Source organism: Synergistaceae bacterium, from assembly GCA_017450125.1.
Taxonomy (GTDB): Bacteria; Synergistota; Synergistia; order Synergistales; family Aminobacteriaceae; genus JAFUXM01.
The window spans coordinates 1-57,671 of the sequence record JAFSWZ010000028.1 but is presented as its reverse complement, the minus strand read 5'-3'; the positions used below and the strand labels follow the sequence as shown (position 1 = coordinate 57,671).

Sequence of the window (57,671 nt, the reverse complement as noted above, 5' to 3'; positions counted from 1 at the left end):
ACGTTGAGGACGGACGCGGACGCATCATCAGCCTCACGCCCGCAATCACCACAGCCCCAGCCGCGACAGGCGGAGCATTCTTCACGCTCGGAATGGACGCAGGGACGGGAGTCTTCGGAGGTTTTGCGCCTCTGACTGGTTCGAGGGTTACGGTTGAACATGAGGGCAGAGAATCGCCGCTGGAGGACGTGCCGGAAGAAGGCGATGTGCTCATCATCAGAAGTCCTCTTCCCGAAAACCCTACGGTGTACATGGTGGATTTCGAGAACCGTCCGGGCGGGAGGGTAATCGTTTACGGCTCTGGCGGTGCGCGGGTAATCGCACGAGTGGTTCACCGTGTCGGAGGAGTCGGGAGGTTCGGAGGGACGGCGTATCAGGAAGTAGGGAGGATTCGTGCGTCGCATTCAGGGGTGATTGACGTGTCGACATCGAAGCGCGGAGAAGTCGGGGGGATTCAGATTATGCCGCTGAAACATGCCCTGACTTCTCACGAAATGATCAACGCGTGGCAGCTCACGCAGTGGATGATAATCGCGCCTCTTCCGGGACAGCCTGACCTCGAAGGGACTCCTCCGCTGTTCAAGAATGCACTTGTGCCCGGACCTCAGCTTGGGGACAGGCTGCCGGACTTGTGGAGTCAGTACGGACGCAGGCCCTTAGTGCTGTGCAGGCGGGACGGCGGAGACTGGGAGAGACTCCCTGATGCTGCAGGGAAAGTTGATGATGCACTTAGGGATGTTACGCACATCAGGATTTACTTCCCGCTATGGACGGTGGAGGAGTGATTTCAGCCACGCAGTGATTCTCTCGCCCAGAAGCTGCCTTACGCGCCACTTGAACCTTATCCACCGTTTTTGGGCGGGCGTGTGCCATGAGCCGGAGAAGTGGTGAATGGTGTGCGTGTTGCCTGTAAGCTCGATCTTGAGGGTAAGGTAGCTCTTTGGGCAGAAGTAATCTTTCGGGTAAATCGTGAAGCCTCTGACTGTCTGCAGTGTGTTGTTCGGGGTGAAGCCGTAACGAGAAAAGTAGCTCGTGATTAGGGTTACGTTAGTAGTGAGGTCTAGTCCCCCCCCCCCGTCGGTAGAAATGCCTAGTGTGATAGTCCGCCAGCATCTCCGCGAACGGCGCAAACCCCTTCTCGCAGGCCATGATGCCGGTGGGAATCGCCTTCTCGCTCTCGAAGCCCGAAAACGCCTCGTGAACCAGAAACTCGTCGAGTGGCTTTATCACCTCAACATCTGTGTCCATATACACGCCGCCGTTGTCAACTAACACCTTCAGCCGCGCATAGTCGCTCACGAATGCCCACTTCTTGGCCTCGTAGGCCTCTCTCACGTAATCGCAGCAATTCACGTTGAAATTGCTCTCGTCCCAGCGGACTATCTCATAATCGGGACAGAACTTCTCCCAGCTCGCGAGGCACTTCTGCGCAAGTTCGGGCAGAGGTTTTCCGCCAAACCAGCAGTAGTGTATAACCTTAGGTATCACTGCATACATCTCCTTATCGCAAAATTTGTGTTGCTTATTGTAGGGGCTGGCACAGAAAATAGCAATTTTGTAGTAATATTACAGCCATCCATTACAGACAATTGAGGACGTGTTCATGAAGAGATTACTATTGCCCGTGATTATACTGCTTTGCGCGTGTTCGCTGTGTGCGGCCGAAGACCAGCTGCCCGACACTGCGACTCTGTCCGCGAACAGAATGCGCTTCGATGCACAGACAGGAGATTTTCTCGCCGACGGCAACGTCATAATCACTGCCGGAGATCTGACCGTGAAAGCTCCTGCAGGTTCAGGGAATGTAGACCGCCGCGAGATAAACTTTGAGCAGGGCATAACAGCTTCCGGCAAGTGGATGGGAGACCCTGTAGACATCAAGGCCGGAAGGTTGCTGCTGTCGTTCGCGGACGTACCGACCTGCAAGTTTCAGGGAGGAGTCAGGGGCGGAATAGGCACGATGAGGCTCGATGCTGACCGTCTTACGATTACCGGCGCGGGCGGAATAACTGACACTACACCTGAGGACAAGCAGACTAAGTTCTGGCTGACGAAGGCACGGAATCTCGAGGACACTTCACGGGGGCTGTCGTTCGGAGCAGACTCCGTAGAAGGGGTAATCAGAGGAGGAGACCTCTACGACCTCACGGCCAAGAAAAGCGTGTGGCTCAAAGGCAAACCGAAAGCGAAGGGGGATGCAGTTTCCCTCAAAGGAGATAACGCGCTATACTCCCTCGAACGCGGAAGTGTCGTAGTCAGCGGGCATGTTGTTGCGGTTCAGGGCGGAAGGACTCTGCGGTCGGACTCTATCGTCTACTTCCCCGACCAGAACAGAGTCGAGGCACTCGGAGGGCTTACCAGAAGGACGGAAAACGGAGGAGTCAGCGCAGACAGGGCGGAAATCACGATAGACCTCTCGCGCGAACGCAGGAAGGATTCTTCCGGGCAGCAGCAGACGATTCAGATTCCGACAGAGCCCAAGAAGGAAGAACAGCCCGCAAAGAAGTCGGCATCCCCGAAGAAGTCAGGAAGGACAAAGAAGAAGTGAGCGGCCTCACAGCAGCTGACCTCCGCAAGAGTTATTCAGGCCGTCTTGTTGTCGGAGGAGTCAGCATCAGCGTCAACCCCGGCGAAGTTGTCGGACTTCTCGGCCCGAACGGCGCGGGAAAAACTACGTCGTTCTACATGATCGTGGGGCTGATACGTCCTGATTCGGGGACAGTAACGATTGACGGCGAAGAGATTACCCACCTGCCAATCTACGCGCGGGCACGCAAAGGCATCGGCTACCTCCCGCAGGAAGCATCCGTATTCAGGAATCTTACTGTGCGCGAGAACATCAATCTTGTGTGGGAAGAGACCGGCAAACGCAAGCAGGCCAAGACTCTCACCGACGAACTTCTTGAACAGTTCAAGATTACGCACATTGCCGAGACGAAGGGCTACGCACTCTCCGGCGGCGAAAGAAGGCGCGTAGAGATTGCGCGGGCACTGACGATGAAACCGAAGTTCATTCTGCTTGACGAACCTTTCAGCGGAATTGACCCGATAGCTGTCGCGGACATCCAGAGCATGATTCACGAGCTTAAGGCGAAAGGCTACGGCGTGCTGATAACTGACCACAACGTCAGGGAAACGCTCTCAATCACGGACAGGACGTACCTTATTCATGATGGAAAGATATTCCTTGCGGGTTCGCCCGAAGAAGTTGCGGGCAATGAACTGGCCAAGAAATTCTATCTCGGAGAACATTTCGAGTTTTAAGGAGTGCATAGACATAGATAACACGAGCGGAACGATAACGCTGGAAGTTTCAGGACTCTCCAGCGACGGAGCAGGAATATCCCGCACGAACAGAGGGATAGTGTTTGTTCAGGGAGCATTGCCCGGCGAGACGGTGAGGGCAGCAGTTGTGTCGAGGAAGAAGGATTTTGCCATAGCCGACACTGTCGAAGTTCTCACGCCTTCTGCGGGAAGGGTGAAGCCTAAGTGCAAGTATTTCGGCAGGTGCGGGGGCTGCCAGCTTCAGCACGCGGATTACGGAACGCAGCTCACCTTGAAGGCAGGAATCGTCCGGGACGCAATGACACGGCTCGGAGGCTTCACGGTCGGAGCAGTCGAGTGCGAGGCTTCTCCTGAAGAGTGGGGTTACAGGAACAAGGCTGCGTTTCCCGTCCAGAACATCAGGGGGAAAATCTGTACCGGCTTCTACCGCGCAGGAACTCACCGGCTGGAGTTCATCCGGCAGTGTCCCGTGAACGCAAAGCGGCTCAACGAGATGTACGGCAAGATTCTCGACGGCCTCGAGGCTAGCCGTTACCCCTTCGACGGCTACGACGAGCGCACCGGCATGGGCAAGCTCCGGCACATCATCGCGCGGACTGGAATTAACACGGGCGAGTCTCTGCTGTCGTTCGTCATCAACGGCAAGCTGTCGGCCAAGAGCGTGAAGGCTCTCGCGTCTCTGGGCAGCATGGCGCGTCCGAGCACCCTCACGATGAACCACAACTCCAAGCCCGGCAACGTTATTCTTGGCACATACACCGAGAACCTGACAGGCTCGGGGTTAATCTCGGAGATTCTGGGGAAGTACCGTCTTGGGTTCGACACAGCGTCGTTCTTTCAGGTGAACACCGGGCAGGCGGAGAGGCTGTTCACGTACGCATCAGCGCAGGTTCACGGTTCAAGAAACATCCTCGAACTCTACAGCGGGACGGGCTCAATGACGTGCTATCTGGCGGAGAACGCCGAGAGTGTAGTTAGCGTTGAGGAGTGGCGCGGGGCAGTGAGGATGGCTTCACGGAACCTTCAGGCTAACGGTTTCACGAACGTTGAGACGCTGTGCGGGAGGTCTGAGGACGTTATCGGGGACTTGCAGGGCACGTATGATGCGATTGTGCTTGACCCTCCGCGCGACGGGTGCAACAGGGCGGTTCTCGACGCGGTGAACAGGCTAGGCGCGAAGAGGATAGTTTACGTTTCGTGCAACCCTGCGACGCTGGCTAGAGACTGCAAGATTCTTGTGGGTTACGGTTATATGCCGGAGAGCTTGAGGGCGTTCGACATGTTCCCGCAGACGGCACACGTTGAGAGCGTTGCTGTAATGACGAAGTAAGGTATCAGGGAGTCCGAATAATTGACTCCCCGCTTTTCATAGCTTATTCAGCTGTCGGCTTGCCCATAGCTTTCTCAATCAGCTTGAGAAGACTGCGCATTCTGGCAGCAAAAAATGCTTCGAAGTCATCAGCCATGAACGCATCATAGTCAATCAGGTTAGTTCCTAAACGTTCCCGAAGTTCTGCTCTGTCTATGGAGGCTTTCTTCATGATCTTGGCAGCGTAGACGCTGGGAGCTGCACCGCCTATCATCCTGTTCGAGGCAGCAAGAAGCGGAGTCTTGTTTATGACCGAGTTATATTCTTCTCTAGGTATGCCCCTATCCTCACAGTATGCTCTTGGGAAAATATGATGAATGTCCGGCTCGTCCTCCATGCTCTTCACGACATTCATGCCTGTACCGCTGACGATATCCTTGCATCCTGCACAGTACAGCAGAGCCATCACACCTTTATAGGCCGCGCTCTGTCTGGTTCTGAGAGTCAGAAGCCTCTCCGGCTGAAAGAATGCGGCGTTGACTGTACGGTTCTGGCTCGGCCTGCCGCGAATTAAATCGAGCACGTCCTCAACATCATTCACATAATTTGTGTCGCTGTAATCTTCACCGAATATTCCGCACCAAAACCAGTTCTCCATAATCTTTGCTGCCTCTGGAGTGTTGAACGTATGCGTATCAATAACAGCACATATAACCGAGAGCGGGATAACTTGAGCGGGATACGGGAGGTCTCTAAGACGAAACACGCCGTGATTGAACAGAAATTTTCTTGCCATTTCGTAGCCTTTAAGCAATGCATCCCTGCTGCGCTTGTAGTCCTCAAGTTCCAGTAACAGGATGTCTTTTCTCTTGCATGCGGTGGCTTCGCTGCTAGTGTAAGTGGAGTATAGGGTTACTGCTGTCATGAACGATACTTCATCCACGCCGTCTAGAATGTCCGTGTTTTTCCCGCGAATCAACTTCTTGCATCTTTCCCAGTCAGCTCTTAGATTGAACTCTTTAGCCGCAAACGAGGCAGTGAGCAGCTCGAATACTGTTAGAATTATTCCGCCGGTATTTATGTACTCGAAGACTTTGCAGACAGCTTCTGGCGTGGCTTCCTCAATCCTGATCACAGGGAGCTTGTAGCTGGTCATGGGGTCTATCACTTCTTCGATGAAGCGGTTGTATTTCTCGATAAATTCTTCTGAGTAATGGTGATACTTCTTGTAGCCGTCTCCCCATTTGACTTGTCCTTTGCTGTTGAAGGCCAAGCTCAGCGGGAACATCTCATGCTCATACTCGAGTTCGCTTGTTGACAAATCAAGCTGTACGTCCCTGTTGAAATTAGTTTTGAGCTTGCGGTCTTTCGGAACAGAAAATATTGCCTCAACGCGGTCATCGTCAGCTGCAAGCCACTTGTTTATGTTGATGTAATAGTATCGTCCTGTGTCTTTGCCGTCGTCTTCCTGAAGGACTGTCGGATTGCCCGAATATGCCGCACAGTATACTGATGTAAGCCTCTGCTGTCCGTCAAGTATCAGGTAGTCAAGAGATTGCCCCTTACGTTCTGCGCCGTTGAGCGGACGATGTCCGAATTTCAGTGCAGAAGAATCGTGCCTCATAAGCGTTATTACTCCCATAGGGTAACCCTGCGAGATGCTGGCAATGAGTTTGCGTATTCTCAAGTCATCCCATACCCAACCTCTCTGAAACTCCGGGAGCTGTATTTTGCCTTCGTGAATATCATGCAGGAGTTCCGTTAGTACTTCGTCATGTGATGACTGTTTTATTGCTGTTGCCATAGTTGAATCTCTCCGTGTATATGCGAAAGTGTTAGTATTATAAGCATGAAAGGAGCAAACAGCAAATGAACACTGACATCATAACATCCCGCACCGACAAACTCCGCGCCTTAATGTCCGCCCAAAACCTCGACGCATTCGTCCTGCTCGTCGAAGAGCGCGCGAACTCCGAGAGCTGCCACTACATTTCGGGCTTCAGGGGCTCTTCCGCCGCACTGATCATCACCCCTTCCGCCTCTACCCTAATCACCGACGGACGCTACACGACGCAGGCCAAGTCCCAGACACCTTTCACCGTCATCATACAGTCAGAACTCTCGCTGCCAGCCTTCATCGCTAAGGCGGTGAGTGAATCAGACTTTGTGCGCGTCGGCTTTGAGGCGGAGAAAATCTCTCACGCTACATTCACGAAGCACTTTGCACCAGCAAAAGCAGAATGGCTCGACGCGTCGGACATGATACCCTCTCTCAGGCGTACTAAGGATGCTCACGAGGTGGAACTTATCCGCCGGGCAGGACGCATAGGACGTGATGCACTCGGAGCAGTTATGAGGGAAACTCACGCGGGAATGACAGAAGCAGAGTTCGGCTCGAAGCTGATGCAGGAGATCAAGCGTAGGGGTGCGGAGAAGGGCTGGGCACATGATGATTTCATCGTTGCTTCAGGAACACGCTCGGCAATGTGCCACGCTCTGGCAACCGAGAAACAATTTGCGGAGGGCGAGACTGTTACGGTGGATTACGGCGCGATGGTTGAAGGCTACATGAGCGACATTACCCGCAACTTCGCGATCGGACGGATAGACGACAAAGCACGTGAGATTAACGCGGTTCTTCTTCGTGCGCACAGAGAGGCTGCTTCTGCCCTCAGGCCCGGAATAGCTGGGAAGGACGTTGACGCTGTTGCGCGGAAAGTTATTGCTGATGCAGGTTACGGAGAAAATTTCGTGCACGGTCTCGGGCACGGCTTGGGGCTCGAAGTTCACGAAGCTCCGAGACTCTCGAAGACCTCGAAGGATGTCCTCAAGGCCGGCGACGTTGTTACCATTGAGCCGGGAATCTACATTGAGGGCTGGGGAGGACTCCGAATCGAGGACGACTACCTTATCACAGAGGACGGGGCTGAATGCCTGACAGTAAGAGATAACCAAAGCATAGAATACGTGTAAAATATACATCACACATTAACTTGCAAAAAGGAGCGCTAACTTTTTATGCCAGAAGAAATTTTGCAGAGCGACTTCTCCTCAGAAGACAGCGAAATAGTCCGCCAGCGCAAGGACAAACTCCTTCGTCTCCGCAGTGAAGAAGGTTACGACCCCTACGTCAACGAGACATGGGACAGGCAGGACACCCTCGAGTCCATCCGCGAGCGTTTCGAGCACCTCCAGCCTGAAGAGGAAGTCCCAGATGTTACCGTGCGGACGGCAGGGCGCGTAATGACTATCCGCCGTCAGGGCAAAGCTACCTTCGCTGACTTGGCCGACGAGACATCGAGGATGCAGCTCTACTTCCAGCTGAACAACGTCGGCGAGAAAGAATATGACTTCCTCAAGAAGTGGGTAGATTCCGGCGACTGGATCGGCGTTGTCGGCCACCCCTGCAGGACAAAGCGCGGAGAACTCACCGTAATGGTTACCGAGTACCGCCTCCTCAGCAAGGCAATCCGTCCCCTCCCCGAAAAGTGGCACGGCCTCACTGACACAGAGATACGTTACCGCAAGAGGTACATGGATCTCATCGCCAACCCCGAAGTTCGCGAGGTCTTCCGCAAACGCTCAAAGATTATCTCGTCGTTCAGAGAGACGCTGGAGTCTCACGGCACGCTTGAGGTTGAGACACCGATACTCTCAGTGCTCGCGGGAGGAGCAAACGCACGCCCCTTCAAGACGTTCCACAATGCGCTGAGCGTCGACATGTACATGAGGATAGCCGTAGAACTGTACCTGAAGAGGTTAGTTGTCGGAATGATGGGCAGAGTTTACGAGATAGGCCGCAACTTCAGGAATGAAGGCATCGACACAATGCACAACCCTGAGTTCACGATGATGGAGGTCTACTGGCCTTACGCAAACTACGTCGACATGATGAACCTCGCCGAAGAACTCATACGCAACGCCGCGAAAGCTATCGGCACACTCGACATTGAGTGGAACGGCACGAAGCTCGACCTCTCCAAACCCTTCAAGAGGATAACGATGCGCGAAGCAGTGAAGGAGTTTGCTGGTGTGGACTTCGACGCAATAACCAGCGATGAAGAGGCAAGAGCTATCGCTAGGGAGAAGGGGCTCGGAGGAGAGATGACCGGGCACGAGAGCAAATTTGCCGTGCTTAACCTTATGTTCGAGGCATTCGGTGAAGAGAAGCTCATAGAGCCCACGTTCCTGCTCGGACACCCGACGGAAATTTCTCCGCTGTCAAAGAGAGACCCCGAGAACCCCGATTACACTCACCGCTTCGAGCTGTTCATGTTCGGCAAGGAAGTAGCTAACGCATTCAGCGAGCTCAATGACCCGTTAGACCAGCGCGAGAGGTTTGAGGATCAGGCGCGCAAGAAGGCAGAGGGCGACGATGAAGCTCACGTGTTCGACGAGGACTTCATCAACGCGATTGAGGCGGGACTTCCACCGACGGGCGGAATGGGCATCGGCATGGACAGAATCGTGATGTTCCTGACCGGCGCAAGGTCAATCCGCGACGTTATTCTTTTCCCTGCAATGAAGCCCAAAGCATAACATGAATATCTTTGAAGCCCGCATGAATGACCTCTACGCACTGATAGAGCATCATGCGGAGCTCTATTACGACCGCGACGCTCCCGAAATTCCCGACTCCGAATATGACGCTCTTGTGCGTGAACTTTCCGGCCTCGAGCACGATTACCCGCAGTTCATGCGCAAGGACTTCCTCACGCACAGGGCAGGCGGACACGTCAGCACGCTCTTTTCCCCCGTGAAACACGACACGCCGATGCTCTCGCTGGACAACGTTTTTGCTCCTGAAGAGCTGGCGGGGTTCTTCTCGAGGGTAAGCCCCTCACTCACAGGTTTTGTGTGCGAGATGAAGATTGACGGGCTGGCGGTGTCGCTGGTGTACGAGGACGGGGAGTTTGTTCGCGGCGCAACCAGAGGCGACGGGACTACAGGCGAGGATGTTACGGAGAACCTGCGGGTGATTGAGGCAGTCCCAAAGACGCTCAAGGATGCTCCGGCGGGACGTGTTGAGGTTCGCGGAGAAGTCTTCATGTCGCGTGAACGTTTCAGCGCAATAAATTCACGAACGGACAAGCCTTTTGCGAATCCACGCAACGCCGCCGCAGGAACTCTCCGCCAGAAGAACGCTCAGGTCGTCGCTGAACGCGGGCTCGACTTGTTCCTGTACTACCTCGTTGACGCAGAAAGGCTCGGAGTTACGCGGCAGAGCACGGCTCTCGAATGGATGTCTGCTCACGGCCTGCCGGTTCAGGAAGCCTTCAGGTACTGCAAGAACATGGAGGAGGTTAAAGCGTTCGTAGAAGAGTGGCATGAGAAGCGGCACTCTCTGGGCTACATCACCGACGGAGTTGTGGTGAAGCTCGATGATCTCACAGCTTGGCCGGAAATCGGCGCAACGTCTCACGCTCCGCGCTGGGCTGTGGCGTACAAGTACCCGCCGGAAGAAGCCAGAACGCGCGTCCTCAGCATCACTGTTTCCGTCGGCCGGACAGGAGTGCTAACGCCTGTAGCCGTGCTCGAGCCCGTCAGGGTTGCGGGAACGATGGTTCAGCGGGCGACGCTACACAATGCCGACGAGATAGCGCGCAAAGATATTCGCGTCGGAGATGTCGTTACGGTGAGAAAGGCGGCAGAGATAATCCCCGAAGTCGTGAGTGTTGATGTTGCCACAAGAACAGGAGGGGAACAGCCTTTCACGATGCCTTCACGGTGTCCGGCATGCGGCTCGGAAGTCATACGGCTTCAGGGAGAAGCTGCCAGCAGATGCCCTAACCGTTCGTCGTGCCCTGCACAGCTCAAGGAAGCACTGATCTACTTTGCTTCGCGCGACGCAATGAACATCAAGGGGCTCGGCAAGGTCTTGGCCGACAAGCTCATTGACTCGGGGAAAGTTAGGTGCTTAAGCGACATTTATACCTTAACGCAGGAAGACTGGATGTCGTTCGACAAGATAGGCACGAAGTCAGCAGAGAACATCCTCGCACAGCTCGAGGCCTCAAAGTCCCGCCCTCTGGTGAATCTTGTTACGGCACTCGGGATTCCCGGCACTGGCAAGAACACAGCCTCACTCCTCGTTGAACACTTCGGGACTCTCGACGCTCTGATGAACGCCTCGCAGGAAGAGATAGCCTGCGTTGAGGGTGTCGGGCCGGTGATTGCTGAGGCAGTGTATGACTTCTTCAGGAACAGCGGCAACATCAAGGTGATAGAGGATTTCCGCGCGATGGGCTTCACGATGGAGAGCGAAAGTCCGGCCAAGAGGAACGTTCTCACGGGAAAAATTTTCGTGTTCACTGGTACGTTGTCGTCAATGACGCGCGAGGAAGCAGGAGAACGCGTGAAGGCACTCGGCGGGAAGGTCTCGGGGAGCGTGAGCAGGAAGACTAGCTGTGTTATTGCGGGGGAAGATACGGGCTCGAAGCTGAAGAAAGCAGAGGAGCTCGGGATAATGATTCTGAGTGAGCAGGAATTTCTGGAGATGATTACGGCATGAAGATAGCGACGTTCAACGTAAATTCTGTGCGTGCACGGCTTGATGCACTTGCGCAGTGGCTGCCTGAGGAACATCCTGACTTCCTCTTCTTGCAGGAGACGAAAACTCAGGACAGCTCATTTCCGGCGGCTGAACTCTCAGTGCTGGGCTATAGGAGCTTCTTTCGCGGCGAGAAGGCGTATAACGGCGTGGCAGTGCTGGTGAGGGACGGTATTGATGATGCGGATGTGTCGTTCGGCTTTGGGGACGGTGAATACACGACGCGGGTTCTGACGCTTCGTCGTGGAGGCTTGACGGTGCTGAACACGTACGTTCCGCAGGGGAAGGAGGTTGCTTCGCCGAGCTACACGGAGAAGAAGGAGTTTCTTGCGCGCGTGAAGGAAATTGTTTCGCGGGAGAAGGAGGGAATGTTCCTGTGGCTTGGGGACATGAACGTAGCTCCTGAACCACTCGACGTAACTCACCCCGAGACGAAGAAGAACCACGTGTGCTTCACGGAGGAGATTCGGCGGGTCTTCCGTAACACAAAGGAGGGACTGATTGACCTTCTGCGGAAGTTCAGCCCGTCGGAGAGGGTATACACGTTCTACGACTACAGGGTGAAGGACGCTGTCTCGCGGGGAATAGGCTGGAGGATAGACCATATGCTGGCCAGTGAGAGACTCGCGGAACTTGCCGTGAGTTGTTCGCCGGACGTTAGGCTGAGAACGTGGGAGAGGCCGTCGGATCACGTGCCGTTGATTGCTGAGTTCAGGTTACATTCATGAGAGCTGGCAGACACTCCGGGCTGTCAGGCCGGTAGCCGCTCTAACATTCGGGGCAACTTCCCTAAAAATCAACCTTGCCACACAAGATTTTTGCTGTAACATTTCATCTATACCCACAAAACTTTTTCAAACAGGAGGAATCACAATTGCCCGGCAGGGTTTATCAGTGCTTATCCAAAATAGGAGATAGCATCATCACGAATAAGGACTTCCTCACAGAATTGGATCGTGAAATCGGCGATTCAGATCACGGCATCAACATGGCGCGCGGCTTTCACGCAGTGCTCGAGAAAGCTGACCCCGAAGCCAGCGACATCGGAGCAACCCTCAAGAAGGCAGGAATGACCCTGCTCTCGACCGTCGGCGGAGCGTCAGGCCCTCTCTACGGGACTGCGTACATGGAGGCCGGAAAAGTTCTCGCGGGCAAAACGGAGCTTACACCCGAAGACCTCAAAGCTGCACTTGAGGCGGCAATTGCTGGCATCCAGAAAAGGGGTAAGGCTGTGCGCGGAGAAAAGACCATGCTTGATGCTCTCATCCCCGCAAGCGAAACATACGCACAGAAGCTCGCTGAAGGTGCTGACATCGTGAGTGCTCTCGACGCGGCGTGTGCGTCTGCCCGTGAAGGAGTCGAGTACACCAAGACCATCATTGCCACGAAGGGACGTGCGAGCTATCTCGGCGAACGCAGTATAGGCCATCAAGACCCCGGCGCAACATCAGCAACGCTGACCCTCGAAGCAATACGCGATTTTCTCAGGGGGTAAAGCATCATGGTCGGAATAGTCATTGTGTCGCACAGCTGGAAGATTGCGGAGGGAGTCGCTGACTTGGCCAGAGAGATGGCGCAGAATTTTACTGGTTTGGTGTCGGCTGGGGGGCTGTCGGACGGCTCGATAGGCACAGACGCTCAGCGAATCGCGGACGCAATCCTTGAAGCTGACTCGGGCGATGGTGTAGTGATTCTCGCGGACATAGGCAGCTCAATCATGAGCTCTGAGACGGCAATAGAGCTCCTCGAGGACGACGGAGAGAACATTCAGGCAGTAATTGCGGACGCACCGCTTGTTGAAGGGTGTATCTGCGCAGTGGTAGAGGCGGCAGGAGGCGGAACGCTGGACTCTGTTCTGAAGGCGGCAGAGGAAGCGCGCGAAGCCAATAAACTTTAAGGAGGAATTATCGTGAAGAAGTTAATCAACGGTGTGGACGGAATCGTCAGCGAAATGCTCGACGGAATGGTCGCGGCTTTCCCGCAGTACGTGAAGAGGCTCGAGAGCTTCGATGTTTTAGTGAGGGCGGCCGGGCCAAGTCCGAAAGTCGCTCTGGTCTCTGGCGGAGGAAGCGGTCATGAACCCTCGCACGGCGGCTATGTCGGGAAAGGTATGCTCGACGGTGCAGTAGCGGGAGCAGTGTTCACCTCGCCGACTCCCGATCAGGTCTTCGAGGCAATCAAGGCAGTAAACGGCGGAAAAGGTGTCCTTCTCGTCATCAAGAACTACACGGGCGACGTAATGAACTTCGAGATGGCATCGGACATGGCGGAAGATGAAGGTATCGAGGTAGCGCAGGTGATTGTTGCGGATGATGTTGCTGTGCAGAACTCAACGTGGACGACGGGACGCAGGGGCATCGCCGGAACGGTCTTTGTGCACAAGATTGCTGGTGCTGCCGCAGAAGCAGGACTCGCCCTCGCGGATGTGAAGAGAGTAGCGGAAAAGGTCATCGCTAACGTCCGCTCTATGGGTATGGCTGTCAATGCGTGTACAGTCCCCGCCGCCGCAAAACCCAGCTTCGAGCTCAAGGATGACGAGGTAGAAATAGGCATCGGCATTCACGGAGAGCCCGGCACTCACAGGGAGAAGATTTCGCCCGTAAACGACATAGCCGACAAGCTGCTCGAGAAGATTCTTGCTGAGGGAATTTACAGCAAGGGTGATGAAGTCGCCGTTATGGTCAACGGAATGGGCGGAACTCCCTTGATGGAACTGTTCGTCGCAAACAAGCACGTTAGCGATGTTCTTGCGGGCAAGGGTATCAAGGTGTGGAAGACTCTCGTCGGAAACTACATGACCTCTCTCGACATGGAGGGCTTCTCTATCACCCTGCTGAAACTTGACGACGAACTCAAGAAGTATCTTGCTGCTCCTGCAGACACTCCTGCATTCGTGCAGTGCTAGTGAGGTGCAATCATGAAGAAGGTTATTCTTGCGTTATTGGCTGTCGTTATGCTCTCTGTTCCTGCGTGTGCAGAGGTCTATGAAGCCGTCGGCACAGGCAAGGCAGGAGATGTTCACGTGAAAGTTACGATAGAGGGCGGAAAGATTCTCAGCGTTGAGCTCGGCGAACACGGAGAGACTCCGGGCATCTACGAACCCGCCGCCGAGAGAGTCCCTGCCGCAATCGTCGCGAATCAGTCCGTGAACGTTGACGGAGTAAGCGGAGCTACGATGACATCTGACGCGATAAAGGAAGCCGTAACGAAAGCTCTGGTGCTCGCGGGTCTGAACCCTGACGATTACAAGAAGGCCGAAGCCAAAGCAGGAGAAGGCATCGTGAATGAAGACTCCGCAAAAGTCGTAGTAGTCGGCGGAGGAGCTGCAGGAATGATGGCAGCAATAAAGCTCGCGCGCAACGGTGTTGATGTCCTTGTCATCGAGAAGGGTGCGACAATAGGAGTCGCTAACGGCTGGAACTGCGGCGGCCCGATGGCTACTAACACCAGCATTCAGAAGGCGGAAGGCGTAACTGTTACCGACGAGATGCTGTTCAACGACCTCACTGATGATGCGTACCTCACGAGCGACAGCAGATTACTCCGCAGAGTTCTTGCGCGCACGGGCGAGGCAGTAGAGCTCCAGCTCAGCACGGGAATGGAGATGTTCCTGCGCCCGGACAATTACGGAGCAGGTTACCGCTCGCGTCATGGCTACAAGGGACAGAAGGCGGACAGGCCGGGCTTCATCGTTGACGCGTACACCAAAGCAGGAGGACGGCTCATGTGCGAGACCACCGGCGAATCCCTCATCATGGAGAACGGTGAGGTTAAGGGAGTACAGGCGCGCAAGTCCGACGGAAGCACCCTCAACATCAAGGCTGAGGCAGTACTTCTTGCGACTGGCGGCTATCTCGGAAACCAGAGCCTTATCCGCGAGCACTGGGGAGATATTACGGTCAACCCTCTCGGCAACACGTTATCAACCGGCGACGGCCTGAGAATGGGCAAGGAAGCTGGCGGCATGGAGGAAGAGAGCAGCTTTGCGATGATCTCCAACGAGTTCGGCGGCTCGAATAAGAAGGGCGGCGGCTGGCAGAGGTCGAACGGCGCAATGACCATCGGAATTTACGGCGGGCTTCTTGTTGACCCGAACGGTGAGCGTTTCTTCAATGAATACTACATGGCTAATCAGCCTCTCTCTGTCGGAGGAGAAGCTGTCCTTCGCGCAGGGAAGTTCTATGCTGTTGTTGATCAAGCGTTTGTTGATGCAGTGAGCACCGTCGGACTGTTCGAGTACTTAGGGAATCCTGAAGATTGGTACGTCGGAACAATGACGGCTAAAGGCGTTGTGCTTAAGACGTTGCCTGAAGACCTCGCAAAGGCTGTAGCTCAGGGTTGGGCGGTCAAGGCTGACACAATCGAGGAATGCGCAAAGTTCTTCAACATGGACAAGCTCGCCGATACAGTGAAGACCTACAACGCATATTGCGAGGCCGGAAAGGACGAGGAGTACTTCAAGAATCCCACGTTCCTCAAACCCGTAGCTAAAGCACCGTTCTACGTTGTGGAGTACGAGCCCTCAGCGTGGGGAACGCTCGGAGGACTGCGCACGGATTCATCACTTCGTGTTCTGCACAAGGACTTAACGCCGGTGAAGGGACTTTACGCCGCAGGAGTTGATGCGGGGTCTCTGTACTGCCAGCCGTATTATCAGGTTGAGGGCACGGCTGTGGGTCTTGCGTTCGGTTCGGGGATCTACGCTGCCGATGTAATCATGTCGGACCTGGCCAAGTGAATTAAGGAGGACAAGATGGAAGCCCAGTCAAGGAAAACGGTAATCATCACAGGCGGAACAACAGGCATAGGCAAAGCAACTGCTATGAAGTTTGCGGAGAACGGCTATATCGTTGTTGTTACGAGCCGTGATGCGAGGAAAGAAGCCGGCATCAGGAACGAGTTTAAGGCTAAAGGCTTCGACGTAGATTTCAGGGTACTTGATGTTACGAACGAAGAACAAGTACGTGATGTAATCAGGGAAACCGTCGCCAAGTACGGGAAGCTGGATGTTATGGTCAACAACTCGGGAGTCTCATTAGGCAATGCTGTACTTGCGGAGACAGAGTCTGATGATTTCAGGAAGATGCTGGATATTAACGTGATGGGTGTCTATTACGGAATGAAGTACGCCATAATAGAGATGCTCAAGACAGGTGGCGGAGCAATCGTGAACTTAGCCTCCATTGCCGGGCTTAACGGGCTGTACGCTACCGCGCAATACTGCGCTTCAAAACATGCTGTGGTAGGTCTGACTAAGGGAGCAGCCATCGATTACGCACAGCACGGAATACGTGTAAACGCAGTAGCACCCGGAGCCATCAAGACGGATATTCTCCAGAATGCTATCGATGCAGGAACTTATGACGTATCAGGCATAGAGGCGATTCATCCCATGAACAGGCTGGGAAGAGTAGAAGACATAGCCAACGGGATATTTTTCCTTGCCTCCCCTGAAAATGAGTTTCTCACGGGAACTGTTTTAACGATTGACGGCGGATATAACGCCAGGTAATAAGCTACATGCCTGCCCCTTCCCTGATTCGGGGGAAGGGATTTTTTGTGCCTTGACGTAATCACGTTCACACAATATACTTTCACGCATTCCAAATTGTAATGAGGTATTAAGACTAGGTGCTAAACTCCCGGCAATCACGCCACGACAAAATAACAGAGATACTCGCTGACAGCCCGATGATTACGGACAGCGAATTAGCTTCGCGTCTGGGTGTCAGCATCTCGACAGTCAGGCTTGACCGTGCCATGATGGGCATCCCCGAACTCCGCGAACGTCTCCGCACAATGGCACAGAACGCCGTCAGCAAGCTCCAGTCCCTCAGCCCCTCTGAAGTCATCGGCGAACTCCTCGAGCTTGAGCCGGACAAGTGGGCACTGTCTATACTTCGCACCGCTAAAGATATGGCGTTCAGGTTCACGGACATTGTGAGCGACAACTACATCTACTCACAGGCCAGCTCAATAGCTGTTGCCGCGATAAAGGCCGCAGATGCGATCATCGACTCTATGCGCGGAGAGTACAAGGGACATGCGCGCGTCGGGGACATTCTTATTGCGCGGGCAAAAGTAGGCGTGAACCACGAGGGGCGTAAAATCGTCAGCGTAAGGACGCGGGTCGGCGACAAAGAAATTTTCGTAGGAAGATTCATCATAGAAGTCTTGGCATGAGGGGAGGTGAACGACTTGAACAACACAATCACGATTGCCCTTGACGCGATGGGAGGCGACAACGCACCCGCCGAAATCTGCGCCGGAGCACTCGAGGCCTGCAGGAAGTTCGACGACATAGAGATAGTTCTTACGGGCGACACCGAGCGCATCAAGGCCTGCGGATGTTCTCACCCGCGAATACGAATCGAGCACGCATCGGAGATAATTGACCCCGACGAACACCCGGCTAATGCCATCAGGAAGAAGAAGGATTCTTCTCTGCGTGTCGCTATGGAGATGGTGAGACGCGGAGACGCGCAGGGCTGTGTGTCTGCAGGGAGCACGGGCGCGATCGTCGCTGGAGGTGTCCTCGTTGTCGGAAGAATCGACGGCATCGACAGACCCGCGCTCGGAATACCTGTGCCGTCAATCGAGAAACCTTCATTCATGCTCGATGTCGGAGCTACGGTCAGGTGCAAGCCGGAAAACCTGCTGCAGTTCGCCCTAATGGGAAGCGTGTACTCGCGGAAGATTCTCGGTGTCGACAGCCCGGAAGTTAAGCTGCTCTCCAACGGAAGCGAGGACATCAAGGGTGATGATACAGTCCTTGCCGCACGTGAACTCATGGCGAACAAGAACAGCCTCAACTTCGGCGGGTACATCGAGGGCAATGAAGTATTCTTCGGGAAGGCTGATGTTATTGTGTGCGACGGCTTCAACGGCAACATTGCCCTGAAGCTCGGCGAGGGAATGATACACAGCTTGAAGTCTATGCTGACTGACGAAGTCCGCAGGTCATTCATGGCTAAAATGGGAATGGCTTTCCTCTATCCGACCGTTAAGCGACTCCTTGCGCGCTTCAACTACGAGAAATACGGCGGGACTCCTTTGCTCGGAGTTAAAGGAGCAGTCCTCAAAGCACACGGACGCTCGAAGTCTCCCGCGATAGTCAGCGCAATATCCGCCGCCCGAAAGTTCATCGAGGAAGACGGCACAGCACAAATAAACCGAGAAATCTAGAGAGGGTGAACAGATGTTACTTAGAGAAGATAACAGGGTGTGCAAGTTACTGGGCACAAAGTATCCCATAATTCAGGGAGGAATGGCGTGGGTAGCTAACGCCGAGCTAGCTTCAGCTGTCAGCAACGGAGGAGGTCTCGGGGTAATCGCCGCCGCCAACACTCCGCCTGAGATTCTGGAGCAGGAGATCATCAAGGCAAAGAGCATGATTGAGCCGGGCAGACCTTTCGGCCTGAACATTATGCTGATGAGCCCGACAGCAGAAGCCGCGCTGGAAGTTGCCGCGCGACAGAGAGTCCCGGTCGTAACGACAGGTGCAGGAAGTCCCGGCAAAGTCCTCGAACGCCTGAAGCCTCTCGGAACGATTGTGATTCCCGTAGTTGCGTCGGTAACTCAGGCACGCCGCGTCGAGAAGCAGGGAGCAGACGCAGTTGTAGCTGAGGGCATGGAAGCAGGCGGGCACATCGGAGAACTCACTACGATGGTTCTTACCCCGCAGATTGCGCAGGCGGTGAAGATTCCTGTTGTGTGCGCAGGAGGAGTCGCCGACGGCAGGGGAGTTGTCGCGGCGTTTGCTCTCGGTGCTGAGGGAGTGCAGGTGGGTACGCGCTTCATCTGCTGTGATGAATGCACCGTGCACATGAACTACAAGAAGGCAGTCTTGGCCGCCAAAGACAGAAGCACCGCGATAACCGGCCAGTCGCTGGGGCATCCCGTTAGGTGTCTGCGCAACAAGCTCACTGCAGAGTTCGAGAGGTTAGAGGCAGAACGTGCGCCCGCCAGCGAGATCGAGGCTCTGGGCACAGGCAAGCTCCGTGCGGCAGTTGTTGACGGCGACGCGGACTGGGGCTCGCTGATGAGCGGTCAGAGTGCCGCAATGGTCAACGAGATTCTTCCCGCAAAAACAATCATCGAGAATATGTTTGCTGAGGCAGAGAAGGTTCTCTCACGTGTCGGGGAGGTGAAGGCGTAAATGTATGCTCTTGTGTTTCCCGGTCAGGGCTCGCAGACCGTCGGAATGGGACGCGAATTGTTCGATGCCTTCCCTTCTGCTAAGGCGGTCTTTGAGGAAGCAGATGATGCATTGTCCTCACACCTCACGCGCCTGATCTTCGAGGGCCCTGAAGACGAGCTTACCCTCACGATGAACGCACAGCCCGCAATAATGACCGTGAGCATCGCGGCTCTCCGTGCACTGACGACAGAACTGGGAGCAGAGTTAGCCCCTGCGTGTGCCGCCGGACACAGTCTCGGTGAGTACACTGCTCTTGTCGCGGCGGGAGTGCTGTCGTTCGCTGATGCGGTGAGGCTCGTGCGCTCACGCGGAACGTTCATGCAGGAGGCAGTCCCCGCAGGTACGGGCGCAATGGCGGCGGTTCTTGGGCTGGACGCTGAGGGCGTGAAGGCTCTGTGCGAAGGTGTAGCTCCGAACGGCGAAATCTCACCCGCAAACTTCAACTCTCCGGGGCAGGTCGTTATCTCAGGACTGAGCGAGTACATCGACAAAGCCATAGCCGAAGCAAAGACCTACAAGGCGAAGCGCATAGTCAAGCTCAACGTCTCTGCACCGTTCCACAGCAAATTCATGAAGCCTGCCGCAGAAAAATTGCGTGCTGAGTTCGAAAAAGTTTCGTGGAATCCCGCAAAGTATGATATTATCGCTAACGTATCAGCAAGCACCGTAAAGACACCCGAAGAGATTCGCGACTCGCTTTACCGCCAGACCTTCAGCCCTGTGCTGTGGGAAGGCTCGGTGCTGTACATGGCTGACACTCTCGGGATAACTGAGTACTACGAGCTCGGGCCGGGCGAAGTGATTGCAGGCCTCATCAAACGTTGCAAGAAGGGCGCGGCCGTCAAGTCGGGCGGAACACCGCAGGCACTGGAGGCAATTCGGGAATGCTTGCACTAGTTACAGGTTCATCACGCGGCATAGGCAGAGCAATAGCTCTCGAACTTGGCCGGAACGGCTTTGACGTTGCAGTGAACTACAACAGGAGCGCAGAACCGGCGGAAGCTCTCTGCACAGAAATACAGTCGCTCGGCGTAAAGGCAGCGGCCTTCAAGGCAGATGTCAGCAGTCAGGAGGAAGTCGCAAGATTGTTCGCGGAGGTCAAGGCCTCTATGGGCACGGTGAGCGTCCTTGTGAATAACGCAGGGATTACGCGCGATAATCTCTTGATGAGGATGAAGTCCGAAGACTGGCAGGCAGTAATCAGCGCGAACCTGAACTCCTGCTTCTTCTGCACTCAGGCGGCAATCCGCGACATGGCGAAAGCACGTTACGGACGAATCATCAACATCGCGTCGGTCGTCGGAATCACCGGCAACGCAGGACAGGCGAACTACGCGGCCTCAAAGGCGGGGATAATCGGCTTCACGAAGTCCGTAGCACGCGAGTACGCGGCAAGAGGCATCACGGCTAACGCAGTAGCACCCGGCTTCATCGAGACGGACATGACGGCAGTCCTCAAGCCCGACGTGAAGGACAGCATCCTGAAGACGATACCTGCAGGAAGAATCGGAAGCCCTGAGGACGTAGCGAGAGCAGTTGCGTTCTTTGCGCGCGAAGAGAACGGATACATCACCGGCACAACCCTCGCAGTTGACGGGGGAATGACAATGTGCTAATTATATATGCACGTAAAGCATCTTAACGGAGGAGGTGAACAACATGGCGACAATCACAAAGGAAGAGGCTGTAGCAAAGCTGAAGTTTATAGTGTCCGACCGTCTCAAGGTTGAGGAAGACCAGGTAACCCCCGAGAAGAACTTTGTCGAGGATCTGGGAGCTGACTCGCTGGACATAGTGGAGCTCATCATGGGAATCGAGGAAGAGTTCGAGATCGATATTCCTGACGAGGAGGCCGAGAAGCTGACATCAGTCGGCGAGGCAATGGATTACACGCTCAAGAAACTCGGCGTGGAGGACTAATCAGGCAGCAATTAACCTGGCATTTTTGTGGGGGAAGAGCTCTATTGTTCTGTCCCCCTGTTTTGTATAGAGGAGCGTGAAATTCTTGACAAACAACAACAAGCGCAGAGTCGTCGTAACAGGCTTAGGCCCTATAAGCCCGATAGCGTTAGGGAAGAAAGATTACTGGCAGGCCTTGCGGGACGGCAAGAACGGAATATCGAGCATAACGACATTTGACTTGGGGGACTGTCCCGTAACGTTCGGAGCGGAGATAAAGAACTTTGACCCGAGCGTCTACATGCCCGGCAAGGAAGCCCGTAGGTCAGACCGTGCGATACAGTTCGCGGTTGCGGCGGCCAAGCTGGCAGTTGAGGACGCGGGGCTGGACGTGAAGAGCGTTGACCCTTACAGGCTGGGAGTGTACATCGGCACGGGTCAGGGAGGAATCGAGACATCCTTCAACAACTTCAAGACGATGCTGGAGAAGGGTTCGCGCAGGGTCAGCCCGTACTTCATCCCGATGATGATAAGCAACATGAGCACGGCCTACGTCGCAATAGTTCTCGGTGCTAAGGGCCCGAACCTCTGCGTAGTTACGGCGTGCGCGACATCCCTGCACTCGATGGGCGAGGCGTACCACACAATAATACGCGATGATGCAGACGTGATTGTCGCCGGAGGAACTGAAGCGGCACTTCGCACGATAGCGATTGCAGGCTTCGCGTCGATGAAGGCACTCTCAACCCGCAACGATGATCCCGAGCACGCCAGCAGGCCGTTCGACAAGAACAGGGACGGCTTCGTGATGGGCGAGGGTGCAGGTGTAGTTGTGCTCGAGGAGCTGGAGCACGCACTTGCACGCGGAGCGCACATTTACGCGGAGTTCACGGGCTACGGGACTTCCTGCGATGCCGGGCACATTACCGCCCCTGACCCCGAAGCTAAGGGAGCAGCCTACGCAACGCGCAAAGCCATAACGATGTCGGGCTGGACACCAGAGCAGGTGGACTACATCAACGCTCACGGGACATCCACCGGCCTCAATGACAAGATGGAAGCCGGAATGATTAATGCAGTCTTCGGAGACGCGGCCAAGAACATCACAGTTACTTCAACGAAGTCGATGATTGGCCACTGCTTGGGAGCTGCAGGAGGCCTCGAGGTCATCGCGTCGATGCAGGCCATCGAGGAAGGCTACATTCACCCGACACTGAACTACGAGACTCCTGACCCTGAATGCGACATCACGATCTCCACCGGCGCGGGCGTGAACAGAAACGTAGACCGCCTTCTCGTCAACAGCTTCGGCTTCGGCGGGCACAACGGAGTGTTAGCGTTCCAGAAGTACAATGACTGAGATAAACCTTGATGCCCTCAAGAGCAAGGCACGCCTTGACCCGCACGAGATAGCGTTTCTCGAGGACGGAATAGGCTACACGTTCAGCGACAAAAGCATTCTCGAGCAGGCACTGTGCCACTCGTCATTCTCGCATGAATACGGCCTGCCCTACGACAACGAACGCTTAGAGTTCTTCGGGGACTCTGTGCTGGAATTTATCGTGAGCCGCTCGCTCTTCAGGATGTACCCTGACGCTAACGAAGGCGAACTCACGAGGATGCGCGCTGAGCTGGTGAAGTCTGACTCGCTGTACGTGAAGGCGGAAGCCCTGCGTATACCGTACATTGTCCTTCACGGGCACACGATGAAGACCGGCTCTCTCCCGAAGTCCGTAACGGCGAACGCACTCGAGGCAGTACTTGGTGCGGTGTGTCTTGACGGCGGAATGGGAGCGGCAGAACGTGTGGTGAAGAAGCTGTTTCTCAGCGACGCGGAAGAGCAGGCCGCCGGAACAGACCCGAAGCTGAAGCTGCAGATGTGGCTTCAGAAGCGCGGGATGCCTTTGCCGGAGTACGAGCTTGTGAACGTTACCGGGCCGTCTCATGCACCGACGTTCACTGTGAGGCTGTACCTGTCGGGCTTCTCGCATACAGAGAGCGACAGGACGCGCAAGGGAGCAGAGAAGAAGGTCGCTGAGCTTGTGCTTGACGACTTGAGGGCGAAATTTGGCGAGTAAGTTAGCCGCGCTGGCAGTTTTGTGCGCAATGTTACTGACGGGCAGGGCAGGTTACTGTGATGACAAGCTCAACGTTGCAGTGTGTCATCCGTGCCTTGCCCTGCTTGTCTCGTTCATCGGAGGCCCTGAAGTCAACGTTATTCCTCTGCGCGTGTGGAACGCCAACGGAGACCTTGTGCTTGCCGAACGCGGAAAGTCCCTGCGCGAGCTTGAGGAGGGTGCGAAGGTTATTGCGCTAGACGAGAACGACGCTAAGGTTTCTGGTGTTGACGGCCGGAAGAAACTTGCTGTGAGGTGCCTGTACTCGCCTTTTCCTGCGGAGGTGAATGCGCTCTGGGATCCGTCAGTGATTCCGTTTGTGGCGCAGAGGGTCTTGACGGCGTTGTCGGAGTGGGATGCGCAGAATTACCCGCACTATCAGCGTAGGCTCGCGGAGTTTCAGGCGCGAATGTCGAGTTCTGTGCTTGTCGGGCAGGTCTTGAAGGACGTAACCGTGTGCGACATGAGCGGGTCGTCGGGGATTCTGCTTCAGGCGGCTGGGTGCAGGATTCTCCGTCCTGAGGGGCTGGAGCTGTGGCAGAAGGGGAACATGGCGGGGCTGCGGGAGGTTCTGGAGAGCAACAAGGCGCAGGGGATCACGACGCTGATTGACGACGACACTCCTCCTGCGCTGAAGAAGTACTTGGCCGGGCGGGCTGATGTGTTCAGGTGGGAACGTCCCAGCCTTGAACGTGATTACCCGTCGTTTCTTCATGAGCAGTATATATCGCTGTGGCAGAAGGTAATCACCAAGCCTCTGCCGGGACGCAAACGCTAGAGCTCCACCGCAACCGTCTCAACCGGCCGTCTCTGCGCACACGCATAAACCACCTCCTCCTCAGGCTCGCCTATCCCTACAAACGCAGAGATAACCTCGCTCGAACTTATTCCGAACTCCTGCCGTATCTTCTCCTGCCTAGCATTCACCTGCAGGAACTGGAACAAGCATGACCCCAGACCGTGCGCGTGTATCGACAGCACCAGTGCTCCGAGAAAGATTCCGCCGTTCAGGAACTCTTGGTCGTTCATCTCTGCGGGTGTCAGTAATGCCCTGTCGCAGGTTACTATCAGCGCGTCGTGGACGTTCGGTGCGACGAAGGGCTCTACTCCGGCTTTGATGATGCGCTTGACGGTGTCGGGGTTCTCGGAGAAGTAGACCTTGAAGGGCTGGCGGTTGCAGATTGACGGGCAGTACAGAGCGTCCCTAACAATATCGTTGATTGCCTCGCGGGGAATTATCTTGTCCTTGAAGCGTCTCACCGAGTGCCGCGAACTCACGAACGCGTGATAGTCGAAGTCGTTGTGTGCGAAGATTTCCGCGCGCGGGATTCTTTCAACTCCTCCCCTGAAGTCCAGAGGTATACCGCACTGCTCGAGGAAGGCCGCAAAGACTGCCTTATCCTCATCATGCCCTACAACTTGGCCAAGTGCTGAGTGAATCACAGCGGCACATTCCCTCACCGTGAAGTCCTGAGGGGACATGCCGCCGTCTATAAGCTCCGATAGTCTGTCGATAAGCTGGCTGTACTTGACCGTGTCGATGTAGCTGGTCTTGCCGACAACCATAGCTTTCTCCATCTGGTGAACCTGCATCAGGCACAATGTTGCTGTTCTGTCTGACTGGCTCATCGCTGCTCTGCCGGTGTTGTGCCACATTGCGCGTGCCGCGCCGATCGCCTGACGTACGCGCTGAATGCGGGCTATGTTCTTCTCACCGAGTACGGACTTTATGGCCTGCTTGATCATTGTCCGGCCTCCGTGAAAGTCCTGATTATCAGCTGTGAATGGGCATAGTTATGGCGTGATGCGTGATGCGTGATGCGTGATGCGTGATTATACACAGATACTGTCATTGCGTCAACATTCCCTCCAAAATTTTTACTGCATTCCTTACGCAGTCGTCGCAGGAACATAATACCTTCCCTGTCCCGACTCCCTTGAGCTCCTTACAGATTGAGGCTCCGCACTTGTCCGTGAACGCCTTGTACAGTTCCGCAGCGTCCTTGCGTATGGGTTTGCCCTCGTACTTCATGAGTCCCAGCACCATCTGTGCACCGCAGAGCGCGCCGCAGGTTGCCTCCATAGTTCCCATTCCGAGACCGAAACCCGCTCCGAGCTTCTTCATGGTCTCTTCACTTACTCCCGTCTCTTCGCTGAATACACATGCTACTGCCTGTGCGCAGTTGTAGTGTGCGTCGCCCGTCCTGTTCTTCAGCTCTACAGCTCGTTCTTGTTTTGCCGTCATTACGTTCTGCCCCTTTATTTTGCGTGGAAATTTCAGTAATTGTATCATGCATTCAGCCGTCAACACCGTATGCTAGAATACGTCAATCCATTAACCTAAGGAGGCGGTTACTATGACAACTTATAACTACGAACAGGCACTAGAAGCAGCGGACTACATCAGACGCTTTCTCCCAGAACAGCCCGAAACCGTAATAGTCTCCGGCTCAGGACTAGGAGGTATTGCGGACGCGGCAGAAAACACCACAACCATAGACGTTGCTGACATTCCGCACTGGCCAGGCTCAACAGCACCAGGGCACGCGGGAAAAATCATCATCGGGAGAATTTCAAGCAGTCCCGTAATCATCCAGCAGGGCAGAGTGCATTACTACGAGGGGCACTCAATGAAGGCAGTAACTTTTCCCGTCCGTGTCTTCGGGATGCTCGGAGTGAGGAACTACATAGCCACGAATGCCGCCGGAGCAATCAACACGTCTTACAGTCCCGGAGACATCATAGCCGTAAGAGACCACATCAACCTCATGGGAGCGAACCCTCTCAGCGGTTCGAACGACTCGCGCTGGAATGAACGTTTCCCCGACATGAGCCATGCTTACAGCCCGGCGATACTCTCTGTGCTTGAAAGCTTCGGCCTGAGGCAGGGAGTTTACGCGGCATTCATGGGGCCGTCCTTCGAGACACCGGCAGAGGTGAAGATGGCGGGGTTTCTCGGCGCAGACTTGGCCGGAATGTCCACAGTCCCCGAAGTCATTACGGCAAACGCTATGGGCTTGAGGGTTGCAGTTCTGTCGTGCGTCGCGAACATGGCGGCAGGGATTGAGCCGGACAAAACTCTGACGGGGCAGGAAGTCCTCGACGTGATGAAGAAATCTTCAGGGAAACTTGCCGGGCTTCTCGTGAAACTCATAAAGAATCTGAATCAGGAGTGAATTATATGCGCACAAGAAAATTTCTGCTGTCAGTGCTGTTTCTCCTGCTCTGCTCCTCCTCAGCATCAGCAGCATCATGGGTGAACTTTCCCACGAGCTGGGACTTGGGACAGGCTTTCGCGGTCTCGATAACCTCCACAGCCGACTACTCTTCGCCGTCAGTTACGTGGATGGACAGGAGCATTGCCCTCAATGTAGAGCAGGGAGGAGCGGGGAAAATCTCCTACGCTCTGCTCGGCACTGACGTGAGGAAGGTCAAGCCGGGCAGCTACCCTATACGTTTCGAGTTCGTTCAGGGCGGCAGGAAGTACAAGGCCTCAGGGTTCATAACGATACGCGCCAAAGATTACCCGAAGGAGAACCTCACGGTGAATCCCAAGATGGTCAACCCTCCGAAGAAGGAGCTCAAGCGAATACGTAACGAATCCCAGCTCGTCGGCGCAGCTCTCCGCTCTATGACAACGCCGAGACAGTGGACAACGCCGCCCCAGCCTCCTCTGACGAACATAACTTTGACGAGCCAGTACGGCAAGAGCCGCGTCTACAACGGACAGCCCAGAGCCGGGCACAACGGAGCTGACATCAGGGCGGTTACCGGCACGAAGGTGCGTGCTCCGTTCGCGGGGACGGTGATACTGACGGGTTTCCACTATTACGCGGGCGGGAGCGTCTACATTGACTCCGGCAACGGTGTAATCACGGCTTTCTTCCACCTGAGCGAGATAAACGTCAAGAAGGGTGATAGTGTCGTCAAGGGGCAGGTTGTGGCCAAGTCCGGCGCGACTGGAAGGGTTACAGGCCCTCACCTTCACTACAGCCTGATTCTGGGCGGGCAGTTCGTTGACCCGATACCGCTTCTGTCGACGAGCATTACGCAGATGCTGAAGCTTGGCACGAAGTCTATGGTGAACAACTGATGAGCAATACCTACGCACTTATCCTCAGCGGGGGAAGCGGGACGAGACTGTGGCCGCTCTCGCGGGAGAGTTTTCCGAAGCAGTTTCTTGCTCTTCACGGCGAACGCACGCTTCTGCAGACTACGGCTCTGCGTATGCTTAACGTTGTACCGCTCGAGTTCCTGCGTGTTATTTCCGGCGCAAAGTGGCACGACCTCGTGAACGCTCAGGCTACAGAGGTTTTCGGTGCAGAGAATCTTCCTGAGGGCTTCATCATCGAGGAGCCTTGCGCGAGAGGTACTGCTCCGGCAATTCTGCTTGCGGTCGAAGAATTGCTGTCGAAGGGTGCAGAGGCTGATGATGTCATGATCGTTGCACCTAGCGACGCGTTCATCAGGGACAGCAGAATCTTCGCGGAGGCACTTAAGGTTTCGGTTAGGGCGGCGCGGGACGGGTACATTGCGACGCTGGGGATTGCTCCGACACGGCCTGATACAGGCTTCGGGTACATCCGGCAGGGGAAGGCACTTGAAGGAGGTTACTGCGAGGCTGAAAGGTTCGTGGAGAAACCTGACCTCAAGACAGCGCAGGAGTATCTGCGTTCGGGCTCGTACTTCTGGAACGGAGGAATCTTCATCTTCACGCCCCGATGCCTTTACGCTGAGCTTGAGAACGCTGACCCTGAGCTCTTCGCGCTGGCCAAGAGGAAGGCTGTACGCTCGGAGTTCGCGGGAGTGAAGAACGTTGCGTTCGATGTTGCCGTGATGGAGAAGGCAGAACGTGTCGCTGTTGTGCCGCTGGTGAACTCGGGGTGGTCTGATGTAGGTTCGTGGGACGCGCTTCACGATGACGTTCTCGAGCACGACGAGAGCAGGAATGTCGTTGTCGGCGATGGTCTGCTTCTGGAGAGCGAGAATTGCTTTGTGCATTCGCGGGGGAAGCTGGCTGTCCTGAACGGCGTTAATGATCTGGTTGTGGTGGATACGCCGGATGCGCTGTTCATCACGAGGCGGGGGAAGTCTCAGGAGGTCAGGGGCGTGGTGAAGCACCTGCGTGAAATGGGTATGACCGACAAGGTTTGACAAAACTTGAATCGCAGTGTATTTTATGCATCATCGATAACAATTGCCGGAGTGGCGGAATGGTAGACGCAGCGGACTCAAAATCCGCCGGGAGCGATCCTGTGGGAGTTCGAGTCTCCCCTCCGGCATCATCACACAATCATTCAGGAGAGAAAGTTTATGCCCAACAAGAAGTCAGCAGAGAAGCGCGTAAAGACAGCCGAGCGCAATCGGTTATACAACAGGCACTGGTCATCCATGTGCAAGACCGCCGTCAAGAAACTCCTCAAGGCCGCCGCAGCCGGAGACGCAGAAGCTGCCCGCAAGGTCTTCGACAGCGCACAGAGCGTTATCGACAAAGCAGTGGCGAAAGGCGTAATGCACAAGAACACCGCCGCCCGCCGCAAGGAACTAATGGCCAGACACCTTAAGGCAATGAACGCATAACCTCAGCACGTAACAAAACCTCCCCCGAGAATCTCAGGGGAGGCAATTTTTTTCTCCAAATCTTACTCGTTCGACATCGTCAGTGCACGGTCAAAGAGTGCCTCAACCTCAGATGAAGGCTTCGGCGACAGCACCGACACAACTACAGCCGCCAGCAGTCCCGCGAAGAAGCCCGGAATTATCTCGTAGACTCCCGTGTGGGACATGTACATTAACCACGCAATGTCCACAACAGCACCGACGAAGATTCCGCACGCCGCGCCGGAGAACGTAAAACGCTTCCAGAACAGGCTCAGCATTATTGCCGGGCCGAAAGCAGCTCCGAACACTCCCCACGCGTTGGAGACGAGGGACATTATCGAGCCCGCGTCAGGGTTCGCCGCAATGTACAGTGCCGCAAGAGCGATGAGCAGAACCACATAACGCCCCGCCCAGAGCATCTCTTTTTCCGTAGCCTGATTCCTGCGGATAACAGGATGGTACACGTCCGACGCAAACGCCGAAGCCGCCGCAAGAAGCTGACTGTCTGCAGTGCTCATTGCCGCCGCAAGAACCGCCGAGAGCATTACGCCCGAAATCAGAGCAGGGAAAATCCTCCGCGTCATCACGACAAACACGAGCGAGTTCGCATTCACATTGTCATCAAAGCCGATGAACATTCTCCCTACTACTCCGACAAGAACAGCGAAGCCCAAGATTATCAGCGTCCAAGAGATGCCTATCTTGGCCGACTTGCGTAGCTCCTTCTGTGAGTTGATGGACATGAAGCGGATGATGATGTGAGGCATCCCGAAATACCCGAGCCCCCAGCCCAGACCTGAGACTATGTCCTGCCACGAAGAAAACATGTTCCAGTAGTTGGGCGTGTCGATTGATGCAGAAGCACCGGGCTCAAGCATTGTTGCCGCCGCTATCGGGACAATCAGCATTGCCGCAAGCACCAGCATTCCCTGAAAGAAGTCAGTCCACGATACTGCGCTGAACCCTCCGAGAAACGTATAGCCGATTACGATTACTGCCGCGAGGTACATTGCTACGGTCGTGTTAATGCCTGTTACGGTGTTGAAGAGCGTACCGCAGGCCTTGATGCTCGATGCCGCGTATACCGTATAGGCCACGAGGAACACTGCCGCAGAGATTATCTGCAGTGTCTTCGACTCCGACAGAAAACGGTTAGTGAGGTACTGGGGGATAGTGATTGAGTCGTTGGCCGTAATCGAGAACGCGCGAAGTCTGGGGGCTTCGTAGATCCAGCTCAGCGAGTAGCCCAGCGCGAGACCTACAGCAATCCAGACCTGGCCAAGTCCGAGAGCGTAAACCGACGTAGGCAGTCCCATTAACACCCACGCGCTCATGTCCGACGCTCCGGCGGAAAGTGCCGCAACCCACGGCCCCATCTTCCTGTCTCCCAAGAAGTAACCCTTCTCCGTCTGATGCTTGTCCTTCACGAAGAACCATACTCCTATTGCGAGCATGAATACCAGATAAATGATGAATACGCTGACTTCTACATAATTCATTGCCATGAAAAACTCCTATCGTCAAAAAATTCTATGCAGTCTATCACATTATGCAAGTCTATTTCCAGTAAACATTCAAAGTTGCTGGTCTGTCATTCTTGTTCTTGATGATGAGCACCAGCGCGCCTGCAAAAAGTCTGCGTTTCATGATGTAGTACCTCCTGTGAGATTTGTGATGCTGGCTGTAGATTATAGTATGGTTTCCTGTTTTACGGCTTTTCGTGTAAAATACAAGGCTGATTTTCCACAACATTTATTCTGCAATTGAACGGGGATGAGTTTCACTTTGCCAGAGGCCGCCGCCGCAAGCGTACCAAGTATGCGCAAGAAGGTTCAGAGCTATTCCGATATCGGCGTGGCTCTCCTTATGGTGCTCATCATCATCATGATGGTCGTTCCCCTGCCGACCTGGCTCATTGATATACTGCTCGCGATGAACATAACTCTCGGCGTGGTTACGCTGCTTGTTACGTTCTACGTCAAGAGAGCGTTAGACCTCTCTATCTTCCCGACGCTGCTCCTGATTTCTACGCTGTTCCGCCTGTCGCTCAACGTCTCCACAACGAGGCTCATACTGCTTTACGGCAACGCAGGCGAACTCATCAACGCCTTCGGGAATTTCGTTGTCGGCGGAAATTACGTCGTGGGAATAATCATGTTCCTGATTCTGGTCATCATTCAGATGCTGGTAATCACTAAGGGTGCTGAACGTGTCGCAGAAGTCGCCGCGCGTTTCACTCTCGACGCAATGCCTGGCAAGCAGATGTCAATTGATGCTGACCTCAACAGCGGACTTATCGACGAGCAGGGAGCGAAGCAGAGAAGGCAGGACATTCAGCGCGAGGCGGACTTCTATGGAGCGATGGACGGTGCAAGCAAGTTCGTGAAGGGAGACGCAATCGCCGGCCTCATAATCACCACGATAAACATTGTCGGCGGGCTCTCAATCGGAATCTTCATGCGCGGAATGGACGCGGCTCAGGCAGCAGGACATTACAGCCTTCTTACCGTAGGGGACGGACTCGTCGGACAGATTCCCGCCCTGCTGATGTCTACCGCAATGGGCGTAATCGTTACGCGTGCCGCCGCAAGCTCAGAACTTGGCCCGGACCTCATCAACTCCTTCACGCGTTACCCGAGACCGCTGTATATCGCTTCGGGTATGCTTATGTCGATGGGACTTATTCCCGGACTGCCTACAGTGCCTTTCGTGTCGTTGTCCTTACTCACGGGAGCACTGGGCTATGCCGTCAGCCGTGAAGCGAACGTTCAGGCAATCAACGCCGAAGAACAGGCCGCACTCGCACCCGGAACAGCAGGCCAAGTCCCCGCCGGAGCACCCGGAGCACCTTCCGCGCCCGGAGCACAGGCCGAACCTCCGAAGGCCGAGCCGGTGTCTCCTGAAGACGTGATGAAGCTCCTCACGGTTGAACCGATGGAGGCAGAGATTGGGTACGCGATTATCCCGCTGATTGACCCGGGACAGGGCGGAGACATGCTCGACAGAATCGGCACGATACGCAAGCAGATGGCCTTAGAGATGGGGATTGTCGTTCCGCCGATACGAATCCGCGACAACATACAGATAAAGCCCACAGAGTACATATTAAGGGTGAAGGGTGCAGAGGCCGGAAGAGGCGAACTTCTCCCCGACCACTACCTCGCCATGAACACAGGAGCAGTCGCAGAAGACCTCATCGGCGTTCCCACGAAAGAACCGGCATTCGGGCTTCCCGCGCTGTGGATTTCGCCAGACCTGCGGGACAAGGCAGAGGCGATGGGTTACACGGTCGTTGATGCTCCGTCAGTGCTTGCAACGCATTTGAGCGAGGTAATCAGGAAGAACGGCGCAGAACTCCTCACGCGTCAGGAAGTCCAGAAGCTCACTGACATGGTCAAGGAGAACTCTCCTGCTGTCGTCAATGACCTGTTAGCGTCGCTGTCTCTGGGTGAGATTCAGAAGGTTCTGCAAAACCTCATACGCGAACAGATACCGATACGCGACCTCGTTACGATCTTTGAGGCACTCGCTGACTTCGGCAAGATGTCCCGTAGTGTCGACTTCCTCACCGAACGCGCAAGAGAAGCACTCTCACGCCTAATCTCCTTGAAGATTCAGGGCCCGGACGGAGTGATTACAGCCGCGACTCTCTCGCCGAACTGGGAGCAGAAGATTACGGCCGGTGTTGACGGAGATTTGGCACGGGGCTGGCAGCTGAACTTAGACCCGCGCGAAGTTCAGAGGATGATTTCCGCAATATCCCGCGCAATGGAAGAGATGATCGTCAAGAACCTTCCGCCCGTGCTGCTGGTTCACCCTGATGTGAGGCTGATTGTGCGCAGGCTCATTGAAGGCTCGATAAGCAACATCTTCGTTGTGTCGTACAACGAGATAACGCGCGGAGTACAGATAAAGACAGTCGGAATGGTGGAGTAGCTATGAACATGAGAATAAATAATTATTATGCTAAAGGGTACACTCAATGCGGGTTACTAACCAGATAACTTTCACCGCAAAAGACGACGCAGAAGCTCTCAGGCTAGCCGCTGAACGTCTGGGAAGAGACGCAGTCATCCTCTCAACGCAGATGATAAAGGAAGGCGGCGTATTGGGGATGTTCAAGCGTTCTGTCCTGAAGGTTACGGCCGGAATCCTCGAGGAAGACGACACCCGGCCTCAGCCCAGACCCAGACAGGCAACCGTAACATCAACAGCTTCGACGATGGACGAGGACACGAGGCGCGAGAACCTTATAGCGTTCCAGAAGCTGATGGAGTTCAAGGAACGCGGAGGGAGTCTCTCGTCGTCTGCGCCTGCCGAACCTACCGCACCTCTCGGGGAAGAAGGCTACAGGCTTCCGCAGGGCGAGAACATACAGATTTCCCCCGAAGGCCTCAGAAACGCTTACGGCCTCACCACACGTCCCGCACCCGTTACGCCTCCGCCGCAGCCCGCGCCGGTCATGCCGCCTCAGCAGCCAGTTCCCGCAGTTCCTGCCGCACCGTCAATGTCCGACAGCGACGCAAGGATGCTCAGGGATCAGGTGGGCGCGCTTGCCGACAGAATAGACGTTCTGCTTCAGAGAATCACTGCTGTCGAGAACGGTGTCTCTGTCGCTGTACAGCAGAGAGCCCCTGTTCAGGCTCAGACATTCCAGCCTATGCCGCAGCTCTCGCAGGAAGACTCGGGAGTCGAGGGACGGCTCAGGGCTTCGGATGTCGACGAAAGGTATATACGCAAACTCCTCGCTGATTACGCAATAGCCTCGAAGAAGGACAAGAGCAAGAAACTTCCCTTCACGAAATGGCTGGCAACACAGATAGAGTGCTCGGGCGACAACGGAGGAGATGCCGTAGGTGGCAGAAAGGTCATGCTTCTCGGCCCTACAGGTGTCGGCAAGACCACGACAATCGCCAAGCTCGCCGCAATCAAAGCACTCTGGGAGCACAAGAAAGTGTTATTGCTCACGGCGGACACGTACAGGATCGCAGCGGTCGAACAGCTCAAGACGTACGCGAAGATTCTCGGCGTGCCGATAGAGATAATCTTTGACATAAACACAATACCCAACGCAGTCGAGGAACACGACAACGCAGAGATAATCCTTCTCGACACTGCCGGAAGGTCTCAGCGCGACAAGAAGAACATGGATCTGTTCGAGAACATCTACAATGCCTTCATGCCCGATGCCGTACATCTTGTGCTCTCCGCAAACATGAAGTACAAGGACATGCTTGACGTTGTCGAACACATCCCCAACATCCCGGTGTCCCACCTGCTTTTCACGAAACTTGACGAGACGGTAAGCTACGGCTCAATCTTCAACATTCAGCAGGTAGTAGGCTGTCCTGTGTCGTTCCTGACGGTCGGGCAGAACGTCCCCAAAGACATAGAGACTGCGACAGGTTCACGTATAGCGGATTTCCTGATGAAGTCCGAAGACGAACGAAAGCGTTAGAGGCAGATGGCGCGTTATGAATACAATCCCGATCAGGCTGGAGAATTAAGGCGTATGGTACAAGACAACAGGCAGAAGAATACTCCCCCTCAGAGGCTGCACACGCTCTCAATTCTGAGCGGCAAGGGAGGAGTCGGAAAGAGCAACATTGCGGCGGCATTGTCATTTGCGCTGGCAGATTTCGGCAAGAGAGTCGTCCTCATAGATGCAGATTTGGGCATGGCGAATCTGGACATACTTTGCGGGGTCAACAACGCACGCTATAACATCTCGCACCTCATCGACGGCTCTCGCAGCCTCAACGAAATTCTTGTCCACTTCAGGACTTCGCAGAGAGCTACCGCAAGGAACGGAGCAGTCGCGCTTCTTCCCGGAGGCGTGGGCTTGAAGGACATTGCCGACCTTGATGATAACGACATGGAGAGGCTGTTTGAGCGAATGTCCGGCATCGAGACGCTCTCTGACTACCTCATTATGGACGCAGGAGCAGGGATTCACAGGGGCGTTCTGTCGTTCGCCTACGCGTCGGAGATAACGATACTCGTAACCACCCCAGAGCCCACGAGCATACGAGATGCTTACGGTGTGATAAAGTCTCTCGGTGCGGCGGCATGGGAGAGCATCGAGGGAGCAACTACCGGCCTTATGCTTGTCGTGAACATGGCGGAAAGTTCCCGCGAAGCCTCAGAAGTCGCAGAACGTATAAAGCTCGCGTCGATGCAGTTTCTGGGCAACGCTCCCGTGTACTTGGGTTACGTCCTCAGGGATGAGGCGATAGAGCGTTCCGTCAAGGCCCGCAAGATCTTCTACAGGACTGACCCGGAGTCCAATGCCAGCATCTGCGTCAGGAACTTGGCCGGAGAACTCCTGAAGCTGTGCGAGGGCGCGGACATAAAGCCTGAAGCTCTCAGACAGCCGGAGGGCGGAGGAGTCAGGTCATTCTTTAGGCGGCTTACGAAGAGTTTATTCTCAGACGAGAAATAAGGCTATAATTACGCAATCACACAGCAAACAGAAAGGAGACAGCAAGACAGCATGATACCCAGGGGCGGAAAAATAAGGGTACTGGTAGTCGACGACAGCGCATTGATGCGGCAGTTCATCAGCGACATTCTGCGTTCAGACCCGCGCATCGAAGTTGCAGGTACAGCACGCGACGGCAAAGACGCAATCGCGCAGATACAGAAGCTGAAGCCCGACGTTGTTACGATGGACGTAGAGATGCCCAACATGGACGGCCTCACGGCACTTGAAGAGATAATGCGGACTAACCCGCTCCCCGTGATAATGGTCAGCTCAATGACGCAGGAGGGCGCAGAGACAACCTTAAAGGCACTCGCGCTCGGATGCGTTGACTTTATCGGCAAACCGTCAGGCTCAATTTCCCTGAACATCAAGACCATCGGACATGAGATTATCGACAAGGTAATAGCCGCAAGCACAGCGCGCCTTAGGACAAAGGCAGGTCTGATCTCGCAGCCCCAGCACACTTTGCCGAGAGCACCAGACTTCAGGAGGATGAACCCTCCCATGAACCTGACGGGACGCTATGACATCGTGGCGATCGCGAGTTCAACGGGCGGGCCTATGGCGTTGAGCGAACTCATCCCCAAGCTCCCCAAGAAGTTCCCTGTGCCGATCGTGATTACGCAGCATATGCCCAAAGAGTTCACTACGTCTTTCGCGAAACGTCTCAACGACACGTCAGCGGTCGAGGTGGTCGAGGGCTTCGAGGGACTCACGCTGAAACCCGGCAGAGTAGTCATCGCTCCGGGCGGAAGCCACCTAATCGTCAAGAGGCGCAGCGGCACTGCAGTGTGCGGACTGTCTGATGCTCCTCCTGTACTCTCGGTGAAACCTGCCGCCAACATCATGTTCCTGAGCGTTGCTGACGAATACGGCGGAAATGTCCTGTGCGTAATCCTTACAGGAATGGGCAGGGACGGCACGGACGGAGCTGTCGCGCTCAAGAGGAAAGGTGCGTACGTCATCGCAGAGAGCCAGAAGACCTGCGTTGTCTACGGAATGCCTAAAGCTGCCGTTGATGCCGGAGTAGTCGACGAAGTTCTGCCGCTCAACGAAATACCTGATGCTATGGTCAGACTGGTTAAATGATAAATTCTTGAAGGGGGAATACATACTTTGTCAGATATGGATATGAGTCAGTATCTCGGGGCGTTCCTCGACGAAACTGACGACAATTTACAGAGACTTGACGATATGCTGCTGGCACTCGAGAAAGATATGGTTGATATGGACGTAATCAACGAAATCTTCAGGAGTGCCCACACGCTTAAGGGAATGGCTGGAACGATGGGCTTCACGCAGATGATGGGGCTTACCCACGCGATGGAAGACCGTCTCGACGAAGCCAGGAAGGGTACGCGTCCCCTCACCGAAGCGGACATGAACCTTCTGTTCACGGGACTGGATAACCTTCAGGCGATGGCGGACAGCATCAGAGGCGGCGGGAACGATGCACACATTGACGTGTCGGACATGGTAGCACAGCTCCGCAACAAAGCTCCTGCAGAAGCTGCCCCTTCTGCCGCACCAGCCGCTCCAGCAGAGGCCGCACCGGCAGGAGGTACCGTCTCGTCTCAGGATGCCGACTGGGCCAAGAAAGCCAACGACGAAGGCAGCAACGCCTACAGCGTACATGTAACGCTCAGCCAGTCGTGCCTTCTGAAGGCCGCACGTGCCTACATGGTGGTGAACAGGCTTGAGGAGATGGGAGAGATTTTCCGCGCAGAGCCCCCGACGGACGCGCTGGAACGTGAGGAGTTCGAGTTCGAGTTCACGATTTACGTTGCGACTCCCGCATCAGCTGAGGAGGTCAAAGCCGCAATCGAGAAGATAGGCGATGTTCAGAGTGCAGATGTCGATGAGGTCAAGGCAGACGCAGTTCCAGCACCCGCCGCCACTCCAGCACAGGCAGCAGCACCTGCACCCGAAGCAGCACCTGCGCCCGAAGTCTCTGCACCCGCACCTGCTTCAAGCGCGCCAGCCAGACCCGCCGCATCAGCAGCACCGGCCAAGAAGGAAGGCGCAAAGAAGTCCAGCCAGACAGTCAGGGTTGACATCGGCAGGCTGGATAAGCTCATGAACCTCGTGGGTGAGCTCGTTATCTCGCGTGCAAGAATTGAGCGTCTTGTTCAGGAAGCAAGGCTGAGGCAGTTTGACGAGACGCTATCACAGCTGGGCAGAATTTCCGGCGACATTCAGGAGCTCGTTACGAAGCTGAGGATGGTCCCGGTAAGTTTCACGTTCGACAGATTCCCGCGTCTTATCCGCGACCTCAGCAAAACCCTCAACAAGAACGTTGAGCTTGTCCTTGAAGGCGAAGACACTGAACTTGACCGTACAGTCATCGACGAGATCGGCGACCCGATGGTTCACCTCATCCGCAACTCTATGGATCACGGCATCGAGCACCCCGACGAACGCAAGGCACTCGGCAAGCCCGAGAAAGGTACTCTGAAAATCGCGGCATACCAAGAAGGAAGCGGCGTTGTTATCGAGGTCAGCGACGACGGCGCAGGCATTGACCCCGAGCGCGTGAAGCAGAAGGCCATTGAGCGCGGGATTCTCACTGAGGACAGAGCCGCCATAATGAGCGACGAGGAGGCAACACAGATAGTCCTTCTTCCCGGCTTCAGCATGGCGAAGCAGATAACAGACCTTTCCGGGCGCGGAGTGGGAATGGACGCGGTCAAGACGAAAGTTGAACAGCTTGGCGGACAGTTTGACCTTGTCAGCAAGAAGAACGAGGGCACTCACGTTTACATCAGGCTTCCTCTGACGCTGGCTATCGTGTTGTCGCTACTCATTAAGGTCGGCAACGAGACCTACGCTATCTCCCTCGAGAACGTCGAAGAAACCATAATGGTGCGCAAGGAAGACATCAAGACAGTTCACGGCGAACCTACGACACTCCTTCGCGGAGAGGTGCTCTCGCTGAACATTCTCGGGGACATTCTCGGGACAGACGACATCGAGCGCGACAGGGACGAATACCCCGTTGTTGTGGTGAAGATCGGCAAGAACAAGATAGGCTTCATCGTGAGCCAGCTCATCGGACAGCAGGAAATCGTCATCAAGTCTCTCGGCCGCTTCCTGAGCAAGATTGACGGCATAACGGGCGGCACGATACTCGGAGACGGCAACGTTGCGCTTATCCTTGACGTTGCATCGTTCTACTCGACGAAGAACTAGGAGACTCCCGATGTCAGACATGGAATCGTTCAGCACCTTGCAGCTTGACGCAATCAAGGAAGTCGGCAACATCGGCACGGGCAACGCCGCAACAGCATTAAGCGGCCTCCTGAACCGCAAGATTCAGATGACCGTCCCCAAGACCGAGCTCGTCTCGATTTACGACTTGGGGGAACATTACGGAGACCCCATGCAGATAGTAGGTGCTGTGTTCGTCAGGTCATTGGGAGGCTTCCAGTGCTCTCTGATATTTATACAGAACGAGGAAGATGCCCGGCTCATGGTGGAGCTTCTGCTCAAGCAGCAGTTCGGGACGTTTATTCCTGTGGGGGAAATCCCGCAGGACATGACCGACAGCGCACTAAGCGAAGTGGGCAACATCGTGCTGAGTTCCTTCCTCAACGCGATAAACATGCTTCTTGGCACTCAGCATCAGATCAGTGTCCCGGGAGTAGCACATGACATGCTGAGCTCAATACTCGATGTTGTGGCATCGATATACGGGCAGATGGGAGAGACTGCCCTGCTCGTCAACACAGAATTAAGCGTCGAAGGTCTGGAAGAAGGCCGCAAAGTCTCCGGCCACATAATACTTATTCCTGACCCTGACGCACTTGAACTGCTCCTGAGAAAGCTAAAGGTGATGTGATGGCAGAAAATACTATCGTTCTGGGCATGGCTGACCTCACAGTCATCCGTGCACCGATAAAACTCGTTACGCTCGGGCTGGGCTCGTGCATCGGGCTCGTGGTCTACGACTCTACGGCAAAAATCGCCGGCATGGCTCACATAATGCTTCCGAACAGCAGGGGGCTCGCAGGCTCAGAGAAAGTCGGGAAGTTCGCAGATACAGCAGTCCCGAAGATAATTGACGACATGCTCAGGCTCGGCGCGCTCAAGAACAGGATACGCGCAAAGATAGCCGGAGGAGCGCAGATGTTCTCCCTGCCGGGAATGTCAGCGGACTTCCTCACGGTCGGCGCAAAGAACGTCAGCGAAACAATGCTGAAGCTCCGCTCGCTCGGTATCGCGCTGGCGGCAGCAGACACAGGCGGGAACAAAGGAAGGACAATAGAGTTTTCTACGAGCAACTGGATGCTGAAGGTCAAGACGCTCGGCAAAGGCGTGAAGGAAATCTAGGCGGGGGTGATGCTGGGAAAGATGAAGACTGATGAGGAGAAATTGTTGTGGGAAGAATTTGCGCGCACCGGAAAAGGCCGTGATGAGCTTATAACGCGTTACCTTCCGCTGATAAAGTACGTTGTCGGCAGAATGGCAGTAACTCCGCCTTCCGGGCTGGACTATGAGGACATACTCAGCTTCGGGGTGTTCGGGCTTCTCGACGCAGTGGACAAGTTCGACCCGTCCAAAGGCTTCGTGTTCCAGACCTACGCGATCCCGCGCATAAGGGGTGCAATTCTCGACGAACTTCGGAAATGCGACTGGTTTTCACGCACCGGCCGCGAGAAAGTCCAGAAGTACAACAAAGCGTTGGAGAAGATACTTCGGGACAAGGGCGAGATGCGCGATGAATGGATAATGCAGGAGATGGGTGTTGACGCGGACGAGTACTACGAGATTCAGGAGCTGGCTTCGCGCGGGTACATCGCATCGCTTGATGACACTGCTCCGCTCGACGACGGAGAAGTCCCCGTAGAAGCGACACTCGCCGACGACCGCGAAACCGCCGCAGACCGCCTAGACGACGAGAGCGAGAAGCAGCAGCTCGCCGAAGCACTCGGTGAACTCCCTGACCGTGAACGCACAATGCTGAGCCTGTACTACTACGAGGGCCTGACCCTCAAGGAGATAGGCGCAGTTATGGGTGTCTCGGAAAGCCGCGTCTCGCAGATTCACGGCAAAGGACTGTCAATGCTCCGCGCAATTCTCCGTGAAAAACTCAACGCATCATAGGAGGTGAAGACATGATAGACAAGGAGATATTCTCCCTCGAAGCGCGTCCCGACGGAATCTATCTGTCCTGCTTCAGCAAAGACTTCAAGGAGAACGACGTTTATGCCTACCTCAAGGAGTATGGGATAATCCGCTATGACTTCAAGGCAATCCGCAAGTTCATTCAGGACGGCGAGACCTGCAAAGTCAGCGTGCGCAACCCTGCTTTCGAGAAGGACGCAAAGATTCTCGTAACGATTTCCGGCGACAGGATGACAGCCAGCGTTGCGATAGAGCCGCCGTTCTTCGCGAAGCCTTGGCCTACCGTCGAGGAAGTGCTTAGAGCATTGGCCGCTAGCCACGTGAAGATAGGCATAGACGAGAAAGCAATAGAGTCATTGATAGCCCGAAAGCTCGGAAACCAGCCCGTAGCAGTTGCAACAGGAATACCGCCGATAGAGGGCAAAGATGCGTACATAGAGCTTATTAAGGACCCGGACAAACCTTTTGAGGTGCGCGAGGACGAAAAGATAGACTTCTGGAGCAGGAGCACAATAGTAGTCGTCCATCCCGGCCAAGAAATCGCCCTCAAGCATCCTCTTCAGAGCGGCAAGAACGGAGTCGATGTTACCGGCGGTGTCGTGAAGTACAAGCCCGTCCGCAACGTAGAATTTTCCTTCGGGGACGGCCTCAAGAAAGACGAGATGAATCCTCTGCTGCTCGTTGCCACTGCAGAAGGACAGCTCAAGAACGAACACGGAAGGCTTGTAGTGCTTCCTGAGCTGGACATTCACAGAGATATAGATTTCGGAGTCGGTAGCATAGACTTCACGGGAGCAGTGAAGATTCACGGGGCAGTGCGGGACGGCTTCCACGTTGTGGCGCAGGGGAACATAGACATTCACGGCCCCGTAGAGGGTGCGGACGTGGACAGTCAGGGCGTAATTGTGATTCACGGCGGAGTTCGCGGGACGGGCAAGGGAACGATACGCGCGAACGGAGATATATCGCTGAGTTTCTGCGACCAGGCGACGATTCGTGCTGGCGGAAGCATCCTCGTGAAGAACGCGGTACTACACAGCAGGCTTTACGCACAGCGTGCCGTTATCGCGCTCGGAGGCGGGAAGCAGTCCCAGATTGCGGGCGGAAGAATCGAGGCGGGGCTTGAGGTCTCGTGCAACATTCTCGGCTCTGAAATGGGCACGAAGACTGAAGTAATCGTCGGCCTTCCTCCTGAACAGCTCGAGAAGCGCAAAGTCTTCACGACTGAGATAAAACGCTGTGAGGAGAATCTTGAACGCGTAGAGCCGAACCTTGCACTCCTCAAGAAGATGGAGCAGGCCGGACAGCTCGACGACAACAAGCGCGTGATGATGATGAACCTCACGAAGATGAAGTTCCAGCTTCAGGCGGCACTTGAGGGCATGAAGAAGGAGCTCGCCGAACTCGACGAACAGCTTGCGCTCGTGAGGGACAAGGGAATCATACGCGTCAAGGATGTATGTTACGGAGGAGTGGTAATTTCCGTGAGAGGCCTGAAGTACATAGTTCACGAGCCGTGCAAGTATACATCATTCGTTGCGGACGACGAGAAACGCGAGATTGTGCTTCAGCCGTTCGACTACAATAAAGGGAGGCTTGGCGGATAATGTCATTACAGCCGGTGAGTATGGTGATGTCGAACCTGAACGTGGACAGCACAGCGAGGCACACGCCCAATGCCCTTGCGGCGGCGCAGGACACGGGACAGCGTCAGGAGATTATTCAGGAGGGCATAAGGGTAGTGCAGACCGTCCAGGCCAGCCAAGCGGCGGCAGAGGCGCAGAGGGTTCACCGCAAGGACGCTGGGGACGAGCAGGAAGGCAGAGGACGGAGGGGGCGGGACAGTTTCGAGCACACGGACTCTGAGGAGGAGACGGGGGCTGTGAGCGTGGAGAGTGCACCGCTCATAAGAGAGACAGTCAGGAACAGGAAGAAGTTTGAGTTTCTTGCATAAGAGAAGTACTTAGAGTCCCTCTGGTCAAGGAAGGCCGGAGGGATAATTCTATGCTATAATCTCCGAAAATCTTAAGCATTAAGGAGGTTGACAGAGATGAACGCGTGTGCGTATAATGTTCGCAGTTCGCAGTTCGCAGTTCGCACTGAATCTGTCCTATAATTTCCAGACGCAATCTCATCAGGAGAACGCACTATGAAGGCTTGTCCTGTCTTGTGGTTAATAGTGCCTTGCTACAATGAACAGCAGGTTCTTCCAGTAACAGCTCCTATTTTCTTGGGCAAAATCACAGATTTGATCTCATCAGGCAGTATCGATAAGGCCAGCCGGATTCTGTTCGTTAATGACGGCTCTAAAGACAGAACTTGGGACATCATAGAGAGCCTTTCACGTCAGGACAATCACTATTCCGGGATCAGCCTTTCACGGAACAGAGGCCACCAGAACGCACTTCTTGCCGGTCTCATGGAAGCAGCAGACAATTGCGACATAACTATATCTCTGGACTGCGACGGTCAGGATGACATTAACGCAGTAGATGCGATGCTGGAGGAGTATTCAGCAGGCAGCGAGATAGTTTATGGCGTAAGGTCATCGCGCGAGAATGATACATGGTTCAAGAGGACCACTGCGCAGGCATTCTACAGGTTCATGAGCGCAATGGGTGCTGACATTGTCTACAACCATGCTGATTACCGCCTGATAAGCTCACGTGTCTTGAAGCACCTTGCAGATTTCGGCGAGGTCAATATTTTTCTGAGAGGAATGATACCCCTTCTTGGGGGCATGGGAATAGTCTGGGGAGTTGTTGCGGCTTTCACAGGACACAACGTAACGGGCTGGGCATCAACAATGTGCGTGATATGTTTTCTCGGAGGGCTTCAGCTTCTGAGCTTGGGCATCATAGGGCAGTATGTCGGCAAAACCTACATGGAGACCAAGCATCGGCCCAAGTATATCGTGAGTGATAGAACCAATTAGGCAGGAAGGAGAATCACTGATGGTGAATTTTGGCGGCGTTGTATTCTGGGTGCTGTTCACATCGTTTTTTGTGCGGCTGTTTGTGAGTGCGTATAACTTCGGGATGAAGGATGTACAGGGAAAAGTTCTGTCCGACAGACGGAACAGGATTTTCGCTGCAACTCTCGCATTTATCGGAACGTGTATATGTTATTGGCTCGTCAGCCAAAACCTTTTCGTGTACTACTGGGATCAAAAAGCATATTGGAGCAGCTCCATTGCTAACATGAATACTTTGTTCAGCAAGCCTGTCCTCGCAATAATCAGGCTCGGCGGTACTATCTTCTTCGCGGATTACAACACCATAATTCCGATGCTGGCCGCTTTGCCTATGAAGATTGCGGGCTGTACCTTTACGCGTTATGTGCTTGTGGTCTATACATGTTTCGCTGTGCCTGTGTTCTTTGTGCTTGCGTCCGTAATAAACGCTTCGGCCGGAAGAAAGTACACTCTTCATGCGATGCTTGCAGTATTGTTTTTCCCTCCGTTGGTGCTTGCCCTGCTCGATGGTCTTATAGACGTAGCCTGCCTTGTTCCGGCTTCCCTTGCGGTGCTGCTTGTGAAGGACTATGACCCTTCAAGTCTGGACAGAGCACAGATCAAGCGTGATGTGTATATCTCTTCCGTCCTGTTGTGTACTCTGTTGTTCAGGCGTTATTTCGCGTTCTTCATAGTGGGATATGCTGCTGCTCTGGTGATTCTGTCAGTCTATTGTGCACTTAGGGCTGAGGCGAAAATCACTGCTCTAAGGAATGCGCTGGCCAACATAGCAATTATCGGGTTGTTTGCACTTCTTGTTATGGCGGTCTTTTTCGGGCCGATGCTGTGGCGGATACTGAAGAATGATTATGCGGATATGTACTCAGGATATGACATCAGTTTTATGCAGAAGGTTAATAGAGTCGTGATGATGTTCGGGTATCTGACATTCCTGCTCTCAGGGCTGGGGCTGGTCTTGTCCATACATTCAGGACGCATGAGACGTTATCCATGCTTCTGCGCAACGTCTGCCGTGATTTCTGCGGTTATGTTCTTTCGTGTGCAGGCGATGGGAGTACATCATATTCTCATTCTGGCACCGCATTTGTTTATCATGTCGTGTATGGGCATTGTCCAGATTGCAGAATGTCTCAGAAGCAGGACAGCGGGAAAGGCAGCCGCGAGTCTGTGCGTTCTTGCAATGGCTCTCGGGGCTGCGAACTGTTATTTTCCATCCGTCAGACCATTCTTGAAGCCCGTATCTCCCTTGTTCTGCCAAGAACATAATGCACTGAGGCGCAGCGATATTCCGGCTCTGAGGAACATTGTGGACTGCCTTAACTCACTGACAGCCGGGACAAACAAGAATGTATATGTGCTTGCCAGCAGCGGTACGCTTAATGCAGACTTGCTCGACAGCGTGAACTTTCCGCTTGAAGAGCATTCTCTGCATAATCATAATAATCTGGGTAATGGCAACGTGGATCTCCGCGACGGGTTTCCGATAGATTTTCTGAATGCAGATATTGTGCTAACGACAGAACCGATACAGCTTCATTTGAGCGAGGGTTCACAGGAAATTGTGAGATTTCTTGCTCAAGAGGTGATGGACAGTAATTCGGCGGTAGGAAGGCACTTCACGAGAACGGAGAACACATTCTCGCTTGATAAAGGAGTTACAGCCTATATCTACGAGAAACAAAGTCCGTTTGAGACCGAAGACCTGGAATATCTAGCCGGATACTTTTCGCGGATATATCCGGGCCGCGAGAAAATATTTGCTGACAGGATACTTGGGCGCGCTGATTTATGGACTGTTCAGAGGAGCAAGAATCGTTCACTTGCTGTAGATATTCTGAAGTGGATTCTGGACAAGGGAATACTGAGTGCTGAATCACTTGCAGTTATAACGAACAGGACCGTTGAAGAAGTAAATATGCTAGTGCAGTAACGAAGTTCCTGAATTAAACTGTGCTGAATAATATTTAGGAGGAGTAATGTTCATGGGTTTGAAGGGCATCAAACGCAAACTCGGCCTTATTGTTCAGCACAGCAGGCTTCTTCGGGGCATCGCTACGGACATCAACCTTGCTTTGTTCCACTGGGACGAGAGGGAAAGGGACAGACGCTTCGGCGACCTTAACCCTGAGGTGAGGTTCTATGTTCTCAGGAGCAGCGGAACGGACGAGGGGCTTCTGTCGCTGTATCTTGGCCACCTGACGAAGATAAGCCAGGCGAAGGCAGAAGGTTTTGTGCCGGTCGTCGACTGGGAGAACAGCCGGACACAGTACAGCGTAGATTTCCCCGTCAACGGGACGCACAACGCGTGGGAGTACTACTTTGAGCAGCCGTGCAGGTTCTCGCTCGATGAGGTCTTCCGCAGCAGGAACGTCAGGCTCTCGGGGTGGAGGTTCTTCCAGAAATACGGCAGAAACGTCGTCAGGCACAAAGCAACGCCCGAGATGATGAGCAACGCTCCCGTCAAACAGTACATTCACGACATAGCACGCAAGAGAATCACCGCTGACGGCATCAACGGAATGGTCGGAGTTCTCGTGCGCGGGACTGACTACACGAGGCTTCGGCCTGCAGGTCATCCTGTGTCTCCGTCGCCGGAGCAGGCAGCAGAGAAGCTCGACGAGTTTTTTGCCCGGCACGGACAGAGCAGGATATTCTTGGCGACTGAGGACGAGGGGATATATACGTTCTTCCGGCAGAAGTACGGCGAGCTGATCTACACGACGGACAACAACATCATACGCGGCTATTCCGGCAAAGATTACATCGCCAGCGCAATCGACGCAAAGGACAGATACCAGTTCGGGCTGGACTACCTCGTGAAGATGATATGCCTCTCCGAATGCCGCTCACTCATCGCCTCGCGGACTGCCGGGACAGAGTTCGCCCTTCTCCTCAACGGCGGACGCTACCAGTACTCGCACGTGTTCGACTTGGGGACGTATTGACGTGGACAGAGGCTTGCGGCTTGACGCTCTCTGGGACGAATGGCTGGCCTCGCCCGTAAAGTCCCGAACTCAGGCAGACCTCGAAACAAGCGGTCTCTTGATGGGCATGAAGCACAGGGACAACACCTTCACCACAAACCGCCTCAGAGCTGCCCGGCGACTCACAGGTCCGGGAAAATTCCCCCTCTGGCAGATGACTTCCTACGCACAGGCTTGCCCGCTCGGAATATCCATGATCACATCACCTGGCCGCAAACCATCCGTGAAGTTCACATGCCCACGAAGACTCCTCAAGCTCCCGAAGACTTTGCGCGCATCGTGGTACTGGCTCAAAGGCTTGTGGGGAAGCACCGGCGGCCTCTACTTCCCGTCGAACGGCTACTACCTCACGCTGATTGTCTCTGACACTGAGACAGCAGAAGTTTTGCGCGGTGCACTTGGCCTGACGGGGTTGTCGTTCCGCGAACACCGCCATGAGTTCACGATACGCAGCCACGACGACGCGATGACCTTCCTCTGCAACGCCGGACTTCCTGTCGGAGCACTGGACTTCGACGCAGTAGCGATGATGCGTTCCATCAGGAACAGGGCGAACCGTGAGAGCAACTGCGACAGTGCGAACATTGCCCGCGCAATGAAGGCCGCACGCGAACAGACGGAGCTGGCACGGAAAATTATCGCTGAGGGAATGCTTGAGGCTCTCCCCTTGAACCTGCAGGAGCTTGTGAACGTCAGGATAGAATACCCGGAAGAGTCGCTCGGCGGGCTCGGGAGAAAGTTAATTCCTCCTGTTACGAAAGCAACGGTCAGGTACAGGTGGCGGAAGGTGCAGGAGATTCTAGACGGCAACAGCGATAGCAAACCTTAACGCGCAAATCCTGAAACTTGCTGTAAAATATTCCTATCTCATAACCAACCCAAACATTCATAACGGAGGAAGAATCAGCATGAAGCTCAAAACTTTCACGCCCGCTGACGTAGCAGGCAAAAAGGTTCTTATGCGTGTAGACTTCAACGTCCCCTTCAAGAACGGAAAGGTAACGGACAATGCACGTATCCTCGCACATACAAGCACCCTCAAGAAGCTCCTTGATGCTGGAGCAAAAGTAGCACTCGTCTCGCACTTCGGCCGTCCGAAGGGCAAGGTAGACCCGGCATTCTCGCTCTCGCAGATCGTCCCAGACATCGAGAAGGCTTACGGCCTCAAAGTCGTGTTCGTTGACGATTGCGTCGGCGACAAGGTAGCTGCTGCGGTTGACGCGCTGAAGCCCGGCGAAATCGTTGTGCTGGAGAACTCGCGCTATCACCCCGAAGAGCAGAAGAACGACCCCGAGTTCAGCAAGAAGATGGCCGCACCGTTTGACGTGTTCGTGATGGACGCATTCAGTGCCTCACACCGTGCAGACTGCTCGACGAGCGGAGTTGTTCCGTTCGTGAAGGCAGCGTTCGCCGGAGACCTGCTGATGCGTGAAGGCGACATGCTCGGTGCAGTCAGCGAGAGCCCGGCCAAGCCGTACGTCCTGATTTTGGGCGGGGCTAAGGTGTCAGACAAGATAGCGATTGTCGGTAACCTCCTCAACAAGGCTACAACGATTCTCATCGGCGGCGGAATGGCGTACACGTTCCTGAAGGCTCAGGGCAAAGAGATCGGCAAGTCCCTCTGCGACACAGAGAGGCTGGATTTTGCGCGCGACACACTCGCGAAGGCCGCAGAAATGGGCGTGAAGATTCTTCTTCCTGTCGACAGCGTTGTTGCTTCAGGAATGGACGCAACGGACACGGAGACAGTCTCCAGCGACGCAATGCCCGCCGACAAGATGGGACTCGACATCGGCCCTGAAACGGTAAAACTCTTCACGGCGGCACTCGAGGGCGCGAAGTCCGTGCTCTGGAATGGCCCGATGGGAGTGTTCGAGGACGCGAAGTTCGCGGAAGGCACGAAGGCACTTGCTGAGGCAGTGGCGGCAATCACGGCGAAGGGTGCGACAACCGTAATCGGCGGAGGAGACACAGCCAGCGCAGTGCGTCAGTTCAAGGTTGCGGACAAAGTCTCCCACGTGTCGACGGGCGGCGGTGCAAGCCTCGAGTTCTGCGAGGGCAAAGAGCTTCCCGGCATGGCACCCTACAAGATCTAGGAGGCACAATCCATGAGCAAGAAGATTTATCTCTACGGCAACTGGAAGATGAACAACACTTACGCTGAGACGGAAAAGTTCTTTGTGGACTTCGCTCCGGCGTATGAAGCTGTGAAGGCTGACGACCTCGAAGTGGGAATCTTCGCCCCGTTCACGTCCCTGTGGCCTCTGTCTCAGGGCGCAAAGAAGTGCGGGATAGTTTTCGGCGCGCAGAATGTCTACTATGAACCCAAAGGCGCATTCACCGGCGAAATCTCCATCCCGATGCTGAAGGAATACGACGTAACCCACATCATTCTCGGGCACAGCGAACGCCGCCACATCTTCCTCGAGAGCGACGAGGTCATCGCGAAGAAGACTAAGGCAGTCCTTGATGCAGGAATCATTCCCGTGCTGTGCTACGGCGAGACACTCGAAGAGCGCGAGTCCGGCAACACGTTCACGGTCATGGAACGCCAGCTCAAGAGCGCGCTTGCTGGTCTCAGTGCAGAGGAGACGGCACGCATCATCTACGCGTACGAGCCTGTGTGGGCAATCGGCACGGGCAAGACCGCAACTCCCGAGCAGGCCGAAGAAGTCTGCAAGTGGAGCCGGGAGCTCATCGGCCAGAAGAACGCAGTCATTCTTTACGGCGGAAGCGTCAAGGGCTCTAACGCGAAGGAACTGCTCTCAATGCCTGACATTGACGGAGCACTTGTCGGCGGAGCATCACTGAAGCCCGCGTCATTCCTCGAGATCTATACGGCCTACAAGGGCTAATTTTCTTGTGCCCTTTCGCGTACATTGCGGGGGGGTACTTTTTTTTACGCTTAAAGGAGGTACTGTGATGAAGAAAGGTATTACTTGCGCGCTTCTTGCGGTTATGTTTTTCGCGGCGGCGGCATGGTCTGCTGAGCCGGAGAACGCTCTCTCCTCGCGTCCTGATGACTCGGTGTACTTCGTGCTTCGGCTTGAGGACACTTCGCGCTTCGTGAGGTGGGCTCTCTCCAACGACAACCTAAGGCTTATCGTGCCCCTCGTACTCGGCTCGGACTCTCAGGCGGAGATACTCATGTTCTCGGAGATCGTCAGCTCCGTAGCGGCGGCAACTCCCCTGCGTACCGCAGCACTTGTTGTCGGCACAACCAGGAACGACACGAAGCGCAAAGCACCATTCCTGCAGGCGGCCTTCAAGGTCAGCCCTGAGCTCAGCGATGTAGTCAGCAAGATCGCGGACGGTACTGCGGCTGCGTCCGACATTGCAAGGCTGCTATTCGGCGACAAGTTTGCTGCGATGTTTGCGGAGTCGATGATCAAGGTCGAGAGCGACAAGAGCGGAATCCTCAGGGTCAACAACGACGTGTTCATGACGGCGAAGGATGACCTCGTGGTTGTCGGTGCGTCGGTCAACGACGTGAGGCTGTCCCTGCGGGCACTTAACGAGGAGGGTAGCAGGCTTTTCACGAAGATTGTCCGCAAGTTCCCGGAAAAAGACTTCTCGTTTGCGCACATAGACTACAAGACTCTTGCGGAACTGGATGATGATGAAGATATGCTCGAGGTGAGCAAGTTTTTCAGCAAGCCGACGAACACGGAAATAGCGTTCGAGCGTCTTGAAGACAAGCTGTTTGTGTCGGTGTACACGAACACCCGCGAGGCCATAGCGAAGGAATACGCAGAGGTTATGTTCAAGCAGTTCGAGAGTCTCAAGCCTGTGCGCGGCGGCAACATTGACCTTGAGGGAGTCGGCGGAAGTTCCAGCCCTCTGCTGGCACTCGGGACGCACCTTGATTTCACGTCGATGAAGAGCAACGACGTTTTAGCACCAGCGGCAAAGTGGCTCGTCCGCAACATGCGCGCCAGATTCGGCGTAACTGAGGACGAGACAGCGGCACTCATCACCGGGCCTCTCTCGGTAGCCGTGAACGACACTGTAACTTACGAGGGCTTCAAGCTCCCTGCAGTGTACATCTCCAAGACCGGCCAAGAAGGCGCGGCGGAAAAAGTCTTCTCGCGTTTCACCAAGTCTCAGCACTTCTCGCAGGTTCAGGACGGAGTGCTTCAGCTGGATACGTCGATAAGCCCGGTGTCATGCCTTGCCGTCAACAAGGGCGAGACGCTCGGCATAAACTTTGCGGAGCTCTCCAGCCTCTCGGAGAAGCCCGAACCTCAGCCCGCGCTTGCTGAGCTTCTGAAGCGCGAATCCATCGCCTCAATGTGGGTGGACTTTGCGGGGCTTCAGGCATGGATCAACAACGACGAGAACGGAGTATTCACGACACTTGCGCCGCTGGCGGGGATTATGGGCTATGGGAAGTACGTCCAGATGTTCCGCGACATAATGAGTGCCGAGCTCTCCGTGCCGTCAATGTCCTTGTGGGCAGAAAGCCTCGAAGTTGCCCGCTTCGAGTTCGGCATACGGGAGATAAACGCAGACAACGGGCTGTTTGCCAAGCTCCTGAAAGTGTATCAGGACCTCAAGGCCGAGCAGAAGAGCAAGGACAGCAAGACGCAGTAGCAGGAACTGCAGCAGCATATAAGCGACTACGAACCCTCCGGCCTCTGGGAATCTGGGGGTCGGAGGATATTTTTTGCGAAAGGGGAAGGCTGTTACCACAAAATGAGCATTCATCAATACTTCAAGAACGGAATAGACCCGCGTTCGCTGGAAAACAGCGGCGTATCGAGATTGTCGGAAAATGCTGTATGGCTTCTGGAACAGAGATACTTTGTGCCCAGATATGACCCGCAGACGCAGTCAGTCAGGCACGAGAGAAACTTTGAGGAGTTCGCCCGCCGTGTAGCCAGGACGGTTGCGAGTGCTGAGGTGAATTACTCTGATGATGCAGACTGGATACGCACGGTCGAGAAGAACATAGCCGCAGACATTCTGGGGAGAAGATTCCTGTTCAACTCACCGTGTCTGTTCAGTGCTGCCGCCGGACTGACAGTAATTCCCGAACTGTCGGCGATAATCTACAAGTCTCCCGACGAGATGAACATTGAGGACTATCGGAAGCTCTACGCGTCGCGCACAAAGAACCAGCAGCTGTTTGCGTGTTTCGTGATAAGCGTGCCGGACAGCATTGAAGGAATCTTTGAGAGCGTGAAGAACGCGAGCATAATCAGCAAGTTCGGCGGAGGAGTCGGTGGTAACTTCGGGCACTTGCGCGAGCACAGCTCAGTCATCGCCGGAGGGACTGGCGGCAAGGCATCCGGGCCTGTGTCGTTCATGGAGACGTGGAACACGATGGGAGCAGTTGTCGTTCAGGGCGGAAAGAGACGCGCGGCGTTGATGGGAATGCTGTTCGACGACCACCCGGACATCTTCGACTTCATCGACTGCAAGACTGAGGACGGACGGCTCTCGTACTTCAACATCTCGGTAGCGGTCTCCGACAAGCTCATGAACGCGGCGGCGAACGACGAAGACTTCGAGCTACATTCACGCGTCGACGGAAGCACGGTGCGCACCTTGAAGGCACGCGAACTCATGAACCACATCTGCGAGTCAGCTTGGAAGCGCGGAGACCCGGGAGTGTTCTTCATTGACCGTGCGCGGCAGGACAACCTGCTGAAGCTGGGTTCGCAGTGGGAGATAGAGTCGACCAACCCCTGCGGAGAACAGCCCCTCCCGAACTTCACGAGCTGCAATCTCGGCTCAATCAACGTCGAGATGTTTGCCCGCAATGACAAGACGTTCGACTTCGAGGGGCTTCGCGCACAGGTTTTCCGCTCGATGTACTATCTGGACTTAGTGATAGACGCGTGCAGTTACCCTCTCGAGGAGATAGGCGAGCGCACAAAGGCAATCCGTCCCGTCGGGCTGGGAATAATGGGACTTGCTGATGCGTCGATAATTCAGGGCATCACGTACGGTTCTGAGGAGTTCAGCGCGTTCTGCCGGAAGCTGGGCGGTGAGCTTGCGCGTTCGGCACTTTGCGCGACAATAAGCACGGTCAAGGACGCACACAAGCCTGCTTTCCCGGAACACGGGCTCGTCGCGAAACTCTTTGAGGACACGAAGCTGCCGGAGAGCGACACAGAGTATCACGCGATGCTTCGGGACATGAGGGAGGCAGCCATCATCCCTGTAACCCTCCTGAACACGCTTGAGGGCTTTACGTTCAGCGAGGCGCGGGAAATTCTGCCGGACGTGTTCGCAGGAAACATGCGCAACAGCCGCCGTCTATCGATTGCTCCGACGGGGTCAATCTCGATGATTCTCGACGCGAGCTCGGGGATTGAGCCTAACTTTGCGTGGTCGTGGAACAGAAGAATCATGCGCACGGACGGGAGCGGCTTTGAGGACCGCGAGTTCTGGCACAAGCTCCTTACCGACGAACAGCGCGCGGAATACCGTTCATCGGGCGGGCATCTCTCTGCTCCTGAGTACGTTACGGCGTACGACATCACGACGCAGCAGCACGTGAACGTAACAGGAATCTTCGCGCAGATAGTTGACAGCGGCATCAGCAAGACGGTGAACCTGCCCAACTCCGCGACGGTTGACGATGTCAGGCGTGTGTACGACGACTGCTATGCTATGGGCTGCAAGGGAATAACGATTTACCGGGACGGCTCGCGTTCGTTCCAGCCGATAGAGGTGAAGAAGGAGGAGCCCGACCCAGAGCCTGAGCCGAAGAGTGCGCGGGTCAAGGAACGTCCCGGCCTCGTAGTTTTCGGCAAGACCATAAAGGACACGACCCCGTGGGGCAGCATCTACGTAACGCTGAACCTTGACGGGAAAGACCCTTTCGAGATATTCATCAACGTCGGCAAGAGCGGAAGCGAGATGAAGGCAATGACGGAGGCACTCTCCCGCGTAATTTCTATCGGCTTGCGTTCCGGGTGCAGCCTTGAGGACTTCATTGACACGCTGAAGGGTTTGTCGGGAAAAGAATACTGGATGCTGAACTGCGACGAGGAGCATGTAGCGCGCTCAATCCCTGACGCGATAGCCCTGCTTCTGGAGAAGCTCATCAACCGCGAGGCCGTGAATGCACGCCGCAAAGACAAAGCCTTAATCTGCCCGGAATGCGGCTCTCCCCTCGAGATGATTTCCGGCTGTGAGTACTGCTTCAGCTGCGGGTATTCGCCGTGCAAGTGATGATGAAGCGTGTTGTGTGCGCGCTTGTCTTGGCCGCAATGCTGGCGGGGTCAGCTTTCGGGAAGGTTCGGGACTTCGGGGAGTTCACGGCGGATGTTCCGTACGGCTGGCGGGCAAGGAAGCAGGACGACGGGACGTTCATGATGGAGACCTACGACGGCTCGATGGGGCTGGGCATCTTCGCGCAAAGCCTCAACGGGATAACTGCGGAGGAGATGGCGCGGAATACCTCGAAACGCCTGAAAGGTTCAAGGCCTGTTTACGACAGGAAGGCCGGAATCTACAGGTTCAGGTTCAGGCTGAACGGGTATGAGTGGCGCATGGCAGTGAAAGGCTTTGAGGAGGAGAACAAGGCCGTGATAGTAACGTGGGCTGGTTTAGGCATCAAGAAGCACCTAGAGCAGGTACTGGGCTCTATCAAGGCGAAAGCTGACACTGAGAACAACAGCGCAGTTGAAGAGACGCTGGGCTCGATAAAAGCGAAATAGATAAATGATATCCCCCCGTCGTGAAGGCAGGGGGATTTTTGTGTGTTACCCTAACATCTTCGCGGCCTTGATGAGATTCTCGGCCAAGATTGACGTTGTTACCGCTCCTACTCCTCCGGGCACAGGGCTTATCGCCTGAACGATTTTCTCTACGCGCTCGAAGTCCACGTCCCCGCACAAGTTCCCGTTCTCGTCAACGTCAATCCCAACGTCAACAACAACGCTCTTCCTCGTGAAGTACTCCGCCGTGAGCATCTTCGGGTGTCCCGCCGCCGCTATGACTATGTCCGCCCTCCTGCAGACTTCCGGCAGGCTGCTGGTCTTGGTGTGGCACACAGTTACCGTAGCGTTCGCACGGAGCATCAGCATCGACAGAGGCCGTCCGACTACCATGCTCCTGCCGACAATAACAACATTCTTCCCCGCAACGTCGTAGCCGTAACCCGCAAGCAGAGACATTACCGCAGAAGGCGTGCACGGCGCAAACCCCTCGTGTTCACCCGCAAAAATCCGCGCGGCATTAACGGGGCTCATTCCGTCAATGTCCTTCTTGTGGTTCATGTGAAGACACGCGTACTCGTCGCTGAGACCTTTGGGCAACGGACGGAACAGCAGTATTCCGTGAACAGCCGCGTCATCGTTTATCCTCATGAACTCCGCGTCAAAGTCTGCCTGCGTTACGTCTTCAGGGAGCTCGTGAACGTTCACAGCGATTCCCAGAGGTGCAAAACGCTTCATGATTGAGCGTTCGTAGACCAAGTCGTCCTCACGATGCCCGACACGCACAATCGCGAGCGCAGGAGAACTCCCGCCCTTCTTGAGCTCTGCAACCTTCGCTAGGAGCATCTCCTTCATCCTCGAGGAGACCTCTGACCCCTTCATCAGTACTGCCAACTTCTACCTTCCTCCTGTCATCTCAGCGACACCAGCACGAATCACGTCAAGCAGCCTCCGCGATTCACCGTCAATGTCCGCTGACCATGCCCGTTTCTCCTCGACGTACTCTTCATCGCGGATTGCGGCCAAGTTCACGCCGACGTTCTCGAGCGCGATGAGTATCCCTGCCCGAGCTTCGAGAGCCGCCGCCGACAAATCACACGCCGCCGTAACATTGGACTTGTGCAGCAAGCCTTCAGCCAGCTTCATGACCTCAAGGCACTTTTCCGCCGTCTCGACGGGTGCGCTCGTAGCGACTTTGTACGCTTCCTGAACCGCAATTGTTCTCTCTTCCGTGCCCTTAGGGAGCTTGAACGCCGCCATAACCCCGTCAAACGCAGTCATGTCCTTGCGCACGCAGTCAGTGAGTTCGAGCATCAGAGCACGTGCCTTCATCGTAGTGTACTCCGCGAGCTCCTGATGAGCAGAATATTTCTCTCTGCCGAGCGTGAGGTTCGCGACCATCGACACGAGAGCCGCCCCCATTGCGCCGGAGAGTGCCGCAGAACTTCCGCCGCCGGGTGCCGCAGAACTTGAAGCCAGAGCCGCGAGGTAGTCGCCGATGAACGCGCGGGAGATGTTCCCGCCGTCCATGCTAGAAGAGCCCCGTAATTTTTCCGTCTTCGTCAACATCGATGTTAAGTGCCGCCGGTTTCTTGGGCAGTCCCGGCATCGTCATTATGCTTCCCGTTATCGCGACCATGAAGCCAGCTCCTGCGGAGAGCCTGACCTCACGAACCGTTACCCTGAACCCTGAAGGCCGACCGAGTTTCGCGGGGTCGTCAGAGAGCGAGTACTGTGTCTTGGCCATACACACAAGAAGGTTATCTTTGCCGAGCTCGTGAATGCGCTCCAAGTCCTTCTGTGCCTGCGGAGTGAAGTCTACTCCGTCCGCGCCGTAAATCTCCCGTGCTATGGCTGTCATCTTCTCCTTCGGGGACATCTCAGCCTCATAGATGAACCTGAACTCAGACGGTTTCTCGCACGCGTCAACTACCTTCTGTGCTAGTTCTACTCCTCCGTTTCCGCCCTTCTCCCACACTTCGGACAGTGCGAACGACGCGCCTAACTCCTCGCACTTCTTCGCGACGAGTGCAAGTTCTGCGTTCGTGTCGGTCGGGAATTTGTTTATTGCCACAACGACAGGAAGGCCGTACTTCGTGATGTTCTCGATGTGCTTGAGGAGGTTCGGTATTCCTGCTTCGAGAGCGTCGAGGTCTTCACGCGCAAGCTCCGACTTCGGAAGGCCGCCGTGCATCTTCAGTGCCCTCACCGTCGCAACAACGACCACCGCATCAGGCTTCAGCCCTGCCATCCTGCACTTGATGTCGAGGAACTTTTCTGCACCGAGATCCGCGCCGAACCCTGCTTCTGTTACGAGGTAATCAGCGCACTTCAGGCCGAGACGCGTCGCCTGCACCGAGTTGCACCCGTGCGCAATGTTCGCGAAAGGCCCGCCGTGAATGAACGCTGGGCTTCCCTCGAGCGTCTGCGCGAGGTTGGGCTTGATTGCGTCCTTCAGCAAAACAGCCATTGCACCAGCCGCGTGAATGTCGTTTACGGTTACAGGCTTGTTGTCGTAGGTGTACGCAAGAACCATGCGGCCAAGACGAGCCTTCAAGTCCATCAAGTCAGACGCGAGGCAGAAGATAGCCATAACCTCAGAAGCTACCGTGATGTCAAAGCCCGACTCGCGCGGAACTCCGTTAGCTGTGCCTCCGAGACCTATAACGATGTTCCGTAATGCGCGCTCGTTGAGATCCATAACTCTGCGGAAAACTACTTTTCGCGGGTCAATGCCCAGCTCGTTGCCCTGCTGAATGTGATTGTCCAGCATCGCCGCGCAGAGGTTGTGTGCCGTCGTGATTGCGTGAAGGTCGCCCGTGAAATGAAGGTTGATGTCCTCCATCGGGATAACCTGTGCGTATCCGCCTCCTGCTGCCCCGCCTTTGAGGCCGAAGCTCGGGCCAAGTGAAGGCTCTCTCAGTGCAACACACGCGCGCTTGCCGATCTTGTTGAGGCCGTCGGTTAGTCCTACGCTGGTTGTGGTCTTGCCTTCTCCGGCGGGTGTGGGGGTGATTGCCGTAACGAGGATTAGTTTTCCGTCGGGCTTGTCCTTGAGGCTCTTGAAGACGCTGGGCGAGATTTTGGCTTTGTATTTGCCGTAAAGCTCCAAATCATCCTCAGAGATGCCTAACTTCGCGGCTATCTGCGTGATTGGCAGGGGATGCGCCGCCTGAGCAATTTCGATGTCGCTCGGTACTGTCATGTTGTTACCCTCCTGAACTGTTAATGAGTGAGCCAATATTTTATCAGACGCACACAAGAGGGGAGTCCCGCTTTAGCGCAGAGCGTCCTTCACTGTCTTGTCCGTCGCGTAATCAATAGCTTTCCTGCCGTCGTAGTCCTCGATGTCCTTGTCAGCTCCGGCCTTCAGCAGAATGCGGATGATTCTGAGCCCGCGCGGGTCATAACCGCGATAGTCATCATCGTCGTCAATAGCTTGGCGGTTTAATAAAAAACAGCTATCTTTGC

53 protein-coding genes, 1 tRNA gene and 1 pseudogene (1 of these 55 running past the window's edge) are annotated in these 57,671 nt (G+C 55.0%); 45 read left to right on the top strand and 10 right to left on the bottom strand.

The genetic code is table 11. The features are described from left to right. Positions 1-785, top strand: partial view of a hypothetical protein gene (locus tag IJT02_06285; protein ID MBQ7544536.1) — the 3' portion only. The gene continues 256 nt to the left of window position 1, outside the view; the window shows 785 of its 1,041 coding nt (coding positions 257-1,041); its start codon lies off the left edge, out of view; it ends in the stop codon at positions 783-785. Here the strand turns inward: IJT02_06285 and IJT02_06280 are convergent. Next, positions 765-1,130 (bottom strand): hypothetical protein, encoded by a 366-nt coding sequence (locus IJT02_06280; GenBank protein ID MBQ7544535.1) that lies wholly within the window; start codon positions 1,128-1,130, stop codon positions 765-767. The two genes, IJT02_06285 and IJT02_06280, sit on opposite strands and share 21 nt — an antisense overlap. Continuing rightward, complete coding sequence (locus tag IJT02_06275; GenBank protein ID MBQ7544534.1) at positions 1,048-1,488, bottom strand: hypothetical protein; 441 nt, start codon at positions 1,486-1,488, stop codon at positions 1,048-1,050. The genes IJT02_06280 and IJT02_06275 overlap by 83 nt, the downstream gene beginning before the upstream one ends. A gap of 115 nt (positions 1,489-1,603) precedes the next feature. On the opposite strand from IJT02_06275, the gene IJT02_06270 reads away from it, so the two are divergent. The 3 genes from IJT02_06270 to rlmD are packed head-to-tail and all read left to right on the top strand — an operon-like array spanning position 1,604 to position 4,615. Further along, the gene (locus IJT02_06270) at positions 1,604-2,548 is read left to right on the top strand and encodes a hypothetical protein (protein MBQ7544533.1); all 945 of its coding nucleotides are present in this window, start codon (positions 1,604-1,606) and stop codon (positions 2,546-2,548) included. Beyond that, on the top strand, positions 2,545-3,264 hold the full coding sequence (gene lptB / locus IJT02_06265) for an LPS export ABC transporter ATP-binding protein (GenBank protein ID MBQ7544532.1): 720 nt from the start codon (positions 2,545-2,547) through the stop codon (positions 3,262-3,264). Before IJT02_06270 ends, lptB begins: the two co-directional genes overlap by 4 nt. Continuing rightward, positions 3,170-4,615, top strand: a complete 1,446-nt coding sequence (gene rlmD / locus IJT02_06260) for a 23S rRNA (uracil(1939)-C(5))-methyltransferase RlmD (GenBank protein MBQ7544531.1) — start codon at positions 3,170-3,172, stop codon at positions 4,613-4,615. The genes lptB and rlmD overlap by 95 nt, the downstream gene beginning before the upstream one ends. Before the next feature lie 43 nt (positions 4,616-4,658). Here rlmD and IJT02_06255 read toward each other — a convergent pair whose 3' ends face one another. Next, a complete protein-coding gene (locus IJT02_06255; GenBank protein ID MBQ7544530.1) occupies positions 4,659-6,398 on the bottom strand; it encodes a DUF262 domain-containing protein in 1,740 nt (579 codons plus the stop codon). A gap of 65 nt (positions 6,399-6,463) precedes the next feature. Between IJT02_06255 and IJT02_06250 the strand changes: the two genes are divergently transcribed. The 18 genes from IJT02_06250 to IJT02_06165 all read left to right on the top strand — a co-directional run bounded on the left by IJT02_06250 (position 6,464) and on the right by IJT02_06165 (position 24,138). After that, positions 6,464-7,567, top strand: a complete 1,104-nt coding sequence (locus IJT02_06250) for an aminopeptidase P family protein (GenBank protein MBQ7544529.1) — start codon at positions 6,464-6,466, stop codon at positions 7,565-7,567. Positions 7,568-7,612: 45 nt separating this feature from the next. Beyond that, on the top strand, positions 7,613-9,133 hold the full coding sequence (gene lysS, locus IJT02_06245) for a lysine--tRNA ligase (GenBank protein MBQ7544528.1): 1,521 nt from the start codon (positions 7,613-7,615) through the stop codon (positions 9,131-9,133). A gap of 1 nt (position 9,134) precedes the next feature. Continuing rightward, positions 9,135-11,105 carry an NAD-dependent DNA ligase LigA gene (gene ligA / locus IJT02_06240; protein MBQ7544527.1) on the top strand — a complete coding sequence of 657 codons (1,971 nt, stop codon included), beginning with the start codon at positions 9,135-9,137 and terminating at the stop codon, positions 11,103-11,105. Further along, positions 11,102-11,872 carry an exodeoxyribonuclease III gene (gene xth / locus IJT02_06235; protein MBQ7544526.1) on the top strand — a complete coding sequence of 257 codons (771 nt, stop codon included), beginning with the start codon at positions 11,102-11,104 and terminating at the stop codon, positions 11,870-11,872. The genes ligA and xth overlap by 4 nt, the downstream gene beginning before the upstream one ends. A 146-nt stretch (positions 11,873-12,018) precedes the next feature. Further along, positions 12,019-12,639 carry a dihydroxyacetone kinase subunit L gene (dhaL, locus tag IJT02_06230; protein MBQ7544525.1) on the top strand — a complete coding sequence of 207 codons (621 nt, stop codon included), beginning with the start codon at positions 12,019-12,021 and terminating at the stop codon, positions 12,637-12,639. 6 nt (positions 12,640-12,645) lie between these two features. Then, complete coding sequence (dhaM, locus tag IJT02_06225) at positions 12,646-13,041, top strand: PTS-dependent dihydroxyacetone kinase phosphotransferase subunit DhaM (protein MBQ7544524.1); 396 nt, start codon at positions 12,646-12,648, stop codon at positions 13,039-13,041. Between the two features lie 12 nt (positions 13,042-13,053). Beyond that, the gene (gene dhaK, locus IJT02_06220; GenBank protein MBQ7544523.1) at positions 13,054-14,049 is read left to right on the top strand and encodes a dihydroxyacetone kinase subunit DhaK; all 996 of its coding nucleotides are present in this window, start codon (positions 13,054-13,056) and stop codon (positions 14,047-14,049) included. Between the two features lie 12 nt (positions 14,050-14,061). Continuing rightward, a complete protein-coding gene (locus IJT02_06215; GenBank protein ID MBQ7544522.1) occupies positions 14,062-15,882 on the top strand; it encodes an FAD-dependent oxidoreductase in 1,821 nt (606 codons plus the stop codon). A 15-nt stretch (positions 15,883-15,897) separates the two neighbouring features. Continuing rightward, entirely contained in the window at positions 15,898-16,656 is a 759-nt protein-coding gene (locus IJT02_06210) for a glucose 1-dehydrogenase (protein ID MBQ7544521.1), read from the top strand. A gap of 119 nt (positions 16,657-16,775) precedes the next feature. Continuing rightward, positions 16,776-17,327, top strand: a complete 552-nt coding sequence (gene fapR, locus IJT02_06205; protein ID MBQ7544520.1) for a transcription factor FapR — start codon at positions 16,776-16,778, stop codon at positions 17,325-17,327. Positions 17,328-17,354: 27 nt separating this feature from the next. Further along, complete coding sequence (plsX, locus tag IJT02_06200; protein MBQ7544519.1) at positions 17,355-18,329, top strand: phosphate acyltransferase PlsX; 975 nt, start codon at positions 17,355-17,357, stop codon at positions 18,327-18,329. 13 nt (positions 18,330-18,342) lie between these two features. Continuing rightward, positions 18,343-19,302: a nitronate monooxygenase gene (locus IJT02_06195; protein MBQ7544518.1), complete on the top strand. Its 960-nt coding sequence runs from the start codon at positions 18,343-18,345 to the stop codon at positions 19,300-19,302. Continuing rightward, entirely contained in the window at positions 19,303-20,241 is a 939-nt protein-coding gene (fabD, locus tag IJT02_06190; protein MBQ7544517.1) for an ACP S-malonyltransferase, read from the top strand. Beyond that, positions 20,229-20,960, top strand: coding sequence for a 3-oxoacyl-[acyl-carrier-protein] reductase (gene fabG, locus IJT02_06185; GenBank protein MBQ7544516.1), 732 nt, complete (start codon positions 20,229-20,231; stop codon positions 20,958-20,960). Before fabD ends, fabG begins: the two co-directional genes overlap by 13 nt. A gap of 43 nt (positions 20,961-21,003) precedes the next feature. Next, positions 21,004-21,264: an acyl carrier protein gene (gene acpP, locus IJT02_06180; protein MBQ7544515.1), complete on the top strand. Its 261-nt coding sequence runs from the start codon at positions 21,004-21,006 to the stop codon at positions 21,262-21,264. Positions 21,265-21,349: 85 nt separating this feature from the next. Further along, positions 21,350-22,603 (top strand): beta-ketoacyl-ACP synthase II, encoded by a 1,254-nt coding sequence (fabF, locus tag IJT02_06175; protein MBQ7544514.1) that lies wholly within the window; start codon positions 21,350-21,352, stop codon positions 22,601-22,603. Then, positions 22,596-23,321, top strand: coding sequence for a ribonuclease III (gene rnc / locus IJT02_06170; protein ID MBQ7544513.1), 726 nt, complete (start codon positions 22,596-22,598; stop codon positions 23,319-23,321). Before fabF ends, rnc begins: the two co-directional genes overlap by 8 nt. After that, entirely contained in the window at positions 23,311-24,138 is an 828-nt protein-coding gene (locus IJT02_06165) for a hypothetical protein (GenBank protein ID MBQ7544512.1), read from the top strand. Before rnc ends, IJT02_06165 begins: the two co-directional genes overlap by 11 nt. On the opposite strand, the gene IJT02_06160 is transcribed toward IJT02_06165, so the two are convergent. Together IJT02_06160 and IJT02_06155 are read right to left on the bottom strand one after the other, a co-directional pair. Next, entirely contained in the window at positions 24,135-25,106 is a 972-nt protein-coding gene (locus IJT02_06160) for a nitroreductase family protein (protein ID MBQ7544511.1), read from the bottom strand. The genes IJT02_06165 and IJT02_06160 overlap by 4 nt on opposite strands. A gap of 103 nt (positions 25,107-25,209) precedes the next feature. Further along, on the bottom strand, positions 25,210-25,605 hold the full coding sequence (locus tag IJT02_06155) for a C_GCAxxG_C_C family protein (GenBank protein MBQ7544510.1): 396 nt from the start codon (positions 25,603-25,605) through the stop codon (positions 25,210-25,212). A 112-nt stretch (positions 25,606-25,717) separates the two neighbouring features. On the opposite strand from IJT02_06155, the gene IJT02_06150 reads away from it, so the two are divergent. From IJT02_06150 to IJT02_06130, 5 genes are all read left to right on the top strand, one after another. Next, positions 25,718-26,536, top strand: coding sequence for a purine-nucleoside phosphorylase (locus tag IJT02_06150; protein ID MBQ7544509.1), 819 nt, complete (start codon positions 25,718-25,720; stop codon positions 26,534-26,536). A gap of 5 nt (positions 26,537-26,541) precedes the next feature. Beyond that, positions 26,542-27,453, top strand: a complete 912-nt coding sequence (locus IJT02_06145) for a M23 family metallopeptidase (GenBank protein MBQ7544508.1) — start codon at positions 26,542-26,544, stop codon at positions 27,451-27,453. Continuing rightward, positions 27,453-28,514: a mannose-1-phosphate guanylyltransferase gene (locus tag IJT02_06140; GenBank protein MBQ7544507.1), complete on the top strand. Its 1,062-nt coding sequence runs from the start codon at positions 27,453-27,455 to the stop codon at positions 28,512-28,514. The genes IJT02_06145 and IJT02_06140 overlap by 1 nt, the downstream gene beginning before the upstream one ends. A 45-nt stretch (positions 28,515-28,559) precedes the next feature. After that, a tRNA-Leu gene (locus tag IJT02_06135) sits at positions 28,560-28,642 on the top strand. A gap of 31 nt (positions 28,643-28,673) precedes the next feature. After that, positions 28,674-28,940, top strand: a complete 267-nt coding sequence (locus tag IJT02_06130) for a 30S ribosomal protein S20 (protein MBQ7544506.1) — start codon at positions 28,674-28,676, stop codon at positions 28,938-28,940. 62 nt (positions 28,941-29,002) lie between these two features. On the opposite strand, the gene IJT02_06125 is transcribed toward IJT02_06130, so the two are convergent. Beyond that, a complete protein-coding gene (locus IJT02_06125) occupies positions 29,003-30,466 on the bottom strand; it encodes a sodium/proline symporter (protein ID MBQ7544505.1) in 1,464 nt (487 codons plus the stop codon). Between the two features lie 268 nt (positions 30,467-30,734). On the opposite strand from IJT02_06125, the gene flhA reads away from it, so the two are divergent. The 18 genes and pseudogenes from flhA to IJT02_06035 all read left to right on the top strand — a co-directional run bounded on the left by flhA (position 30,735) and on the right by IJT02_06035 (position 54,200). Beyond that, complete coding sequence (gene flhA, locus IJT02_06120; protein ID MBQ7544504.1) at positions 30,735-32,897, top strand: flagellar biosynthesis protein FlhA; 2,163 nt, start codon at positions 30,735-30,737, stop codon at positions 32,895-32,897. Between the two features lie 46 nt (positions 32,898-32,943). Next, positions 32,944-34,419 carry a flagellar biosynthesis protein FlhF gene (gene flhF, locus IJT02_06115; GenBank protein ID MBQ7544503.1) on the top strand — a complete coding sequence of 492 codons (1,476 nt, stop codon included), beginning with the start codon at positions 32,944-32,946 and terminating at the stop codon, positions 34,417-34,419. 54 nt (positions 34,420-34,473) lie between these two features. After that, complete coding sequence (locus IJT02_06110) at positions 34,474-35,403, top strand: MinD/ParA family protein (GenBank protein MBQ7544502.1); 930 nt, start codon at positions 34,474-34,476, stop codon at positions 35,401-35,403. Between the two features lie 51 nt (positions 35,404-35,454). Next, positions 35,455-36,534 (top strand): chemotaxis response regulator protein-glutamate methylesterase, encoded by a 1,080-nt coding sequence (locus tag IJT02_06105; protein ID MBQ7544501.1) that lies wholly within the window; start codon positions 35,455-35,457, stop codon positions 36,532-36,534. Positions 36,535-36,570: 36 nt separating this feature from the next. Next, a complete protein-coding gene (locus IJT02_06100; GenBank protein ID MBQ7544500.1) occupies positions 36,571-38,634 on the top strand; it encodes a chemotaxis protein CheA in 2,064 nt (687 codons plus the stop codon). A 10-nt stretch (positions 38,635-38,644) separates the two neighbouring features. After that, complete coding sequence (locus IJT02_06095; GenBank protein MBQ7544499.1) at positions 38,645-39,283, top strand: chemotaxis protein CheC; 639 nt, start codon at positions 38,645-38,647, stop codon at positions 39,281-39,283. After that, positions 39,283-39,774: a chemotaxis protein CheD gene (locus tag IJT02_06090; GenBank protein MBQ7544498.1), complete on the top strand. Its 492-nt coding sequence runs from the start codon at positions 39,283-39,285 to the stop codon at positions 39,772-39,774. Before IJT02_06095 ends, IJT02_06090 begins: the two co-directional genes overlap by 1 nt. Before the next feature lie 21 nt (positions 39,775-39,795). After that, the gene (locus IJT02_06085; protein ID MBQ7544497.1) at positions 39,796-40,548 is read left to right on the top strand and encodes a FliA/WhiG family RNA polymerase sigma factor; all 753 of its coding nucleotides are present in this window, start codon (positions 39,796-39,798) and stop codon (positions 40,546-40,548) included. Between the two features lie 11 nt (positions 40,549-40,559). After that, positions 40,560-42,176, top strand: a complete 1,617-nt coding sequence (locus IJT02_06080) for a DUF342 domain-containing protein (GenBank protein ID MBQ7544496.1) — start codon at positions 40,560-40,562, stop codon at positions 42,174-42,176. Continuing rightward, positions 42,176-42,523, top strand: coding sequence for a hypothetical protein (locus IJT02_06075; GenBank protein MBQ7544495.1), 348 nt, complete (start codon positions 42,176-42,178; stop codon positions 42,521-42,523). The genes IJT02_06080 and IJT02_06075 overlap by 1 nt, the downstream gene beginning before the upstream one ends. 195 nt (positions 42,524-42,718) lie before the next feature. Next, a complete protein-coding gene (locus IJT02_06070; GenBank protein ID MBQ7544494.1) occupies positions 42,719-43,504 on the top strand; it encodes a glycosyltransferase family 2 protein in 786 nt (261 codons plus the stop codon). Between the two features lie 265 nt (positions 43,505-43,769). After that, complete coding sequence (locus tag IJT02_06065; GenBank protein ID MBQ7544493.1) at positions 43,770-45,473, top strand: hypothetical protein; 1,704 nt, start codon at positions 43,770-43,772, stop codon at positions 45,471-45,473. Positions 45,474-45,519: 46 nt separating this feature from the next. Then, positions 45,520-46,488: a hypothetical protein gene (locus IJT02_06060; GenBank protein ID MBQ7544492.1), complete on the top strand. Its 969-nt coding sequence runs from the start codon at positions 45,520-45,522 to the stop codon at positions 46,486-46,488. Between the two features lies 1 nt (position 46,489). Further along, on the top strand, positions 46,490-47,356 hold the full coding sequence (gene whiA / locus IJT02_06055) for a DNA-binding protein WhiA (protein ID MBQ7544491.1): 867 nt from the start codon (positions 46,490-46,492) through the stop codon (positions 47,354-47,356). 79 nt (positions 47,357-47,435) lie between these two features. Continuing rightward, positions 47,436-49,382, top strand: a pseudogene (locus IJT02_06050) (triose-phosphate isomerase). Positions 49,383-49,449: 67 nt separating this feature from the next. Beyond that, a complete protein-coding gene (locus IJT02_06045) occupies positions 49,450-51,120 on the top strand; it encodes a hypothetical protein (GenBank protein ID MBQ7544490.1) in 1,671 nt (556 codons plus the stop codon). A gap of 102 nt (positions 51,121-51,222) precedes the next feature. Beyond that, positions 51,223-53,712: an adenosylcobalamin-dependent ribonucleoside-diphosphate reductase gene (locus tag IJT02_06040; protein MBQ7544489.1), complete on the top strand. Its 2,490-nt coding sequence runs from the start codon at positions 51,223-51,225 to the stop codon at positions 53,710-53,712. Next, positions 53,712-54,200 (top strand): hypothetical protein, encoded by a 489-nt coding sequence (locus tag IJT02_06035; GenBank protein MBQ7544488.1) that lies wholly within the window; start codon positions 53,712-53,714, stop codon positions 54,198-54,200. The genes IJT02_06040 and IJT02_06035 overlap by 1 nt, the downstream gene beginning before the upstream one ends. A gap of 45 nt (positions 54,201-54,245) precedes the next feature. On the opposite strand, the gene IJT02_06030 is transcribed toward IJT02_06035, so the two are convergent. From IJT02_06030 to IJT02_06015, 4 genes are all read right to left on the bottom strand, one after another. Beyond that, positions 54,246-55,094 carry a bifunctional 5,10-methylenetetrahydrofolate dehydrogenase/5,10-methenyltetrahydrofolate cyclohydrolase gene (locus IJT02_06030; GenBank protein MBQ7544487.1) on the bottom strand — a complete coding sequence of 283 codons (849 nt, stop codon included), beginning with the start codon at positions 55,092-55,094 and terminating at the stop codon, positions 54,246-54,248. A 3-nt stretch (positions 55,095-55,097) separates the two neighbouring features. Continuing rightward, positions 55,098-55,730: a cyclodeaminase/cyclohydrolase family protein gene (locus tag IJT02_06025; protein MBQ7544486.1), complete on the bottom strand. Its 633-nt coding sequence runs from the start codon at positions 55,728-55,730 to the stop codon at positions 55,098-55,100. Position 55,731: 1 nt separating this feature from the next. Then, a complete protein-coding gene (locus tag IJT02_06020; protein ID MBQ7544485.1) occupies positions 55,732-57,405 on the bottom strand; it encodes a formate--tetrahydrofolate ligase in 1,674 nt (557 codons plus the stop codon). A gap of 72 nt (positions 57,406-57,477) precedes the next feature. Beyond that, the coding region (locus IJT02_06015) for a hypothetical protein (GenBank protein MBQ7544484.1) at positions 57,478-57,671 on the bottom strand (194 nt) is incomplete at its 5' end.

Bases quoted from the DNA above. Each gene is read 5' to 3' on its own strand.
- IJT02_06215 (MBQ7544522.1), top strand. From the start codon at position 14,062: ATGAAGAAGGTTATTCTTGCGTTATTGGCTGTCGTTATGCTCTCTGTT.
- lysS (MBQ7544528.1), top strand. From the start codon at position 7,613: ATGCCAGAAGAAATTTTGCAGAGCGACTTCTCCTCAGAAGACAGCGAA.
- rlmD (MBQ7544531.1), top strand. From the start codon at position 3,170: ATGATGGAAAGATATTCCTTGCGGGTTCGCCCGAAGAAGTTGCGGGCA.
- IJT02_06130 (MBQ7544506.1), top strand. From the start codon at position 28,674: ATGCCCAACAAGAAGTCAGCAGAGAAGCGCGTAAAGACAGCCGAGCGC.
- fabG (MBQ7544516.1), top strand. From the start codon at position 20,229: ATGCTTGCACTAGTTACAGGTTCATCACGCGGCATAGGCAGAGCAATA.
- IJT02_06195 (MBQ7544518.1), top strand. From the start codon at position 18,343: ATGTTACTTAGAGAAGATAACAGGGTGTGCAAGTTACTGGGCACAAAG.
- IJT02_06080 (MBQ7544496.1), top strand. From the start codon at position 40,560: ATGATAGACAAGGAGATATTCTCCCTCGAAGCGCGTCCCGACGGAATC.
- IJT02_06110 (MBQ7544502.1), top strand. From the start codon at position 34,474: ATGGTACAAGACAACAGGCAGAAGAATACTCCCCCTCAGAGGCTGCAC.
- IJT02_06070 (MBQ7544494.1), top strand. From the start codon at position 42,719: ATGAAGGCTTGTCCTGTCTTGTGGTTAATAGTGCCTTGCTACAATGAA.
- IJT02_06035 (MBQ7544488.1), top strand. From the start codon at position 53,712: ATGATGAAGCGTGTTGTGTGCGCGCTTGTCTTGGCCGCAATGCTGGCG.
- acpP (MBQ7544515.1), top strand. From the start codon at position 21,004: ATGGCGACAATCACAAAGGAAGAGGCTGTAGCAAAGCTGAAGTTTATA.
- IJT02_06040 (MBQ7544489.1), top strand. From the start codon at position 51,223: ATGAGCATTCATCAATACTTCAAGAACGGAATAGACCCGCGTTCGCTG.
- IJT02_06075 (MBQ7544495.1), top strand. From the start codon at position 42,176: ATGTCATTACAGCCGGTGAGTATGGTGATGTCGAACCTGAACGTGGAC.
- IJT02_06045 (MBQ7544490.1), top strand. From the start codon at position 49,450: ATGAAGAAAGGTATTACTTGCGCGCTTCTTGCGGTTATGTTTTTCGCG.
- IJT02_06065 (MBQ7544493.1), top strand. From the start codon at position 43,770: ATGAATACTTTGTTCAGCAAGCCTGTCCTCGCAATAATCAGGCTCGGC.
- IJT02_06160 (MBQ7544511.1), bottom strand. From the start codon at position 25,106: ATGATCAAGCAGGCCATAAAGTCCGTACTCGGTGAGAAGAACATAGCC.
- IJT02_06150 (MBQ7544509.1), top strand. From the start codon at position 25,718: ATGACAACTTATAACTACGAACAGGCACTAGAAGCAGCGGACTACATC.
- xth (MBQ7544526.1), top strand. From the start codon at position 11,102: ATGAAGATAGCGACGTTCAACGTAAATTCTGTGCGTGCACGGCTTGAT.
- IJT02_06020 (MBQ7544485.1), bottom strand. From the start codon at position 57,405: ATGACAGTACCGAGCGACATCGAAATTGCTCAGGCGGCGCATCCCCTG.
- IJT02_06085 (MBQ7544497.1), top strand. From the start codon at position 39,796: ATGAAGACTGATGAGGAGAAATTGTTGTGGGAAGAATTTGCGCGCACC.
- IJT02_06060 (MBQ7544492.1), top strand. From the start codon at position 45,520: ATGTTCATGGGTTTGAAGGGCATCAAACGCAAACTCGGCCTTATTGTT.
- IJT02_06125 (MBQ7544505.1), bottom strand. From the start codon at position 30,466: ATGGCAATGAATTATGTAGAAGTCAGCGTATTCATCATTTATCTGGTA.
- dhaM (MBQ7544524.1), top strand. From the start codon at position 12,646: ATGGTCGGAATAGTCATTGTGTCGCACAGCTGGAAGATTGCGGAGGGA.
- IJT02_06025 (MBQ7544486.1), bottom strand. From the start codon at position 55,730: ATGGACGGCGGGAACATCTCCCGCGCGTTCATCGGCGACTACCTCGCG.
- IJT02_06090 (MBQ7544498.1), top strand. From the start codon at position 39,283: ATGGCAGAAAATACTATCGTTCTGGGCATGGCTGACCTCACAGTCATC.
- IJT02_06100 (MBQ7544500.1), top strand. From the start codon at position 36,571: ATGGATATGAGTCAGTATCTCGGGGCGTTCCTCGACGAAACTGACGAC.
- IJT02_06105 (MBQ7544501.1), top strand. From the start codon at position 35,455: ATGATACCCAGGGGCGGAAAAATAAGGGTACTGGTAGTCGACGACAGC.
- IJT02_06155 (MBQ7544510.1), bottom strand. From the start codon at position 25,605: ATGACGGCAAAACAAGAACGAGCTGTAGAGCTGAAGAACAGGACGGGC.
- IJT02_06270 (MBQ7544533.1), top strand. From the start codon at position 1,604: ATGAAGAGATTACTATTGCCCGTGATTATACTGCTTTGCGCGTGTTCG.
- IJT02_06210 (MBQ7544521.1), top strand. From the start codon at position 15,898: ATGGAAGCCCAGTCAAGGAAAACGGTAATCATCACAGGCGGAACAACA.
- flhA (MBQ7544504.1), top strand. From the start codon at position 30,735: ATGAGTTTCACTTTGCCAGAGGCCGCCGCCGCAAGCGTACCAAGTATG.
- rnc (MBQ7544513.1), top strand. From the start codon at position 22,596: ATGACTGAGATAAACCTTGATGCCCTCAAGAGCAAGGCACGCCTTGAC.
- fabD (MBQ7544517.1), top strand. From the start codon at position 19,303: ATGTATGCTCTTGTGTTTCCCGGTCAGGGCTCGCAGACCGTCGGAATG.
- IJT02_06145 (MBQ7544508.1), top strand. From the start codon at position 26,542: ATGCGCACAAGAAAATTTCTGCTGTCAGTGCTGTTTCTCCTGCTCTGC.
- flhF (MBQ7544503.1), top strand. From the start codon at position 32,944: ATGCGGGTTACTAACCAGATAACTTTCACCGCAAAAGACGACGCAGAA.
- IJT02_06140 (MBQ7544507.1), top strand. From the start codon at position 27,453: ATGAGCAATACCTACGCACTTATCCTCAGCGGGGGAAGCGGGACGAGA.
- IJT02_06255 (MBQ7544530.1), bottom strand. From the start codon at position 6,398: ATGGCAACAGCAATAAAACAGTCATCACATGACGAAGTACTAACGGAA.
- ligA (MBQ7544527.1), top strand. From the start codon at position 9,135: ATGAATATCTTTGAAGCCCGCATGAATGACCTCTACGCACTGATAGAG.
- IJT02_06095 (MBQ7544499.1), top strand. From the start codon at position 38,645: ATGTCAGACATGGAATCGTTCAGCACCTTGCAGCTTGACGCAATCAAG.
- IJT02_06250 (MBQ7544529.1), top strand. From the start codon at position 6,464: ATGAACACTGACATCATAACATCCCGCACCGACAAACTCCGCGCCTTA.